Origin of the sequence: Streptomyces sp. NPDC060000 (assembly GCF_042737375.1) — a bacterium.
In the GTDB taxonomy this organism is placed as follows: domain Bacteria; phylum Actinomycetota; class Actinomycetes; order Streptomycetales; family Streptomycetaceae; genus Streptomyces.
On the sequence record NZ_JBHWUU010000006.1, the window covers coordinates 57,672 to 115,342 of the forward strand.

The 57,671-nt window shown below is 71.0% G+C and carries 45 protein-coding genes, 1 tRNA gene and 5 pseudogenes (2 of these 51 cut by a window edge); 31 read left to right on the top strand and 20 right to left on the bottom strand.

The window, feature by feature from the left end; genetic code table 11:
• From tmk to ACFWBB_RS05445, 4 genes are all read left to right on the top strand, one after another.
• Positions 1-2,008 carry the 3' portion of a dTMP kinase gene (gene tmk, locus ACFWBB_RS05430; protein WP_385267268.1) on the top strand. The gene continues 1,259 nt to the left of window position 1, outside the view, so the window shows 2,008 of its 3,267 coding nt (coding positions 1,260-3,267); its start codon lies off the left edge, out of view; the stop codon is at positions 2,006-2,008.
• Positions 2,009-2,140: 132 nt separating this feature from the next.
• A complete protein-coding gene (locus tag ACFWBB_RS05435; protein WP_385267270.1) occupies positions 2,141-3,346 on the top strand; it encodes a DNA polymerase III subunit delta' in 1,206 nt (401 codons plus the stop codon).
• Between the two features lie 201 nt (positions 3,347-3,547).
• Positions 3,548-5,125, top strand: a complete 1,578-nt coding sequence (locus ACFWBB_RS05440) for an alpha/beta hydrolase (RefSeq protein ID WP_385267272.1) — start codon at positions 3,548-3,550, stop codon at positions 5,123-5,125.
• Between the two features lie 107 nt (positions 5,126-5,232).
• Positions 5,233-5,306, top strand: a tRNA-Thr gene (locus ACFWBB_RS05445).
• A gap of 11 nt (positions 5,307-5,317) precedes the next feature.
• Here the strand turns inward: ACFWBB_RS05445 and ACFWBB_RS05450 are convergent.
• Together ACFWBB_RS05450 and ACFWBB_RS05455 are read right to left on the bottom strand one after the other, a co-directional pair.
• Positions 5,318-5,732: pseudogene (locus ACFWBB_RS05450) on the bottom strand (tyrosine-type recombinase/integrase); the annotation flags it as partial.
• 365 nt (positions 5,733-6,097) lie between these two features.
• Positions 6,098-6,259, bottom strand: a complete 162-nt coding sequence (locus ACFWBB_RS05455) for a hypothetical protein (protein ID WP_385267274.1) — start codon at positions 6,257-6,259, stop codon at positions 6,098-6,100.
• A gap of 622 nt (positions 6,260-6,881) precedes the next feature.
• Here ACFWBB_RS05455 and ACFWBB_RS05460 point away from each other — a divergent pair.
• From ACFWBB_RS05460 to ACFWBB_RS05475, 4 genes are all read left to right on the top strand, one after another.
• Complete coding sequence (locus ACFWBB_RS05460) at positions 6,882-8,171, top strand: glycosyltransferase family 2 protein (RefSeq protein WP_385267277.1); 1,290 nt, start codon at positions 6,882-6,884, stop codon at positions 8,169-8,171.
• Positions 8,168-10,093 carry a right-handed parallel beta-helix repeat-containing protein gene (locus ACFWBB_RS05465; RefSeq protein WP_385267280.1) on the top strand — a complete coding sequence of 642 codons (1,926 nt, stop codon included), beginning with the start codon at positions 8,168-8,170 and terminating at the stop codon, positions 10,091-10,093. The genes ACFWBB_RS05460 and ACFWBB_RS05465 overlap by 4 nt, the downstream gene beginning before the upstream one ends.
• A 112-nt stretch (positions 10,094-10,205) precedes the next feature.
• Positions 10,206-11,405 carry a hypothetical protein gene (locus ACFWBB_RS05470; protein ID WP_385267283.1) on the top strand — a complete coding sequence of 400 codons (1,200 nt, stop codon included), beginning with the start codon at positions 10,206-10,208 and terminating at the stop codon, positions 11,403-11,405.
• A 208-nt stretch (positions 11,406-11,613) separates the two neighbouring features.
• Positions 11,614-12,912, top strand: coding sequence for a UDP-glucose dehydrogenase family protein (locus ACFWBB_RS05475; RefSeq protein ID WP_385267472.1), 1,299 nt, complete (start codon positions 11,614-11,616; stop codon positions 12,910-12,912).
• Between the two features lie 264 nt (positions 12,913-13,176).
• Here ACFWBB_RS05475 and ACFWBB_RS05480 read toward each other — a convergent pair whose 3' ends face one another.
• Positions 13,177-16,245: an FG-GAP-like repeat-containing protein gene (locus ACFWBB_RS05480; protein WP_385267286.1), complete on the bottom strand. Its 3,069-nt coding sequence runs from the start codon at positions 16,243-16,245 to the stop codon at positions 13,177-13,179.
• A 354-nt stretch (positions 16,246-16,599) separates the two neighbouring features.
• On the opposite strand from ACFWBB_RS05480, the gene ACFWBB_RS05485 reads away from it, so the two are divergent.
• The 5 genes and pseudogenes from ACFWBB_RS05485 to ACFWBB_RS05505 all read left to right on the top strand — a co-directional run bounded on the left by ACFWBB_RS05485 (position 16,600) and on the right by ACFWBB_RS05505 (position 22,014).
• Positions 16,600-17,829 (top strand): FG-GAP-like repeat-containing protein, encoded by a 1,230-nt coding sequence (locus ACFWBB_RS05485; RefSeq protein ID WP_385267289.1) that lies wholly within the window; start codon positions 16,600-16,602, stop codon positions 17,827-17,829.
• Positions 17,830-18,025: 196 nt separating this feature from the next.
• Positions 18,026-19,306, top strand: coding sequence for an FG-GAP-like repeat-containing protein (locus tag ACFWBB_RS05490; protein WP_385267291.1), 1,281 nt, complete (start codon positions 18,026-18,028; stop codon positions 19,304-19,306).
• Between the two features lie 99 nt (positions 19,307-19,405).
• Positions 19,406-20,224: pseudogene (locus tag ACFWBB_RS05495) on the top strand (hypothetical protein); the annotation flags it as partial.
• A gap of 229 nt (positions 20,225-20,453) precedes the next feature.
• Positions 20,454-20,894, top strand: coding sequence for a DUF3052 domain-containing protein (locus ACFWBB_RS05500; protein WP_385267293.1), 441 nt, complete (start codon positions 20,454-20,456; stop codon positions 20,892-20,894).
• A 226-nt stretch (positions 20,895-21,120) separates the two neighbouring features.
• Entirely contained in the window at positions 21,121-22,014 is an 894-nt protein-coding gene (locus ACFWBB_RS05505) for a glycosyltransferase family 2 protein (protein WP_385267475.1), read from the top strand.
• 26 nt (positions 22,015-22,040) lie between these two features.
• On the opposite strand, the gene ACFWBB_RS05510 is transcribed toward ACFWBB_RS05505, so the two are convergent.
• Together ACFWBB_RS05510 and ACFWBB_RS05515 are read right to left on the bottom strand one after the other, a co-directional pair.
• Complete coding sequence (locus tag ACFWBB_RS05510) at positions 22,041-23,807, bottom strand: bifunctional 3'-5' exonuclease/DNA polymerase (RefSeq protein WP_385267295.1); 1,767 nt, start codon at positions 23,805-23,807, stop codon at positions 22,041-22,043.
• A gap of 272 nt (positions 23,808-24,079) precedes the next feature.
• Positions 24,080-24,832 (bottom strand): Clp protease N-terminal domain-containing protein, encoded by a 753-nt coding sequence (locus tag ACFWBB_RS05515; protein ID WP_385267298.1) that lies wholly within the window; start codon positions 24,830-24,832, stop codon positions 24,080-24,082.
• A gap of 91 nt (positions 24,833-24,923) precedes the next feature.
• Here ACFWBB_RS05515 and ACFWBB_RS05520 point away from each other — a divergent pair, with 91 nt between their 5' ends.
• Positions 24,924-26,096, top strand: a complete 1,173-nt coding sequence (locus tag ACFWBB_RS05520) for a DUF2786 domain-containing protein (protein WP_385267300.1) — start codon at positions 24,924-24,926, stop codon at positions 26,094-26,096.
• A gap of 159 nt (positions 26,097-26,255) precedes the next feature.
• Here ACFWBB_RS05520 and ACFWBB_RS05525 read toward each other — a convergent pair whose 3' ends face one another.
• Both ACFWBB_RS05525 and ACFWBB_RS05530 read right to left on the bottom strand, forming a co-directional pair.
• Positions 26,256-26,807 carry a DUF4232 domain-containing protein gene (locus ACFWBB_RS05525; RefSeq protein WP_385267303.1) on the bottom strand — a complete coding sequence of 184 codons (552 nt, stop codon included), beginning with the start codon at positions 26,805-26,807 and terminating at the stop codon, positions 26,256-26,258.
• A gap of 156 nt (positions 26,808-26,963) precedes the next feature.
• The gene (locus tag ACFWBB_RS05530; protein ID WP_385267306.1) at positions 26,964-27,494 is read right to left on the bottom strand and encodes a hypothetical protein; all 531 of its coding nucleotides are present in this window, start codon (positions 27,492-27,494) and stop codon (positions 26,964-26,966) included.
• Between the two features lie 211 nt (positions 27,495-27,705).
• On the opposite strand from ACFWBB_RS05530, the pseudogene rpmE reads away from it, so the two are divergent.
• From rpmE to ACFWBB_RS05545, 3 genes and pseudogenes are all read left to right on the top strand, one after another.
• Positions 27,706-27,834: pseudogene (rpmE, locus tag ACFWBB_RS05535) on the top strand (50S ribosomal protein L31); the annotation flags it as partial.
• Positions 27,831-28,148 (top strand): annotated as a pseudogene (locus ACFWBB_RS05540) (cobalamin biosynthesis protein CobW); the annotation flags it as partial. The pseudogenes rpmE and ACFWBB_RS05540, both read left to right, overlap by 4 nt.
• A 1,106-nt stretch (positions 28,149-29,254) precedes the next feature.
• Positions 29,255-29,473, top strand: a complete 219-nt coding sequence (locus ACFWBB_RS05545; RefSeq protein ID WP_052183895.1) for a DUF397 domain-containing protein — start codon at positions 29,255-29,257, stop codon at positions 29,471-29,473.
• Between the two features lie 202 nt (positions 29,474-29,675).
• On the opposite strand, the gene ACFWBB_RS05550 is transcribed toward ACFWBB_RS05545, so the two are convergent.
• The gene (locus tag ACFWBB_RS05550) at positions 29,676-30,161 is read right to left on the bottom strand and encodes an ATP-binding protein (RefSeq protein WP_385267309.1); all 486 of its coding nucleotides are present in this window, start codon (positions 30,159-30,161) and stop codon (positions 29,676-29,678) included.
• A 374-nt stretch (positions 30,162-30,535) separates the two neighbouring features.
• On the opposite strand from ACFWBB_RS05550, the gene ACFWBB_RS05555 reads away from it, so the two are divergent.
• The 3 genes and pseudogenes from ACFWBB_RS05555 to ACFWBB_RS05565 form a co-directional block, all read left to right on the top strand.
• Positions 30,536-31,360, top strand: a complete 825-nt coding sequence (locus ACFWBB_RS05555; protein WP_356248180.1) for a helix-turn-helix transcriptional regulator — start codon at positions 30,536-30,538, stop codon at positions 31,358-31,360.
• Positions 31,361-31,483: 123 nt separating this feature from the next.
• Positions 31,484-32,944, top strand: a complete 1,461-nt coding sequence (locus ACFWBB_RS05560; RefSeq protein ID WP_385267311.1) for an aldehyde dehydrogenase family protein — start codon at positions 31,484-31,486, stop codon at positions 32,942-32,944.
• A gap of 86 nt (positions 32,945-33,030) precedes the next feature.
• A pseudogene (locus ACFWBB_RS05565) lies at positions 33,031-33,232 on the top strand (ABC transporter permease); the annotation flags it as partial.
• An 8-nt stretch (positions 33,233-33,240) separates the two neighbouring features.
• Here ACFWBB_RS05565 and ACFWBB_RS05570 read toward each other — a convergent pair.
• Together ACFWBB_RS05570 and ACFWBB_RS05575 are read right to left on the bottom strand one after the other, a co-directional pair.
• Positions 33,241-34,647, bottom strand: a complete 1,407-nt coding sequence (locus ACFWBB_RS05570; protein WP_385267313.1) for a glutamate decarboxylase — start codon at positions 34,645-34,647, stop codon at positions 33,241-33,243.
• A 30-nt stretch (positions 34,648-34,677) separates the two neighbouring features.
• Complete coding sequence (locus ACFWBB_RS05575) at positions 34,678-35,961, bottom strand: ion channel protein (RefSeq protein ID WP_385267316.1); 1,284 nt, start codon at positions 35,959-35,961, stop codon at positions 34,678-34,680.
• Positions 35,962-36,089: 128 nt separating this feature from the next.
• Here ACFWBB_RS05575 and ACFWBB_RS05580 point away from each other — a divergent pair, with 128 nt between their 5' ends.
• Positions 36,090-36,851, top strand: coding sequence for a MerR family transcriptional regulator (locus ACFWBB_RS05580; RefSeq protein ID WP_385267319.1), 762 nt, complete (start codon positions 36,090-36,092; stop codon positions 36,849-36,851).
• 13 nt (positions 36,852-36,864) lie between these two features.
• On the opposite strand, the gene ACFWBB_RS05585 is transcribed toward ACFWBB_RS05580, so the two are convergent.
• The gene (locus tag ACFWBB_RS05585; protein WP_385267322.1) at positions 36,865-37,230 is read right to left on the bottom strand and encodes a YbjQ family protein; all 366 of its coding nucleotides are present in this window, start codon (positions 37,228-37,230) and stop codon (positions 36,865-36,867) included.
• 141 nt (positions 37,231-37,371) lie between these two features.
• Here ACFWBB_RS05585 and ACFWBB_RS05590 point away from each other — a divergent pair, with 141 nt between their 5' ends.
• Positions 37,372-38,352 (top strand): DedA family protein, encoded by a 981-nt coding sequence (locus ACFWBB_RS05590; protein ID WP_385267324.1) that lies wholly within the window; start codon positions 37,372-37,374, stop codon positions 38,350-38,352.
• A 33-nt stretch (positions 38,353-38,385) separates the two neighbouring features.
• On the opposite strand, the gene ACFWBB_RS05595 is transcribed toward ACFWBB_RS05590, so the two are convergent.
• Positions 38,386-40,047: a threonine/serine exporter ThrE family protein gene (locus ACFWBB_RS05595; protein ID WP_385267327.1), complete on the bottom strand. Its 1,662-nt coding sequence runs from the start codon at positions 40,045-40,047 to the stop codon at positions 38,386-38,388.
• Between the two features lie 114 nt (positions 40,048-40,161).
• The gene (locus ACFWBB_RS05600; RefSeq protein WP_007452023.1) at positions 40,162-40,653 is read right to left on the bottom strand and encodes an inorganic diphosphatase; all 492 of its coding nucleotides are present in this window, start codon (positions 40,651-40,653) and stop codon (positions 40,162-40,164) included.
• A gap of 79 nt (positions 40,654-40,732) precedes the next feature.
• On the opposite strand from ACFWBB_RS05600, the gene dacB reads away from it, so the two are divergent.
• The 6 genes from dacB (at position 40,733) to folE (ending at position 48,495) form a co-directional block, all read left to right on the top strand.
• On the top strand, positions 40,733-42,412 hold the full coding sequence (dacB, locus tag ACFWBB_RS05605; protein WP_385267330.1) for a D-alanyl-D-alanine carboxypeptidase/D-alanyl-D-alanine-endopeptidase: 1,680 nt from the start codon (positions 40,733-40,735) through the stop codon (positions 42,410-42,412).
• A 109-nt stretch (positions 42,413-42,521) separates the two neighbouring features.
• Entirely contained in the window at positions 42,522-43,658 is a 1,137-nt protein-coding gene (locus ACFWBB_RS05610) for a zinc-dependent metalloprotease (protein WP_385267333.1), read from the top strand.
• 192 nt (positions 43,659-43,850) lie between these two features.
• Entirely contained in the window at positions 43,851-44,882 is a 1,032-nt protein-coding gene (tilS, locus tag ACFWBB_RS05615) for a tRNA lysidine(34) synthetase TilS (protein WP_385267336.1), read from the top strand.
• A 71-nt stretch (positions 44,883-44,953) separates the two neighbouring features.
• Entirely contained in the window at positions 44,954-45,514 is a 561-nt protein-coding gene (gene hpt, locus ACFWBB_RS05620) for a hypoxanthine phosphoribosyltransferase (protein ID WP_385267338.1), read from the top strand.
• Positions 45,515-45,699: 185 nt separating this feature from the next.
• The gene (gene ftsH / locus ACFWBB_RS05625; protein WP_385267340.1) at positions 45,700-47,739 is read left to right on the top strand and encodes an ATP-dependent zinc metalloprotease FtsH; all 2,040 of its coding nucleotides are present in this window, start codon (positions 45,700-45,702) and stop codon (positions 47,737-47,739) included.
• A 150-nt stretch (positions 47,740-47,889) separates the two neighbouring features.
• Positions 47,890-48,495 (top strand): GTP cyclohydrolase I FolE, encoded by a 606-nt coding sequence (folE, locus tag ACFWBB_RS05630; protein WP_385267343.1) that lies wholly within the window; start codon positions 47,890-47,892, stop codon positions 48,493-48,495.
• 111 nt (positions 48,496-48,606) lie between these two features.
• Here the strand turns inward: folE and ACFWBB_RS05635 are convergent, their stop codons facing one another.
• The 6 genes from ACFWBB_RS05635 to ACFWBB_RS05660 form a co-directional block, all read right to left on the bottom strand.
• The gene (locus ACFWBB_RS05635; protein WP_385267345.1) at positions 48,607-49,092 is read right to left on the bottom strand and encodes a DUF3180 domain-containing protein; all 486 of its coding nucleotides are present in this window, start codon (positions 49,090-49,092) and stop codon (positions 48,607-48,609) included.
• Positions 49,093-49,163: 71 nt separating this feature from the next.
• On the bottom strand, positions 49,164-49,775 hold the full coding sequence (gene folK, locus ACFWBB_RS05640; RefSeq protein WP_385267347.1) for a 2-amino-4-hydroxy-6-hydroxymethyldihydropteridine diphosphokinase: 612 nt from the start codon (positions 49,773-49,775) through the stop codon (positions 49,164-49,166).
• On the bottom strand, positions 49,772-50,131 hold the full coding sequence (gene folB / locus ACFWBB_RS05645) for a dihydroneopterin aldolase (protein WP_385267350.1): 360 nt from the start codon (positions 50,129-50,131) through the stop codon (positions 49,772-49,774). Before folB ends, folK begins: the two co-directional genes overlap by 4 nt.
• Positions 50,132-50,440: 309 nt before the next feature.
• Positions 50,441-50,980: a nuclear transport factor 2 family protein gene (locus ACFWBB_RS05650; protein ID WP_385267353.1), complete on the bottom strand. Its 540-nt coding sequence runs from the start codon at positions 50,978-50,980 to the stop codon at positions 50,441-50,443.
• A complete protein-coding gene (gene folP, locus ACFWBB_RS05655; protein WP_385267355.1) occupies positions 50,977-51,981 on the bottom strand; it encodes a dihydropteroate synthase in 1,005 nt (334 codons plus the stop codon). Before folP ends, ACFWBB_RS05650 begins: the two co-directional genes overlap by 4 nt.
• A 140-nt stretch (positions 51,982-52,121) precedes the next feature.
• On the bottom strand, positions 52,122-53,831 hold the full coding sequence (locus tag ACFWBB_RS05660; RefSeq protein WP_385267480.1) for a phosphatidylglycerol lysyltransferase domain-containing protein: 1,710 nt from the start codon (positions 53,829-53,831) through the stop codon (positions 52,122-52,124).
• Between ACFWBB_RS05660 and ACFWBB_RS05665 the strand changes: the two genes are divergently transcribed.
• The 3 genes from ACFWBB_RS05665 (at position 53,784) to ACFWBB_RS05675 (ending at position 57,082) form a co-directional block, all read left to right on the top strand.
• The gene (locus ACFWBB_RS05665) at positions 53,784-53,909 is read left to right on the top strand and encodes a hypothetical protein (protein WP_385267498.1); all 126 of its coding nucleotides are present in this window, start codon (positions 53,784-53,786) and stop codon (positions 53,907-53,909) included. The genes ACFWBB_RS05660 and ACFWBB_RS05665 overlap by 48 nt on opposite strands.
• A gap of 261 nt (positions 53,910-54,170) precedes the next feature.
• Complete coding sequence (locus ACFWBB_RS05670) at positions 54,171-55,295, top strand: alpha/beta hydrolase (RefSeq protein WP_385267357.1); 1,125 nt, start codon at positions 54,171-54,173, stop codon at positions 55,293-55,295.
• 188 nt (positions 55,296-55,483) lie between these two features.
• Positions 55,484-57,082, top strand: coding sequence for a hypothetical protein (locus ACFWBB_RS05675; protein WP_385267359.1), 1,599 nt, complete (start codon positions 55,484-55,486; stop codon positions 57,080-57,082).
• Between the two features lie 50 nt (positions 57,083-57,132).
• On the opposite strand, the gene ACFWBB_RS05680 is transcribed toward ACFWBB_RS05675, so the two are convergent.
• Positions 57,133-57,671: the 3' portion of a PH domain-containing protein gene (locus ACFWBB_RS05680; protein WP_385267483.1), read on the bottom strand. 736 nt of this gene lie beyond the right edge of the window; the window shows 539 of its 1,275 coding nt (coding positions 737-1,275); its start codon lies beyond the right edge, outside the window; the stop codon is at positions 57,133-57,135.

Below are 57,671 nucleotides of genomic sequence, written 5' to 3' on the forward strand. Positions count from 1 at the left end.
CGTCGTACGGGTCGTGGTGGCGCTGGGCGCGGTGATCGCCCCCCTGGTGGCGGCGCTCATCGGGCCGCACCGGCTGGACAACGGCAAGTTCGTGTTCGCCCACGGCGGGGCCGCCTTCACGCTGATGCTGGTCGGTGCGCTGCTGCTGCCGGTGGCCGCCCTGGTGCTGGCCAAGGTCGACGACCGTTCCGGCGTGCCCCTGCGGCAGGACCTGCGGGACGCGCTGCTCGGCGGCGACGACCCCGTGCCGGTACCGGCCGGGAACGGCTTCTTCATCGCCCTGGAGGGCGGCGACGGCGCCGGCAAGTCCACGCAGGCCGAGGCGCTCGCCGAGTGGATAAGGGCCAAGGGCCACGAGGTCGTCCTCACGCGTGAGCCGGGGGCCACGCCCGTGGGCAAGCGGCTGCGCTCGATCCTGCTGGACGTCTCCAGCGCCGGGCTCTCGCACCGCGCGGAGGCGCTGCTGTACGCCGCGGACCGGGCGGAGCACGTCGACACGGTCGTCCGGCCCGCTCTGGAGCGCGGCGCGGTGGTGATCACCGACCGGTACATCGACTCGTCCGTGGCCTACCAGGGCGCGGGCCGTGACCTGTCCCCGACCGAGATCGCGCGGATCTCACGCTGGGCGACCGACGGCCTGGTCCCGCATCTGACGGTCCTGCTGGACGTGTCTCCGGAGGCCGCCCGCGAGCGCTTCACGGAGGCGCCGGACCGTCTGGAGTCGGAGCCGGCCGAGTTCCACGCGCGTGTGCGCTCCGGTTTCCTCACGCTGGCCGCCGCCGACCCGGGCCGCTACCTGGTGGTCGACGCGGCCCAGGAGCCGGAGGCCGTCACCACCGTCGTCCGGCACCGGCTCGACCAGCTGCTGCCCCTGTCCGAGGCCGAGATCAAGGCCCAGGAGGAGGCGCGCAGGAAGGCCGAGGAGGAGGCCCGCCGCAAGGCCGAGGAGGAGGCCGCCCGAAAGGCCGAGGAGGAGCGCCTGGAACGCGAGCGCCAGGAGCAGCTCGCCAAGCTGCGTGCCGAGGAGGAGGAGCGCAAGCGCCGCGAGCTGGAGGAGGCGCAGCGGCGCGAGGCCGAACGGCAGGCCGAGGAGGCGCGGCTGCGCGCCGAGGAAGCACGCAGGCGTGCCGAGGAGGAGCGGGTACGGCTCCTCGCCGAGGAGAAGGCCCGCGCCGAGGAGGAGGCCCGCCGCAAGGCGGAGGAGGAGCGGCGCCGCAAGCAGGCCGAGGAGGAGGCGCGACTGCGCGCCGAAGCCGAGACCCGGCGCCTGGAGAAGCAGCGGAAGGCCGAGGAAGCGCTGCTGCGGGCCGAGCAGGCCCGGCGCGCGGCCGAACAGGCCGCCGCGGCGGCCCAGGTCGGGCCGAAGCGTGCGCGCCCCACGGCGGCTCCCGCTCCGGCGGCTCCGCCGGAAGCGGTGACCGTGCCGACGCCGGTGGTGACTCCGACGAACGCGTCGGGCGGGCCGGTGGACGAGACCGCGGTGCTGCCGCCCATCCGGATGGACAAGGAGCCCGAGGAGCCCGCGCGGCCGTCGCGGCCGTCCGGCAAGGCGTCCGGGTCCGGGTCCGGGAAGCCTTCGGGTGCCGCGGGAGGAACCGACGCCGAGGTGACGGCCGAGTTGCCGCAGCCCTCGATCCCGCCGGGCGCCGGGGACGAGACGGCGGTACTGCCTCCGGTGCGCGCAGCGGGCCCCGAGGACGAGACGGCCGTGCTGCCTCCGGTGCGGGACCGGAGCCCCTCGGACCGGGTGCCGCCGGGGTACTTCCGCGACGAGCGGGGCGAGCGGGACGGGGCGCGGCCCGACGGCACGCGTCCGGACGGGGCCGACGACCACACGCGCGAGCTGCCGCAGGTCGACGAGGAGGGGACGCCCCGGCAGCGACCCCGGTCCGACTGGGCCGAGGAGACCCCGCTGGACGACCTGCCGACGCTGGCGGACGAGCTGCTGGGACCGCGCCGGGACGAGGACGGGAACGACGAGGGCCGGGGGCGGGGCCGCCGCCGTTGAACGGTCCGGCGTCGCTGAGTGTCCCGCCGCCGGTCGTGGGCGGGACGGCGACGTCACCGTGGCTCGATTGTCAGTGGCGCCCCGCACAATGGAAGCCGCAACGCGAAACGTGACGAAAGGGCGGCGTGAGGCATGACCGTGTGGGACGACCTCGTCGGGCAGGAGAAGGTGAGTGAGCAGCTGGCCGCTGCCGCTCGGGACGCCGACGCGCTCGTCACCGCGGCCACCACCGCCACGCCGCCCCCCGAGGCGTCGAAGATGACGCACGCCTGGCTGTTCACCGGCCCGCCCGGTGCCGGCCGCAGCCAGATGGCGCGGGCCTTCGCCGCCGCGCTCCAGTGCGTGAGCCCGGACCGGGCGCTCGGCGGCGGCCCGGGCTGCGGCTTCTGCGACGGCTGCCATACGGCGCTGATCGGCACCCACGCCGACGTCAGCACCGTCGCCGCCGTGGGTTCGCAGATCCTCGCCGAGGACATGCGGGACACGGTCCGCAAGTCGTACACCTCGCCCGCCACGGGCCGCTGGCAAATCATCCTCGTCGAGGACGCCGAGCGGCTGAACGAGAAGTCCGCCAACGCCGTCCTGAAAGCCGTCGAGGAGCCCGCCCCGCGGACGGTCTGGATGCTCTGCGCGCCCTCCCTGGAGGATGTGCTGCCCACCATCCGTTCCCGCTGCCGGCACCTGAATCTGCGTACTCCAACCGTCGACGCCGTCGCCGACATGCTCGTCCGGCGCGAGGGCATCGAGCCGGCCGTCGCCGCGGCCGCCGCCCGGGCCACGCAGGGGCACGTCGACCGGGCCCGCCGACTGGCCACCGACCCCGCCGCCCGCGAACGCCGCGCGTCCGTACTGAAGCTGCCCCTGCGCGTCGACGACGTCGGCGGCTGTCTCAGGGCGGCCCAGGAGCTGGTCGACGCGGCAGCCGAGGACGCCAAGCAGCTCGCGGAGGAGATGGACGGCAAGGAGACCGAGGAGCTGAAGGCGGCGCTCGGCGCGTCCCAGGGCGGTCGGATGCCCCGCGGCACCGCGGGCGTGATGAAGGACCTGGAGGACAAGCAGAAGCGCCGCAGGACACGTACGCAGCGCGACAGCCTCGACCTCGCCCTCACCGACCTGACCGCCTTCTACCGTGACGTGCTCGCCCTCCAGCTCGGCTCCCGCATCGCGATCGCCAACGCGGATGCCGAGGACGCACTGGAGCGGCTCGCCCGTAGCAGCGGGCCGGAGTCCACCCTCCGCCGTATCGATGCCATCGCCGGGTGCAGACAGGCCCTCGACCGCAACGTGGCTCCGCTGCTGGCGGTCGAAGCGATGACGATGGCACTGAGAGCGGGTTGACACACCACCCGCGCCCGTGGGTGGGGGAGAGGCGGACGACGAGCGGGCTGACCTGTCAAGCGCACCCCTGTCAGGCGCGCCCGGCGTGGGTGGCGACGAGTGGGTTGAGCCGACGTCGGTCTCGGGTTGACGGTGTCACTCGTCCGTGTCCGTTCGCGTACGTACGGCGTTCGTGCCATTGCTCAGAGTTACGCTCGCTGGATGTACATCAGGCGCTCTCCTCGCAGGTCCCGCACCGGCGTCACCCTCCTCTCGCTCGCCGCGCTGCTCGTCTCCGGCTGTTCCGCCGCGGGGCCGACGAGTTCCGCCGGTTCCACGGCGGTGGCGGCGCTCGTCGCGCTGCCGCAGGCCACGCCGTCGGCGCTCGCGCCGTACTACGGGCAGAAGCTGAGCTGGCGCGGCTGCGGTGTACCCGGCTTCGAGTGCGCCACCATGAAGGCACCGCTCGACTACGCCCAGCCCGGAGCGGGTGACGTCCGGCTCGCGGTGTCCCGCAAGAAGGCGACGGGCCCGGGCAGGCGGCTCGGCTCACTGCTGGTGAACCCGGGCGGGCCGGGCGGCTCGGCGGTCGGCTACCTCCAGCAGTACGCGGGGATCGGTTACCCCGCCGAGGTGCGGGCCCGATACGACATGGTCGCCGTCGACCCGCGAGGCGTGGCCCGCAGCGAGCCCGTGAAGTGCCTCGACGGGCGCCGCATGGACACGTACACGCAGACGGACACCACCCCCGACGACCAGCGCGAGACAGTCGAACTCGTCGATGCGTACAAGGAGTTCGCGGAGGGCTGCGGCGCGCACTCGCCGAAGCTGCTGCGGCACGTCTCCACCGTGGAGGCGGCCCGTGACATGGACATACTGCGTGCGGTGCTGGGCGACGGGAAGCTGACGTACGTGGGGGCGTCGTACGGGACGTTCCTCGGGGCGACGTACGCGGGGCTGTTCCCCGACCGGGTGGGCCGGCTCGTCCTGGACGGCGCGATGGACCCGTCGCTGCCCGCCCGTCGGCTGAACCTGGACCAGACGGCGGGGTTCGAGACGGCGTTCCAGTCCTTCGCGAAGGACTGCGTCCGGCGGTCCGACTGCCCGCTCGGCCGGAAGGGCACGGCTCCCGCCAAGGTCGGTGAGAACCTCAAGGCCTTCTTCCGCCGACTCGACGCGCACCCGATCCCCACCGGCGACCCGGACGGCCGCAAGCTCGGCGAGGCACTGGCCACCACCGGCGTGATCGCGGCGATGTACGACGAGAGCACATGGGAACAGTTGCGCCAGGCGCTGACCTCGGCGATCAAGGAGAAGGACGGCGCGGGCCTGCTCGCCCTCTCCGACGGCTACTACGAGCGGGACCCCGACGGCCGCTATGCCAACCTGATGGCCGCCAACGCGGCAGTGAACTGTCTCGACCTCCCCTCGGCCTTCTCCACCTCCGGCCAGGTGAAAAAGGCGCTCCCGTCCTTCGAGAAGGCGTCCCCGGTCTTCGGCGAGGGCCTCGCCTGGGCCTCCTTGAACTGCGCGTACTGGCCGGTGAGGCCCACGGGTGAGCCGCACCGTATCGAGGCGAAGGGCGCCGCCCCGATCGTCGTCGTCGGCACCACCCGCGACCCGGCGACGCCCTACCGCTGGGCCCGGTCCCTCGCCCAGCAGCTCACCTCGGGCCGCCTCCTCACCTACGAGGGCGACGGCCACACCGCCTACGGCCGCGGCAGCGCCTGTATCGACTCCGCGATCGACACATATCTGCTCCACGGGACCCCTCCGGCGGAGGGAAAGCGCTGCAAGTAGCAGCCGGTGCCAGCCCGGAAACGGGGCATCCTGGGCCTGTTCGGAGCACCCCCGGAAACTGTGTAGACTTACCGACGTTGCTGACCACACCATGGTGCGGACAGCGCGCCGCCTTAGCTCAGATGGCCAGAGCAACGCACTCGTAATGCGTAGGTCTCGGGTTCGAATCCCGAAGGCGGCTCTGTGAAAGCCTCAGGACTCACTCGCCGTGACCTGGGGCTTTTGCTTTTGTCGGATGCGGATGCGGATGCGGATGCGGATGCGGCGCTGAGCGCGGGGCCGCGCGGCTGTCGACGGTCTCAGTTCTGGTCTCAGCGGGGCCCGGATCGGGCGCCGGGGGAGTAGGCACGAAGAACTCGCCCATACGCCGCATCGCGCCCTTCGACAGATGTGATCTGCCCTTCACGTACTGCCTCGTTTGGCTGATCTGTGTGTGCCGCAGGATCTCCGTGATCGTGGGCATGTCGACGCCCAGCTCGTTCAGGATCGTGCCGGCCGTGTGGCGGCTCCCGTCGTACAGGCGGCGGTCATCGATCCCGGCCTCGGCGAGCAGCTCCTTGAACTCCTCGTAGTCGGCGCGCGGGTCGAGGGGGGCGCCCGTCCGCCTCCAGGTCGACGTACGGCCACCGGAGAGGACGTCCTTGTCACGTTGCGGCAGCGCGCGGATCCAGCGGCGAGTGCGTCCTTATCGATTGCCTGGGAAGGGGTGGCACCGCCGGCGCGGGCAGCCGCCGTGAGCAGATGCGGGTCGACGTGAAAGAAGTCCGCCAAGGCTTGCTGTGGGCCGCTGAGTTGGGCAAGGCCGGCGGGTACGGGCGGCTCGACGGCGTGGGTGTACGTGTCCTCGTAGACGTCCTCCTCGAGCTCCCAGCGGGTGAGCGCGGAGAGCCAGGCCAGAAAGAGGGGGCGCAGGTCGCCCGCGGCGAGTTCGGTACGCAGGGTGGTGAAGGAGGCACCGTGCAGGGAACGGGGCTATCCCCAGGCGGGCGGTCTGGCCGCCAACACCGTCACCCAGCCGAAGCACTGGTTGTCGGTGCCGGAGCGGGAGGTGTCCGGGACGGACAGGGCGTTGCCCGCCTCGTCGTGGGAGTAGGTGTTGGACTGGTCGACGCCTGTGATGTCCTGGCGGTCCACCCGGGAGGTGGCCAGCCGCTGGGTGCCCCCTGGTAGGTGCCGGTCTCGTAGGTGGCCTTGCCGTCGTTCGCGGCCGGCGAGTACTCCCGGCAACCGGGGTTTCGGGCTTCGGCTTTCGGGCCCCGAGTCTCGGGCGTCGACTCTCGGGATTCCGCTTTCGGGTCCTCAGCTTTCGGTTTTCGGCTTACCGGGAGTTGCGGGTGAGGTGGCGGTTCGGTGAGCTGTGGGTTTCATGTGTTCGCCAACGCCAATTTCTGGCCTGTGATGTACATCACAACCACTTTGCTTTCGTGAAGGGCGCGAAGGGCGTGAGGGGCTCGGTCGGGAGGGGTTGGGGAGGGGGGTGGCGCCCGTTGGGTGTGGGTGCAAGTTCCCTGCGAGGCACTGAAGGTGACGGACCATCAGGTGGTCTGGCGAGCACTTGATGTGTATGGTGCGGCGGCCGGTCGTTCGCTGGAGGGGCGCTCCTCTTGTGAACGTTTTGTGGATGTGGCAGGTGAACTTTGCGTTGCCCGTGTGCCGAGAGGGATCGTTTCGGCCCTAGATTTCGCCGTGTAGACCGCGAACATCGCACATTTCGCCCATGTGTTTGGGCACCGCTCCGGCTGGGGGGTCTGGGTTCGTGTCGAGCTTCTTCGACGATTTCTGGTCATGGATAGTCACGGTGACCGCCGAGACGTCATGGCGCGAGGTGATGCCGCTGGGCATCGCCGGCGTCTTCGTCTGGGGGCTGTGGCTCTATCGGGCAGTGCTCTCCCGGTTCGCCAAGCCCGTGGTGAACAACTACCGGACCACGGTGTCCGTGGTGGTCCCGGCGTACCGCGAGGACGCGGACATCCTGGTGGACTGCCTGGACACCTGGCTCGCCCAGGATCCCACCGAGATCATCATCGTCCCGGACGTGGACGACACCGAGGTCCTGCGCAGGCTGGCGGAGGTGCAGGATCCGCGGGTGCGGGTGCTGGCGTTCGAGCACCGCGGCAAGCGGTCGGCGCTGGGTGTGGGCATCCGCGCCGCGACGAGCGAACTCGTGGTGCTGGTGGACTCCGACACCCGCTGGGAGCCGGGCCTGCTGGCCGCGGTCCAGATGCCGTTCGTCGATCCCACGGTCGGCGGCGTCGGCACCCAGCAGAACGTCTACCAGCGCACGACCAGCATCTGGCGGCGCGTCGCCGACTGGCTGGTCAACCTCCGCTACTACGACTACGTCCCGGCCATGGGCCGCGCGGGTGCCGTGGCCTGTCTGTCCGGCCGTACGGCGGCCTATCGGCGGGCCGCGATCGAGCCCGTCCTGGAGAACCTGGAAGACGAGTTCTTCCTGGGCCGGCGTTGCGTCGCCGGCGACGACGGACGGCTGACCTGGCTGGTGCTGGCGTCCGGATACAAGACCGTGCACCAGTCCTCCGCGCGGGCGATGTCGATGTTCCCTTCCTCGTTCCGCGCGTTCGTCAAGCAACGGGTGCGCTGGAGCCGGAACTCCTACCGCTGCTATCTGACCGCTGTCTACAAGGGCTGGCTCTGGCGGGTCCCGCTGGTCACCAAGATCACCGTACTGCAGATCCTGCTGACCCCGGTGACGATGGGCATGGCGCTCGGGTATCTGCTCTTCAGCCGCCTGGAGATGACCGGCCGGGGCATCGTCCTCGTGCTGATCTGGCTGCTCGTCGGACGCGGTATCCGTGGGTACTCCCATCTGCGCAGACATCCGCAGGAGGTGCTGCTGCTGCCGGTGCTGGCCCTCGTCGTCATCATGATCTCGTTGCCGATCAAGCTGTTCGCCTTCGTCACCATGAACAAGCAGGGCTGGCTGACCCGCACCAGCGACAGCGTCGGTGGCGAGGGGCAGGACTCGGCGTCGCTCGGCGCCCCGACGCGCACCGCCGCGGCCTCGTTGGCAGAGGTGCAGTCATGACACGTCATCACCTTCTGGCCGGCCTGCGCGGAGCGGTCGTACTGGCCCTCGCCGCCGGTGCGCTCCTCGCTTCCGCCTCCGGCGCCCCGGCCGCCGACGCAGACGACAAGCCGCAGGTCAACGCCACGGACGCGGAGAACGAGACCGCGCTCGTGGCCGCGGAGGACCACCGCCTCGACCAGGTCCGCGCGGTGGCCGCCGTCGCCCCCCTCAAGGGCGGCCAGTGGAAGGCGCCGTACCGGCTGGACACCGGCAGCGGCTACACCCTGGTCCTGACCCAGCGCAGCAACGCCTACACCGTCTCGGACCTCCTCGAACTGGCCCCGCAGACCTTCGTCCGCGAGCAGGACGGTTCCTATCTGCTGACGGAGAACCTCTACCTCAACGCCGGGGCCAAGCTGAAGCTGTCCAACCCCGGCGGGCTGACGCTGCGGATGGCCAGCAGCAACAAGGGCTTCGTCAGCATCGTGTCGTTCGGCGGCCGGCTCACCCTGGAGGGCACCCCGCAGGCGCCCATGCGGATCACCGCCTGGGACGTCAAGAAGAAGAAGCCGGACACGGACGTACGGGACGGCCGTGCCTACATCCGCGCCATCGGCGGCCAGTTCTCCATGACGTACGCCAAGATCAGCGATCTCGGTTTCTGGAGCGGCCGTACCGGCGGCCTGAGCCTCACCGGGACCGACCGCCCCGACACCGGCAACATCAAGGACTCGAAGGCGTCCTCGGACTCCGACGCGAGCAGCGGTGACGTGGTGGCCCAGCCCTCCGGATCGCTGGCCACGCCGGACACCCGGTTCTCCGTACCCAGCCTGTCCTACGTCTCGGCCGAGATCGGGCACTCCACCCTCACCGGCAACGCGTACGGCATGTTCATCTCCGGGGCCAACGGGGTCAGCATCAGCGACAGCACCGTGCAGAAGAGCCTGGAGCACGGCGTGGTCCTGCACCGGTTCGTCACCAACGCGGTGGTCGAGCGGACCGTGTCCAAGGACAACGGCGGTGACGGGTTCGTGCTGGCCCGCGCCACCGAGCAGGTCCGGATCAGTGGCTCCACGGCCACGGGCAACGGCGGCAACGGCTTCACGCTCAGCGGCCGGCCGCTCGCCAGTGGCCCCTCGGCCTCGGGTGAGTCCATCAGCAGCTACGGCTCCAACTCCGTGTCCGACAGCACCGCCGAGGACAACGGCCACTACGGCATCGAGATCTTCGGCGGCACGGACGTGGGCGTGCAGAACAACCGTGTAGTGGGCGGTGACATGGGCATCGTGGCCCGCAAGGACGCCACCAAGGTGGCCATCACCGGAAACCATCTCAGCGGCCAGTCGAGACAGGGCATCTCGGTGCGCGACGGTGTGACCGCCGCGACGATCACCGGCAACATCGTCGAAAGCACCGACACCGGCATCTACATACGGGACTCGGTCGGCGAGGTACGCGGCAACACCATCCAGGACGGCACCAACCACGGGATCAGTCTCGTCGGGACGGTCGACCAGTCCCTCATCTCGTACAACGTCATCTCGGGGGTCGGCCCGAGCGCCGTGGACACCACCCGCGCGCACGGCGGTATCACCGTCAAGCAGAACCAGACGTTCGCCTGGCACGACACCAGCTCCTTCTGGATCAAGTTCCGGCACTACGCCAGTCCCATGACCCTGCTCTGGGCGGGCATGCTGCTGCTCATCCTGTTCTCGGCGGTGCTGGGCCGGAGCCAGAGCCGCCGCGGGCGCCGTCGCGCCGGACGCGGAATGCCGGGCAGCCACCCGTACGAGGACAAGCGGCCGCTGGCCGGCGCCGTCAAGGAGGTTCCCGTCCGTCAGACACCTCAGCTCGGCTGGTTCACGAAGGACGACGCGGAGACCACCACCCTGCGCGCCCTGACCCCGCAGTCCGCCCCGGCCGGCCCCCCGCCCCGCTGACCCCTGCCCCTCGCGGGCGGCCCGCACAGCCCGCCCGCACAACCCGCCCCGAACAGCCCGCCCCGCACAGCCTCAGCCGACTGCCCGACCGGACGGACCGGAGTTGCCGCCCATGTCTTCCACACCGACCATGCCGTCGACCCCACCGCCCACCCCCGGGGGCAGCCGATTCCGGCAGCCGGCCGTCTGGCTGGCCGCGGGCGCGTTCCTGCTCGCCCTGGCCGCACTCGTCGTGGCCGTGGCGGGTGGCAGCGGAGGGGAACCGGGGGTGACGGCCGGGGCGGTCACCGCCGGGCCCAGGGCCTCGGCGACCGAGGTGCCCGCGGGCGAGGCCGACCCGTCGGTCCTGCCGTCCCGGTCGGGCACCGCCACGGCCCCGGCCTCGCAGGCCACCAGCGGCTCGGTACCCGACTCGGCGGTCACCTGCCCGGCGTCCGCCATCAAGGTGAGCAACGCCGCCACGCTCGAACAGGCCCTCGCCCAGGCGCAGCCCGGCGACAGCATCTCCCTGGCGAACGGCACCTACGTCGGCAACTTCACCGCGGAGGCCTCCGGCACGGAAGCCAAGCCGATCTTCCTGTGCGGCGGTTCCGGGGCGGTCATCGACGGCGGCGGCACCGACGACGGCTACGCCTTCCACCTCAACCACGTCGCCTACTGGCGGCTGGTCGGCTTCACGGTCCGTGACGCGCAGAAGGGCGTGATGGCGGACGGCGTGGTGGGCACCGTCATCCAGGGGCTCACCGTCGAACAGATCGGTGACGAGGCCATCCACCTGCGCGACTTCAGCTCGGACAACATGGTCCGGGGCAACACCGTCCGCACCACCGGGCTGCGCCGCGAGAAGTACGGCGAGGGCATCTACATCGGCACCGCCAAGTCCAACTGGTGCACCGTGAGCAACTGCAAGACGGACACCAGCGACCGCAACGTCGTGCTCGGCAACCACATCAGCGACACCACCGCCGAGTCCATCGACATCAAGGAGGGCACCAGCGACGGCAAGGTCATGGACAACACCTTCGACGGATCGAAACTGAGCGGCTCCCACAACAACGACTCCTGGGTCGATGTGAAGGGCAACGGCTGGCTGTTGCAGGGCAACACCGGAAGCCACTCACCGCAGGACGGCTTCCAGACCCACCAGATCGTCAACGGCTGGGGCACCGGCAACACCTTCCGGGGCAACACCGCGAACGTGGACGGGCCCGGCTACGGCTTCCACCTCACGTCCGACGGCAACAAAGTCACCTGCGACAACAAGGCGAACGACGCGGCCGACGGCCTCGCCAACACCGCCTGCACCTCCTGACAGTTCCCGTTTCCCCGCCTTCCGCTTCCCCCGTTACCCCGGTTCCCCGCTTCCGCAGGCCGCCACCGGCCCGTGCGGCGGGCGAACACGCCCGGACACACCCCTGGAGACCACCGTGACCTCTTCGGACGACGCGCCCAGAGACGACGCGCACAGAGACGACGCGCACAGCGACGGCACCACGACAGACGCTCCCCGCCTCACCGTCATAGGCACCGGCTACCTCGGCGCCACGCACGCCATCTGCATGGCCGTCCTGGGCTTCGACGTCCTCGGCGTGGACGTCGACCCGGACAAGATCGAGCGGCTCAACTCGGGCGAGGTGCCCTTCTTCGAGCCCGGCCTCCCGGAGCTGCTCGCGAAGGCCCTCGACACCGGCCGGCTGCGCTTCACCACGAGCTTCGCCGAGGCCGGGGAGTTCGGCGACGTCCACTTCATCTGCGTGGGCACCCCCCAGCAGCCGGGCTCGCACGCGGCGGACATGCGCTACGTCGACAGCGCGGTCGGCGAACTCGCCCAGCACCTGCGCCGGCGCACCCTCGTGGTGGGCAAGTCCACCGTCCCGGTGGGCACCGCCGCCCGGCTGACCGATCTCGTCCAGCGGACGGCACCGGCCGGGACGGACGTCGAACTCGCCTGGAACCCGGAGTTCCTGCGCGAGGGCTACGCCGTGGACGACACCCTGCGGCCCGACCGGCTGGTCTTCGGTACGACCTCGGAGTGGGCCGAGGAGCAGCTGCGCGCCGCCTTCGCCCCGGTGATCGCCCAGGGCACCCCGGTGGTCGTCACCGACCTGCCCACCGCCGAACTGGTCAAGGTCGCCGCCAACTCCTTCCTCGCCACCAAGATCTCCTACATCAACGCCATGGCGGAGGTCTGCGAGGCGACCGGCGCCGACGTCACGGGCCTCGCCGAGGCGCTGGCCTACGACGACCGGATCGGCGGCCGTTTCCTCAAGCCCGGCCTCGGCTTCGGCGGCGGCTGCCTGCCCAAGGACATCAGGGCGTTCAGCCACCGCGCCGAGGAACTGGGCGTCGGCCAGGCCGTCTCCTTCCTGCGCGAGGTCGACGCCATCAACCAGCGGCGCCGGGCCCGCACCGTGGACCTGGTCCGCGAGCTGGCCGGCGGCGAGCTGGCCGGCATCCGGGTGACCGCGCTGGGCGCGGCCTTCAAGCCCAACTCCGACGACATCCGTGACGCTCCGGCGCTGGACGTGGCCAGAACCCTGCACCAGGCCGGCGCGCAGGTGACCGTCATCGATCCGGCGGCCACCGAGAACGCCCGGCGCGCCTACCCGGAGCTGACCTACGGCACGGACGTGCTCGCCGCGGCCACCGGGGCGGATGTCGTGGTGCTGCTCACCGAGTGGGCCGAGTTCCGGGAGATCGACCCGCAGGCGATGGGCGCGGTGGTGGCCCAGCGCCGGATCGTCGACGGACGGCACGCCCTCGACCCCGCACAGTGGCGCAGCGCGGGCTGGGAGTACCGCGCGCTGGGCCGCCCCTGACCACCCGCAGATCCGGAGTGCCCGCCGGGCGGGTGTGAGGCGCCGCCCGGCGCGGCCCCGGCCCGGCGCGACCGCGAGGGGCCGTGGCCGCGACCGCGAGGGGCCGGCCCGGTACCCGCAGGACGGCGAAGCGCGCTTCGCCGTCGGTCTCCGGCGACACCGTCCGCCGCCGTGCGGCAGCGTGACGAGCGCATCGAAGCTCCGGACGCCGGTGACCGGTCAAGTCGCCGACGTCGTCCGGAGCTTCGTCGTGCCGCGGTGCCGTCAGAAGACGCCCTTGTACGCCCCCCACCCGGTGGCGATCTTCACGCGGGCGCCGAACGAACCCTTCCCGTCGCCGGCGTAGCGCCAGACGTTGCCCGAGGTGTCACGGGCGATGATGTCGGCCCTGCCGTCGCCGGTGATGTCGCCGACGCCGGCCACGACGTTGTACGACGCTCCCCAGCCGGCGGTCACCTTCACCCGGGGGGTGAAGCCGCCGGCGCCGTTGCCGGAGTAGCGCCACAGGGTGTTGGCACTGTCCTGGGCGAGGAGGTCGCCTCGGCCGTCGCCGTCGAAGTCGCCGACGCTCACGATCTTCTTGTATGCCGACCAGTTCGCCGCGATGCGGACGCGCGCCGACAACTTCCCCGTGCTCGTGCCCTTGTAGAGGAACACTTCACCGCTCGACGACTTGCGGGCGATCAGGTCCGCCAGGCCGTCGCCGTTGAGGTCGCCGGGCGAGGTCAGTACGTTGTACTGGTTCCAGCCGGTGCCCAGGGAGGTGTGCGGGGTGCCGGGGGTGAAGGCCTGGCCGCGCTGGGTCCCGTACACGCGCAGCTCGCCGGTGCCGAACCGGACGAGGATGTCGCCCCTGCGGTCGCCGTTCAGGTCGCCGAAGGGGACGAGGGTCACCGTGGACGGCCAACCCGAGGCGGATATCGCCGCGTTGAAGCCGCCCGCCCCGTTGCCGGGCCGGTATCCGACCACCCCGGACGGGGAGAGGGTCAGGGCGTCGCCGATGCCGTCGGGTGCCTTGGAGCCGCTGCTGGTGAAGTCGTGGCGCACGGCGGACCCGGTGGACACGGTCATCGTGCGGGACACGGTCAGCGGCGGACCGGAGCCGTCGGCGGGCGGGGCGGTGAGCTTGAAGGTGTAGGTGCCGTTGGGCACGAGCGCGCCCGCCGTGTCGCGTACGTTCCATCGCACGGCGAGCGTGCCGTCCACCTCGCCGCCGGTGTACGTACGGACCACCTGGCCCGAGGCCTTGCTGGTGAGCGTGGCCGTCCAGGAGGCGGCGGGCTTGGAGAGCAGCCCGCGCCACTGCCACCACGGGGCGGTGGCCGCACCGCTCTCCGCGGCGTTGTCGGTCGTCTCGGACTCGATGACGCCGAGCGGCTGGGTGGCGGCCCCGCTGGGCACCAGGTGGATGCGGCGGGCGGCGTCGACGTAGGCCGCGGGCCCGCCGAACTTGTCCACCGTCCAGGTCACCCCGCGCTGGCCGGCGTCGCCCGCCGCGAGGTCGCCGATCTTCCGGGTGGCCGCCGTGCCGTCGGCGAAGGCGGTGAGCAGGAGCGCTCCGGCCGAGGTGTCGTGGCGTACGAGGTAGCCGTCGCCGAGCAGCGCCTCGCCGGACGGGACGGGGATGTTCTTCTTCGCCGTACGGTCCCAGACGCCCGCCGCGGCCGTGGTGCCGCAGGACCAGTAGATCCAGCGGCCCACGACCTGCAGTTCCGTGGGGACGCAGGGGGCGCCGGTGCTCACGGTGGCGGTCGCCCTGCCGGTCTTCAGGTCCTTGGCGGTGACCGTGCCGGTGGTGGCGCCCGGCGTCCACAGCTCGGTTCCCCACACCGAGGCGGCCGTGACGGAACGCGTGAGAACGGGCTGAAGGTCGGTGTAGGCGCCGAGGTCGCCCACGTACTGCCTGGCGGGGGAGGAGCCGTTGACGACCGCGTAGCGGCCGCTGATGTCCAGGACGCTGCCGGAGGTTGAGGGAAGGTAGAAGAAGCCCGACGTGTCGGAGCGGTCGATGGAACCCACGGACGAACCGCCGTCGGGGTCGCCGCCGGCGACGAATTCCACCGCGCGGCCGTCACCGGTGGCGTACGGGCCGGACTGCTGGTGCTTCCAGGTCCGCCGGACCGGCGTGCCCGGTGTTCCGTCGGCGGAGACCGGGCGGGTGTAGTAGGCGTTCAGGAAGCTGCTGTCCCTCTCGTCGGTGGCCAGGGTGCCGTTCTGCAGGGAGAGGTGGTCGATCCAGGCGGCGGCCGGCGGCACGGCGGTCACCTCCGTCAGGGTCGGCGTCCCCGCGCCCGTGTCGGTGACCCTGCGCACCGCCCAGTGCGCGGAGTCCGCGCCTCCCACGGTCAGCAGGCCGCCGTCCGGGGTCGGCGTGAGCGAGGTGTTCGCGTGCCGGAGCAGGGTGACCGGGTCGCCGCCCGAGAGGGGGACGGCGCTCAGCGGCTCGCCGGACTTGTCGACGAGGTTGCCGGGCTGCGACGGCACGGAACGGGCGACCACCAGCCAGCGGCCGGCGATGCCCAGCTGCGGGGTGCCCTCGGTGCCGGGCAGCGTCACCGTCGTCTCGGCGGCGGACAGGTCGGCACGGTCCAGGACGTGTGCCGTCGCGCCGTACGCGTACCAGACCAGCCGGTCGGCGCTCAGGGCGACGGCGGTCGGCGCGGCGGCCACCGTCACGTCGGCGGTGACCTTCGCCGCGGCCAGGTCGACCAGTGCCAGGTGGCGCGTGCTGCCGAGGGCGTAACTGACGACGGCCGTGCCGCTGTCGCCGGCCAGGACGTTGAAGTTGGCGGTGACGCCGGTCGGCCAGCCGTCGACGAGGGTGCCGCCGGCCGGTGCGTCGCCGCCGTACAGCCACAGCACCCGGTTTCCGTCGGCGTCCCGCGCCTGGGTCAGCACATGGGCGCCGTAGGTGGCCCAGTACGCGCCGTGCGTGATGGTGACGTCCGTGGTGGTGCCGGCGGCCATGTCCCTGAGGACGACCTTCTCGGTGCGCGAGACGACCTCGGTCACGATGTCGGACGACGATCCGAGGGAGCCGGGGATCGCGGCCTGCGACAGGGCGCCCAGTTCGGTCGTCGTACCGGTGGCGTACGACGTCCACAGCAAGCCGGAACGGCCTTCCTGGGCATGCAGATATCCGCTCGGACCGGCGGAGTGGGTGAGGTCCCGGCGCGGGACGTAGCGGTCCGACTGGAAGACCTTCTCCGCCGCGAGCGGGGTGCCGGTGTTCCCGTCCGCGGCGGCCGGGGCGGCGACCGGGAGGGGGCCGGTGGTCACGGCGAGGACCGCGAGCGCGGCGACGACGAGACGGGCGGGGGTACGGCGGGCCACACGGCCTCCAGGGCGAGAAGAGGGCATCGGGATCAGTCCGGTCGGGGCAGCCGCGCGCCGCCCTCGGGCGCCGCGCGATCTGCGACCACCCGCGCCCGAGCGGTCTGCGGCCGGACGATGTCAGGACGTCGGCGGCAGACATGCGGCGGTGATGTTCGCTCCCCCCGGCACAGAACGTACACAGCGAAGGTCAAAATACACACCAGGCCCTTGGCCCCTCAACGGCCCGGACCTGCAGGGCCGTTGACGGCTCTATGCGCGCGTTCGAGGGTCACGATGCGTCTATCATGCACACAACATTCACACGTCCGAGGCATGTGCGCCCCGGGCACAGCGCACCCCGGGGGAAACTGAGTGCGTCCGACTTTTCCGCATGTCCTTCGTGGCGCCCTGACGGCCGGTGTCGCAGCCGGAATCATCGCGACCGCCGTCACCGTGCCCGCCCAGGCCGCGAGCGGCTACGACCGTTGCCCGTGGGGCAGCCTCTGTGTCTTCAGCGATCCGCTGGGCAAGGGGCAGATGCTGGTCGTCAAGGGCAGCATGCTGAACCTCGGCGCGTGGGACAACCGCATCAGCTCCTACGCGAACTACACGGACTGGCCGGTGTGCTTCACCATCGCTGCGGGGCTCGACCCGCGGGAGGGCGGCACCCACTCCTACCCGGGGCAGGGCTCTTTCGACGAGAGCGCGACGCCCGAGTTCGACAACACGGTCAGCTCGCTCGACCTGGGGCCCGAAGCGGACCGGTTCTGCGCGGGTGAGAGCCGGTACCCGGTCTACCAGTGGGACAGCGAGCCCAAGCCCAGGCCTGCCGCGCTTCCCGAGCACGGGGCCTTCGGCGATGTGAACGGCGACGGGTACGCCGACTTCCTGTCCCGGAACAAGTACGGGCAGCTGTGGACGTCCCACGCGTCCGGCAGCGCGGGCAGGACCCGGCTCGTGGGGAGCGGCTGGAACGTCATGACGCAGTTGCTCCGCCACGGTGACTACAACGGGGACGCCAAGGAGGACCTGTACGCCCGTGACAAGGCCGGGGTGTTGTGGTTCTACCCGGGCCGGGGCGACGGGACCTCCGGTACGCGCGTGCGGGTCGGCGGCGGGTGGAACGCCATGCGCGACGTCGCGGCCGCCGGTGATCTGACGGGTGACGGCAGGGCCGATCTGCTCGCCGCCGACCGTGCGGGCACCCTGTGGACGTATCCGGGAGACGGCAAGGGTTCCTTCGGGACACGGAAGAAGGTCGGCGGCGGCTGGAAGGCCATGAACGAGCTTGTCGGCGCGGGCGACATGAACTCCGACAGGCGAGCCGACCTCGTGGCCCGCGACACCGCCGGGAAGCTGTGGTTCTACCCCGGCAACGGCAAGGGCGGCTTCGGCACCCGCAAACTCATCGGAGCCGGCTGGAACAGGTTCACCGAGCTTGTCGGCCTGGGCGACATCACCGGTGACGGACGGCCGGACCTGATCGCACACGACCCGCGCGAGGCCTCGCTGCGCGTCTACCCCGGAACCGGCGCGGCGGGCGGTGGCCTCAAAGCCGCGAGCGTCTTCGGCAGCCTGCAGTCGGGCGTCCTGGTCTTCTGACCCGCTGCCCCGCACGTCAGGCGTTCCGTTCTTCCGCCCGGCACGTCAGGCGTCCTGCTCTTCTGAGCGGCCCTCGGAGCGCTGCCGCTGCCGCTCTCGGTACCGCTGCCGCCCACGGGCCGCATCCCACCTTCCTCCCGACGGATCAGGTCCCGAACCTCCGGGCCCGATCTTCCGGACCGAACGGAGACCGACCATGCTTCGCATCTTCCTGGGCCGCCGCGCCCCTGGCGAACTCTCCTCGCCGGGACGTGCCGCCGCCCGCCGAACCCTCGGCGTCGCGGTGGCCGTCGCCGCGTCCATGGCCACGTTGGTCAGCACGGCCCCGCAGGCGGCGGCCACGGACAACTCGGCCCGCTGCCCTTCGGGGAAGCTGTGCCTCTTCCAGTACGGCCAGTACAAGGGCGAGATGAAGATCGTCTCGTCGAGCCAGGCAGCCCTGAGCGGTTTCGACAACAAGACCTCGTCGTTGGTCAACAACAGCGGGAAGTGGGCAGTCGCGTACACCGGCGCCAAGTACACGGGCAGTGACACGCTGCTCATCAGCCCGCACAACGGGGCCATCGAGCTCACCGGCGGTGCGTTCGGCGGCGCGTTCGACAACAAGATCAGCTCGATCCGGGTCGCCACCACCGAGTACGAGGTCGTCCAGGGCGTCCCCTGGATGGACTGGTACCGCCAGCCGGAGGAGAAGCGACCGGAGGGACTGCCCGACGTGGCCCAGTTCGGGGACCTGAACAACGACGGGCGTCCCGATCTCCTGGAGCGCGCGGCTGACGGCCGGCTGTGGTTCCTCTCGGGCATCGGCAACGCCGACGGGAGCACCAAGGGGAAGCTCGTCGGGAGTGGCTGGAACGCCATGACGCAACTGGTCCGGCACGGTGACTACAACGGGGACGCCAAGGAGGACCTGTACGCCCGTGACAGGGCCGGGGTGCTGTGGTTCTACCCGGGCCGGGGCGATGGCACCTTCGGGACGCGGAAGAAGGTCGGCGGCGGCTGGAACACCATGCGCGAGATCAGCGCGGCCGGAGACCTGACCGGTGACGGCCGCAGGGATCTGCTGGCCCGCGACACCGCCGGAAAGCTGTGGCTGTATCCGGGCAAGGGCAACGGCGTCTTCGGCGCCCGCAAGATCGCCGGCAGCGGCTGGAACGCCTTGAACCAGATGGCCTCACCGGGCGACATGACCGGCGACGGCAAGGGCGACCTGGTCGCCCGCGACGGATCACGTGCGCTGTGGCTGTACCCGGGCAACGGCAAGGGCGGCTTCGTGGCGCGCAAGAAGCTGCCCTACGCCTGGCCCAGCGACGAGCCGGTGATCGCGACGGGTGATGTGAACGGCGACGGACTCTCCGACCTCCTGCGGCCCATCGACTTCCAGGTGTTCGTCTACAACGGGAATGGCAGGGGTTCCATCGGCGGCCCGAACGCCGACATGCTCTGGGACAACGCGACCAACGTCCGCGTCCTCTGACGGAACGGGGGCACCGAGCCGGCATATGCCGGACAGGAGGTGGGCGAGGGCGGCGGGGGTGGTGGTGAGGACCGTGGCGGGGGTGTCGCTCTCGCGGAGGTGCAACAGGTGTTGTCCGTGCCCTTCCCGGCGCCTCACGATTTCGCTGCCATGAACGTCGACCTCACCGAGATCGAGCCCGTCGAGCGGCGCGTGGACACGCTGCTGCGGCCGAGACCGACGAGGAGGGCTACCTCTTGGTCGTGGAGTCGCAGGGCAAGCCCGACGAGAGGAAGCGCGGCAGTTGGCCGTACTACCTCAGCCACCTGTACGAGAAGTACCGCTGTGAACCGGTGCTGATCGTCGTCACTCAGAGCAGTGCCACGGCCCGCTGGGCGGCAGAGCCGATCCACCTCGGTGTGCGGGGCATGCCTTCGCTGACCGTGCGGCCATTCGTTCTCGGCCCGGACAACGTTTCCGTCATCGCCACCCGGCTGGAGGCCGAGCGGGACGTACCCCTTGCGGTGCTTTCCGCGATGACACACGGCCGGGGGCGGCAGGCCCCCGCCATACTGGAATCACTGGCAGCCGCCCTGCGGACCATCGACCGCGACAGCGCCGCAGCGCTCGTGCAGTTCGTCGACTCGTGCCTGACAGACTCTCAGGCACAGCGAGTGTGGAGGGACCTCATGACCGCGATGCAGTACTTCTGGCGACACCCCCTCGCACAGGGAGGTGCGCGAACAAGGCCGTGAAGAGGGCCGGGTCGCGGACCGGGCCGAGATGACCCTCCGCATCCTGGAATGGCGCGGCATCCCTGTGCCGGACGCCGTCCGCGAGCGCGTCGAATCCTGCACCGACCTCGATCAGCTCACCACCTGGTCGCAGCACGCGGTCCACGCCACCACCGCCGACGATCTCTTCTTCGCCACCGAGTAGCCAAGTAGCTGGTCTTCAGAGCGCACGACGGGGCTGGTCGGGACGGCTGCGGTGAAGGAGACGATCTCCACCTCCTCGCCCGGAACCGGTGCCGGTGCCGACCAGTCGGCAAGGGTCGTCGCGACGTTCTGGAAGTCGTCGAGTACGGCACAGCGGAAGGGCACGGCTTTTCCTCCAGGTGAGGTGATTCCGACCGGGGACGGGTCCGGTCCGAGGTTACCGTGAGGCCGTGAGCGACTCGGCCGCGACCGGCGGCGGCTACTCCGGCACCCCCCTCGCCAAGAAGCTCGGCGTCAAGCCCGGCCACCGGGTGCGGCTGCGGCACGCCCCGGCCGGCTGGGACGTGACCGGACTCCCCGAGGGCGTCCACCTCGCCCCCGGCGGCCCCCGCGACGCCGACGTCACCGTGGCCTTCTACCGCAGCCACGCCGAGCTCGCCGCCGAGACCGCGACCCTCGTCCATGACCTCGCCGACGACGCCATGCTCTGGATCGCCTGGCCCCGCAAGGCCGCCGGCCACGTCAGCGACGTCACCGAGAACGCCCTCCGTGACCTCTTTCTCCCGCTGGGCGTCGTGGATGTGAAGGTCGCGGCACTGGGGGAGGACTGGTCCGGGCTCAAGTTCGTCCGCCGCAGGGAGAACCGCCGCAGGGAGAACCGGCGCGGCTGAAACCGCCGCGGTTGAACCGACTCATGTGGAACCGGCGCTCGGTCACGACCGGACCCGCGGAACATGCTTACGCAGAACCGGCATAAAAGCGAAGCAAAATGAGGTGGCGTCGGAGCAACGCCCGCACCTGAGGCAACATCTAGGTGAACGACGGGCCCGCGCCCTGGACGGGACGCGGCCGTGTCGAGTGCCGGATGGAGTGAGGGACGTGGTGGACGTGGGGGCTGTGGTGGAGCCGAGGATCGCCGTTGCCGTGGTGACCATGGGGAACCGGCCCGCCGAGGTCGACGCGCTGCTGGAGTCGGTGGCCAAGCAGGACGTGGCGCCCACCCGCATCGTGATCGTCGGCAACGGCTGCGAGCTTCCCGACTTCGCGCACCGTCTCTCCCTGCCCGGCGAGGTCACCACGATCGACGTCGACGAGAACCTCGGCTGCCCCGGCGGTCGCAATGTCGCCCTCGCCCGGCTGAGGGAGTACGGCGACGTGGACGTCGTGGTCGAGCTGGACGACGACGGGCTCCTCGTCGACGCGGATGTACTGCGCCGCGTACGGGACCTGTACGCCGCTGATCCGTGCCTCGGCATCGTCGGCTTCCGCATCGCCGACGAGCACGGCGAGACCCAGCGCCGGCACGTCCCGCGCGTCGGCGCATCGGACCCGATGCGGGGCGGGTACGTCACCGGCTTCCTCGGCGGCGGCCACGCCCTGAGCATGGCCATGCTCGCCGAGACCGGCGACTGGCCCGCCGAGTTCTTCTTCGCGCACGAGGAGACCGACCTCGCCTGGCGGGCCACCGACGCCGGCTGGAAGATCCTCTACGCGCCCGAGCTGCTGCTCCAGCACCCCAAGACCTCGCCCGCCCGGCACGCGATATACCACCGCGTCACGGCCCGTAACCGGGTCTGGCTGGTCCGGCGCAACCTTCCGCTGCTCCTCGTCCCCGTCCACCTGGGCGTCTGGATCGCGGTCACCCTCCTGCGCACCCGCTCGCTCGGCGGCCTCAAGGCCTGGTTCGGCGGGTTCGCGGAGGGCGTGCGCAAGCCTGCCGGACACCGGCGGCCCATGAAGTGGCGGACGGTGTGGCGGCTGACCAGGCTGGGCAGGCCGCCGGTCATCTGACCGCCCCGCCCCCTCCGGCCCCCCGCTCACTTGGCGTCGGCATAGCACTCCACCACCGCCGTCGTGAACGGGAACCGCACCGGCGTCTCCCCGAACGTCAGCCGCCCGGCCAGGTCGGACGCCTCCCGGATCGCGGCGACGACCGTCTCGGCCTCCTCCTCGGGACAGTGCACGATCACCTCGTCGTGCTGGAAGAAGACCAGCTCGGCCGCCATCCCCGCACAGGTGCGCCGTAGCCCGGCGAGCAGCAGCAGCGCCCAGTCGGCGGCGCTGCCCTGGACGACGAAGTTGCGGGCGAACCGGCCACGCGCGCGTGCGTTGGTCGAGGCGTACCCCGGCACCCATTGCCGGTCGTCGGAGTTCTCGACCTCTCCGCCAGGACCGCGAGCGCCGCCGGGGCCACCGGAGCCGCGAGAGCCACCGGAGTCGTCGGCGCCGCCGGAGTCGACGGGGATGCCGGCCTCCTCCGTGCCCTCGTCCCCCGTCCCGGTCGCCGGCGGGCAGGTCCGGCCGAGCCAGGTCCGCACGAGACGGCCCTCCTCACCGGCGCGGGCCGCGTCGTCGACGTACGCCACCGCGCGCGGGAAACGACGACGGAGCGCGGCGAGGTTCTTCAGTCCGTCACCGGAGGTCTGGCCGTAGACCGCGCCGAGGACGGCGAGCTTCGCCTGGGCACGGTCGCCGGAGAAGGCGCGGTCGGAGACCGACTGGTAGAGGTCGGTCTCCCGGCCGGCGACCTCCATCAGACCGGGGTCGCGGGAGATCGCCGCCAGCACGCGCGGCTCCATCTGGTCGGCGTCCGCGACGACGAGCCGCCAGCCCGGGTCGGCGACCACGGCCCGCCGGATGACCTTGGGGATCTGAAGGGCGCCCCCGCCGTTGGTCACCCAGCGCCCGGTGACCGTGCCGTGCGCGAGGAACTCCGGCCGGAACCGGCCGTCCCGTACCCAGTCCTGCAGCCAGGACCACCCGTGAGCCACCCAGATCCGGTACAGCTTCTTGTACTCGATCAGCGGCTTCACGGCAGGGTGGTCCAGGGTCTCGATCTCCCAGCGCCGGGTCGACTTGATCCGGATGCCGGCCTGCGCGAAGGCCTTGACCACGTCGGCGGGCAGGTCGGGGCGGACCCGCCGCCCGAACGCGGCCGACACCTCGTCGGCCAGCTCGGCCAGCCGCCTGGGCTCGCCCCCGCCCGCGTACCGCTCGCCCAGCAGGTCGTGCAGGACCGCGCGGTGCACGTCCGCGCTCCACGGCAGCCCGGCCCGGTTCATCTCGGCGGCCACCAGCATGCCCGCCGACTCGGCCGCCGTCAGCAACCGCATCCGCGCCGGGTGTTCGGCCCGCTCGTGCCGCCGCTGCTGCTCGGCGTAGACGGCGAGGAGGCCTTCGAGCGGCAGCCGGACGGCGGTCTCCTGTGCCTCGAACAGCGAGGACTGCGCGCCGGGCACGGCGGCTCGCTGCGGTGGGTCCGGCGGTACGGGGCCGCCGTGCAGCCGGGCCAGGGCGGCGGCCGCCGAGCGGGGTTCGCCGGACCGCCCCTCGTGGCCCAGGAGGAGGGTCTCGGCGTCCTCGACGTCGTAGCACCGCTCCACTCGCACCCCCGTGGCGAGCAGTCGCGGATACACCTCGGCCGTGGAACGCCAGACCCAGCGGGTGACGTCGGGCCGCTCGCGCACGGCCCGCGCCAGGTCCGCCTCCCGCCGCAACGGGCCTGCGGGCAGCCCGCCGGGACCGAGGGGGGCGAGTTCCACGCCACCGTCCTCGGCCGGAGCGAGTGCCCATCGATCGGCCATGCTGCGAGTGTGGCAGGAGGGTCTGACAACGGCCCGGGCAGCGGCTTCCGCGACGGCAGCGGCCCGGGCACCGGCCCCAGTGGCGGTCATGGCAGTGGCTTCGGCGACGGCAACGGTCCCAGCGGCGGCCGGGGCAGCAGCCCCGCATCGGCCCCGGGCAGCAGCTCGGACAACGGTCCTCAGCCGTCGTCCCGCTGCTCCTGCTCCTGCCCCTGCCGCTACTCCTACTCCTGCCCCTGCCCCTGCCGCTGCTCCTACTCCTGCCCCTGCCTTTACTCCTGTTCCTGCCCCTGCTCCTGCCCCAACTGCGCGGAGATCGCGGCCAGGATCTTCGCGACGTACCGCTCGGTGCCGGGCTTGTCGATCCCGAGGCCGCTGAGGACGCCCTCGCCGTTCTCGAACTCCAGCAGCGCCAGCAGGATGTGCTCGGTGCCGATGTAGTTGTGGCCGAGGCGGAGCGCCTCACGGAAGGTGAGCTCCAGGACCTTCTTCGCGTCCGGGCCGTAGGGGACCAGTTCGGGCGCGTCCTCGACGGCGGGCGGGAGCACGGCGGTCGCGGCCTCGTGGACCGCGTCCAGGGAGACGCCCTGCTCGGCGATCGCCCTGGCGGCGAGGGCCTCCGGCTCGGCGAGCAGGCCGAGGACGAGGTGCGCGGGCAGCCCCTCGGCGTTGCCGGCGGTCTTGGACGCGCTGTGGGCGGCCATGACCACGCTCCGCGCGCGGGGGGTGTAGCGGGCGAAGCCCTGACTCGGGTCGAGGTCGGCCGATTCCTTCGGGACGAACCGCTTCTGGGCGGCCTGCCGGGTGACGCCCATGCTCCGGCCGATGTCGGTCCAGGAGGCGCCGGAGCGGCGGGCCTGGTCGACGAAGTGACCGATGAGGTGGTCCGCCACGTCGCCCAGGTGGTCGGCGGCGATGACGGCGTCCTGGAGCTGGGCGAGCGGCTCGTTGTGGACCTTCTTGATGGCGTCGATGAGGTCGTCGAGACGGACGGACGCGGTGGTGCCGGATCGAGGAGTCGTCATGTGTCAACGTTAGGTTGACAGTGGCGAGGTGTCAACCTGAGGTTGTCACTCCCCTGGGCTGTGCGGCCGTACGCCGTGACACGATCGACCGGTGAGCAGCACCGACCACAGCAGCACCGACGACGAGACCCCTGGCGGCGGCCCTTCCGGCACCGTCGAACGCGCCTTCCGGGCCGCGCTCTACGACTCCGCCGACTCCGCCCTCGACACCGGCGCGTCGCTCCTCGCCGCCGACTCCTCCGCGGACGCCGAACTGGCGCGGCGGGGCGCGGAGTTCGTGGCGGCGGCCTGGCGGCGCGGCTGGCAGCCCGCCGACCTCGTGCGGTTCGTACGGCGCGAGCTGGACGACGTCCATGTGGGCCTCGTGACGGCACTGATCGGTGCGCAGGCGCGCGACGACCGGGCGCGCGGCCGGCGCTGGGCGGCCCAGCTGGCGGAGCTGTCCGGCGACACTCTGGCTCCGCCCGCCACCGACCGTTTCTCGCACGCCACCACGGTGCTTGAGCTCTACCGCCTGCTGCTGCGGCTGCCCGCCCTCGAACCCCTCCAGGAGGAGGAGTCGCACCGGCAGGCCCGCCCGGGCGGCCACTCCCGCATGCTCACCCGCATCCGCGCGCTGCTCGCCAAGGCCGAGGCGACCGGGTTTCCGCAGGAGGCGGAGGCCCTGAGCGCGAAGGCCCAGGAGCTGATGGCCCGGCACAGCGTCGACGAGGCGCTGCTCGACGCCCGGGCGCCGGCCCCGGACGCGCCCGGCGCCTGCCGGATCGGCGTCGAGCCGCCGTACGAGCAGGCCAAGGCGATACTGCTGGACGCGGTCGCCGGGGCCAACCACTGCCGAGCGGTGTGGAACGAACCTTTCGCCTTCTCCACGGTCGTCGGCTTCGAGGCCGACCTGGAGGCGGTGGAGCTGCTCTACACCTCGCTGCTGGTGCAGGCACAGTCCGCGATGGCGAAGGCCGAGGCGGCCCAACGGGCCGGCGGCCGGAGGCGGACCAAGACCTTCCGGCAGTCCTTCCTGGCCGCCTACGCCCATCGCATCGGCACCCGGCTCGGCGAGATCACGGCCGCCGCCGAGACCCAGGTGACCGACGCCCTGCTGCCGGTTCTCGCCTCCCGTGCGGTCGCGGTCACCGCCGCGACGGACCGGATGTTCCCGGAGACGGTCTCGACCCGCCTGCGCGGAGTCACCGACGAGGCGGGCTGGACCGAGGGCGCCGAGGCGGCGGACCGGGCCCGGATGCGGTCCCGACCCCGGCTGCCGTGATGCACTCGGCCGCCGTAATGCCCCCGGCTGCGGCGATGCCCGGGTTGCCGCACACCCCGACGTGGGTCAGCGCCCGGCAGACCCGACGTGGGTCAGCGCCCGGCAGGCAGTCGGGCTCAGTACTCGGCAGATCCGCTGTGGATGCGAGCGTTCGGTGGATCAGTCGCCCGCCTGCTGGAAGGCGCTCACCGTCGCGTCCGGCACCTTCTCGCTCTTGAGGCTGACATCGCCGTACGACCAGGGGAAGCTCTGGTCGGCCGAGGCGCCCGGCAGACCGTACTTCACCGTCTTGACGGCGAGGCTCTTGTCGCCGCCTTCCTCGCCCCGCACGTAGGTGATCGTGAAGGTGGTGGTGCCCTGCGCGGGGAGGGTGAGCGCCTGCGCCTCGGCGGCCTCGTCCTGGCCCACCGTCGCGGAGGTGCCGTCGGCGGTGAGTTCGACGGTGGGGAAGCCCTTCAGGGTGCACTCCGCGCCCTTGTTGGTGAGCGTGACGGTGACGTTGCCGCTGTCACCGGCGGAGGGCGCGGCATCGGCGGCGACTTCCTGACCGAGGTCGGCGGCGGCGCAGGCGGTGCCCGCGGGGGCGGTGGAGCCGGTGGTGCCGGCGCCCTTGCTCTCGCCGCTGTCGGAGCCGCTGTCGTCCCCACCGCCGCAGGCGGTGAGGAGCAGGGCCGCGGCGAGAGCGGCGACGGTGATGGGAACGGCGCGCATGAGTGATCCCTCGGGTTTCGTGACGGTGCTCGAAGGATCATCACGCACGCGCGCGGGCAACTGTCGCGCGCCCCCGCCCTCGTGACCCCTTCGCTACCGGAGACGGGGCAGCGGCTACCAACGGCCGGGCGTCGGTTGTCCGAGGTCGGGTGTCGGCTACCCGAGGCCGGGCGTCGGCAGTCCCGACGGCCACTGGCCGTCCTCCGCCTTGGTGAACGCCTCCTTGCCGACCGCACCCGACCAGGTGACCTCGAGAGACTTGGCGTCGACGGACCCGACCATGCCGGTCGTCCGGTCGCCCTTCCCGCTGGTGCACTTGAGGTGGATCATCTGCATGCCCGCCTCCTTGCCGGCGGTCCCGCTGCACACGGCCCCGCCGGTCACGAAGAGGGCGGCCTGCTTCCCGGTGATGATCAGGGCCACGGCCTTGCCGTCCGTCGTGGCGAGCCAACTGCCCTCCAGTTCACTGGAGGCGGAGACGGAGGACGAGGAGTCCGTCGCTCCGCTCGCGCCCCCTGTGTCTGCCGTCGTCGTCGCCGTCGGTGTCGCGGAGGAGCCGTTGTCGGACCCTCCGTCGTCACTGCACGCGGTCAGCATGAGCACGCCCGCCAGAGCGGCCGCCACGGCGGTGGCCGTGGCCCGCACCGGCCGACGGGACGCGCCCCGCGAGAAGTTCGCCGAAGTCACTGCAAGCTCCCAAGCTGTAGCCGGCCGGCCCGGTCGCCTGGACGGACCGTGAGGCCATGAGCACGGTAAGGACCGCAGCAAGCTACCAGCAAGCCTCGGCAGAACCCTGGGGACGACCTGTGATCCGCCGAAGGCCCGTGGACCGCGCCCGCGGGAGGCACGTGGACCGCGCCCGCCGAAGGCACGTGGACCGGCCACCGGGAAACGGTGACACCCCGTCGTCGACGTCGAGACCTCCGACGTCAGCCACCCCTTCTGCACCGGCACCGCCCGGGTCCTGGACACGGCCGGCCGGGTCGAGCGCTTCCAGCGCCGCTACGGGAAGCGGGGCGGGGAGTGAGCCTGTCGGTCGTGATCGTCGGCGGGCTGCACGTCGACGTCCGCCGGAGGACGGTCGCGCACCTGCTCGCCGACATCCCGGGCAGCATCGTCCTCCATCGTCCTCCACCATGACCTCGCGACGGCGGTGGCGGGCACGGGCGTACGGACCATCAGCGACGCCACCGGCATCCCGACGACTGCGCCTGCTGCGCCCTGCGCGAGGATCTCGTACCCGAGCTGCGCCGCCCCGCCGACGACGGCACGACGCGTCTTGCGATCGTCGAGCTCGCGATCGTCGAGCTGTGGGACTCCGTCGAGCCGAAGGCGATGGCCGGGTGCTGAGCCGCCACCCCTACTGGCCCGGGCAATCAGGAACGCCCGCGAAATGGCCCTCCTCGCGCCCACCCCCAACCCCCACTGACCCACCAGAGCAAGCCGGCCCCGGGGCAGGACAGCAGGCGGGGCAGCCGGCCCAGGGCAAGCCAGGCAGAGGCAAGCGGCCCGGGCAAGCCAGGAGGGCAGGCAGGGCAGGCACGCCAGAACAGTGTCCCGGGCGACGCAATTCCAGCCCCGCCCGTATCTGTCCTGTACGCGTCTGTCCGTCCACCCGCACCCCGCCCCCAAGCGGCGTCGGCCGTATCGCACGCCCCCACCACCTTCGTACGGCCAACCCTCCATCCGTACTGGCGAATCCACCTCCTCCGTCTACTCCACCTGGCCACCAAAACCCATCACAGGCCCGCCAACAGGCCCACCCGCTCCTCATACGCCGAGCCGCCTCGGCCCACCCCCGCAAGCGACCTCACCATCCTGCGCGGGGGTGGCTGTATGTCGCGGCCGGTCGTCGGCGCCGAGGAGGAACTCGTGCCCGGCCGGGGGCGCCGGGCAGGTCGGGTCGTGGCCGGACGGACAGGTACCGGCGGTTTCCGGTAGCGGGTGGGACGCCGGGGGCGGGCCGGCCGCCGCGCCGCCCGCCTCCCATTGCCGCCCGCGTACACCGTGCGCAGTCACATCCGGAGGCACCCCCTGCCGCGCCGAGCGGATGACGCGCATCCGGCGGAACCGCGCCTCCCGGGACGGCGTGACCGGCGCGAGCCACCCCCCTGCCGTCGATCCGATCGGAAGTCGACGGAACAGGAAGGCCGCGCCACGCGTCTGTTCCTAATGCACCGGTAGTTCGGTCCGGACGACTTCCCTGTGCGCCTCACGTCGACCGGTGAGCCGGACGTGCGGGGGCAGGTCACCGGGTAAAGCGGACGTCAAAGCTGTAACCACGCAGGCACCCCGCGTGCACGTGCATCTGCTCATGCGAGTGCATATGAACGGGGTTATGATCCGGGACAGTTGACCACGGCACCAATGGCCACACGAGCCAGTGCACCACCAGGGAGCGACCTGTGGACCACCACGTTGACGGGGGGCACGACGTGCACAACGGCATGACGGCCACACAGCTGTACGGGGTTGCCTGGCAGAAGAGCCGGCACAGCAACTCGCAGGGCTCGTGCGTCGAGTTCGCACGGCTGCCGGGCGGTGACGTGGCCGTACGCAACTCGCGCTTCCCGGACGGTCCGGCGCTCGTCTACACCCGCGCGGAGATCGAGGCGATGCTGCTCGGCATCAAGGACGGCGAGTTCGACCACCTGATCGCGAGCTGACGTCCCTGGATCTCCCCGGAAGTCCCCGTACGTCCCCGGACGTCTCTGGACCTCCCCGGACGTCCCCGGAAGCCTCCACTCCAGGCCGGAGTGCCAGGCCTGGACCCCAGGCAGGCACGACATCATCATAATGTCGGAATTATCGCTGGAAAACACTTTGCAACGCGCGTAGAACCGCGGCGTCAGAACACGCCGCGGTTCGTCATTCGGCGGGCGTGTGCAGCCGGAAGAGCGTCCAGACGACCTTGCCGCCCAGGCTGCCGGAGAGCGGATGCCAGCCCCAGCTGTCGGCGAAGGAGTCGACGAGGAACAGGCCGCGGCCCGACTCCGCCGAGAAGTCCTCACTCTCGCGCGGCAGCGGACTCTCGCGACTGGGGTCGCGCACCGCGCACACGAGCCGCTCGGTCCAGCGCATCAGGTGCAGACGCACGGGCGGATGCTGCTGATCCGGGACGTGCGGGACGTCGTCGGACGACAGCCCGTGTCTGAGCGCGTTGGTCACCAGCTCCGAGACGACCAGACAGATGTCGTCGAAACGGTCGCCGACGTCCCACTGGCCGAGGGTTCTCCTGGTGAACTGCCGTGCCTCGCGCACCGCTTCGAAGCGGGCGGGCAGAGCGCACGAGGCGGCGTTGGACACGGCCGCGGGATCAAGCGGCGGAAGGCCCTGCCGTAACGGCTCGAGCATGGTCGATCCATTCGTCCCCATGCGAGGCACTCCCGGGATTCGCGGTCGTTGCGATGCAGCGGTGGCGCGAGACCATGGTTTCCGATGCGCACTGCGGATGCAAGGGCAGATGCACGTGCACGTGACCGAAATGGACCCGCCCGTACCGCTTCTTGGCCATTTTTTCCGCCAACTTCCCGCCCATCAAGGGCGCTTCCCTTGCATTCCTTTCACTGGCCCCTCGCATCGCGCTGTACGTATCCTTTGGATTCTTTCCATCTCTGTAATCGGACGAGTACTGCTCGAAGTGTTTTAGTGGCAGACTGCGGCCCCTAGGACGGCTGGGGAGGCTGGCGAACGTGAGCGCGGGAGAGCCCGGATCGGTGGTGCGGCGGATGCTGCTCGGCTCGCAACTACGGCGACTGCGTGAGTCACGTGGCATCACGCGCGAGGCGGCGGGGTACTCGATCAGGGCGTCGGAGTCGAAGATCAGCCGGATGGAGCTGGGCCGGGTGAGCTTCAAGACCCGGGACGTGGAGGACCTGCTGACGCTGTACGGCATCTCGGACGACACCGAGCGCCAGGCGCTCGTCGGACTCGCCCGAGAGGCCAACGTGGCCGGCTGGTGGCACAGTTACTCGGACGTCCTGCCCAACTGGTTCCCCACCTATGTCGGCCTGGAGGGCGCGGCCGCGCTGATCCGGGCGTACGAGGTCCAGTTCGTGCACGGCCTGCTCCAGACCGAGGCGTACGCCCACGCGGTCGTCAGTCGGGGCATGAAGGGTGCGAACGCGGCCGACATCGACCGGCGGGTGGCGCTGCGACTGGAGCGGCAGAAGTACCTCGTCGCCGAGAACGCCCCCGACTTCCACATCGTCCTCGACGAGGCGGCCCTGCGTCGGCCGTACGGCGACCGCGAGGTGATGCGCGGGCAGCTCCAGCATCTGATCGAGATCTCCGAGCGCCCCAACGTGCGGCTCCAGGTCATGCCGTTCAGCTTCGGCGGGCACTCCGGTGAGTCCGGCGCCTTCACCATCCTGAGCTTCCCGGAGTCCGATCTCCAGGATGTCGTCTACCTGGAACAGCTCACCAGCGCCCTCTACCTCGACAAGCGTGAGGACGTCACCCAGTACGAGCAGGCGCTGAAGGAGCTCCAGCAGGACAGCCCCGGGCCGGACGAGAGCCGGGACCTCCTGCGCGGACTGATCCAGCTGTCCTAGGGATTCCCCTACGGCACCTCAGGTAACTTCCCCAACTCCCTTGAAACACCCGTACGATGACGTGTGATCAGATCGTGATGCCGATCGATCGCAGCCGATCGCAGCAGGGGATTGAGGGATCACATGTCGTCCTACTTCACGGACCTGGCTCAGCAGTACATCGACGGTAAGTGGCGTCCGGGGACGGGGTCCTGGGACATCATCGACTTCAACCCGTACGACGGCGAGAAGCTGGCCTCGATCACCATAGCCACGGTCGAAGAGGTCGACGACGCCTACCGTGCCGCCGCCCGCGTCCAGAAGCAGTGGGCCGCGACCAACGCCTACGCCCGCCGCTCGGTCTTCGAGAAGGTGCTGCGGCTGGTCGAGGAGCGCGAGGCGGAGATCAGCGAGATCCTCGTCGCCGAGGCCGGCGGCACCTTCGGCAAGGCCGCCTTCGAGCTGCACCTCGCCAAGGAGTTCCTGCGCGAGTCGATCCACCTCTCGCTGCGCCCCGAGGGCCGCATCCTTCCCTCGCCGATCGACGGCAAGGAGAACCGCGTCTACCGGGAGCCGGTCGGTGTCGTGGGCGTGATCAGCCCCTTCAACGTGCCCTTCCTGCTGTCGTTGAAGTCCGTCGCCCCTGCCCTGGCCCTCGGCAACGGTGTGGTGCTCAAGCCGCACCAGAACACCCCGATCGCCGGCGGCACCGTGATCGCCAAGCTCTTCGAGGACGCCGGTCTGCCCCCGGGCCTGCTGAACGTCGTCGTGACCGACATCGCCGAGATCGGCGACGCCTTCCTGGAGCACCCGATCCCGCGGGTCATCTCCTTCACCGGCTCCGACAAGGTCGGCCGCCATGTCGCCACCGTCGCCGCCTCGCACTTCAAGCGGTCGATCATCGAACTCGGCGGCAACAGCGCGTTCGTGGTCCTCGACGACGCCGACGTCGACTACGCGGTCGACGCGGCCGTCTTCAGCCGCTTCGTGCACCAGGGCCAGGTCTGCATGGCCGCCAACCGGATTCTGGTCGACCGCTCGCTCGTGGACGAGTTCACCGAGAAGTTCGTCGCCAAGGTGAAGACCCTCAAGGCCGGGGACCCGCGCGACCCGCAGACCGTCATCGGCCCGGTGATCAATTCCTCGCAGGCGGAGGCCGTTTCGAGCGTCGTCGAGCAGGCCATCGCGGAAGGCGCGAACGCCCTCCTGCATGGCACGACCACCGACAACCTCGTCGAGCCCTCCGTGCTGGCCGACCTGCGCACCGACTCCGCCCTGCTCCAGCAGGAGGTCTTCGGTCCGGTCGTCTTCATCAACACCTTCGACGGCGAGGAGGAGGCCGTCCGCCTGGTCAACGACACGCCGTACGGCCTGAGCGGCGCGGTCCACACCGCCGACATCGAGCGGGGCGTCGCCTTCGCCAAGCAGATCGTCACCGGCATGTTCCACGTCAACGACGCCACCGTCCACGACGAGCCGATCGTCCCCTTCGGCGGCGAGAAGAGCTCCGGAGTCGGCCGCCTCAACGGCGAGACGACCCTGGAGGCCTTCACCACCACGAAGTGGATCTCGGTCCAGCACGGCCGCAGCGGCTTCCCGTTCTGAGCCGCCCGCCCGTCGGATGCCCGGGCGCATGTCCGCCGGTGACGCCGAAGTGACACCCCTCAGGGCGTCGGGCGGCCGACTCCCTCGCCACCCCCGAGTCCATGCGGGGTGGCCGGGCACGGCCGTCGAGTGGAACCCGATGTCCCGGACGGCGACGGCCGTGCGCGAGCTGTTCGGCGGCCCCGGCGCGGACCCGCCCACCTGTGGGCGGCCGTCGCCCGGCCCGTGGCCCTGCTGGCGGTCTTCTTCCCGCTGGCAGTACGGAAGTTCACCCGCATGAGTCACTGAGCCGACGGTCAGTGGTGGAACCCGGTCGCCGCGCTCTTGTCCCGGGTCCGCGGACCCGACTGCCGGCGGAGTTCGGGCAGGAGCCGGGACAGGTCCTCCAGGAACAGGTCGGCGAGGTCCTCCGAGAAGCCGTTTCTGCACACGACCCGCAGGACCGACAGGTCCTCCCGGTTGGGCGGGAAGGTGTACGCGGGCACCAGCCAGCCGCTCTCGCGCAGCCGCCGTGAGATGTCGAAGACGTCGTACGAGTCCACCTCCGGCGCCGTCGTGAAGGCGAACACCGGCAGCTCGTCGCCCCGGGTGAGGAGCCGGAAGTCGCCGAGCGCCTCCACGCGGTCGGCGATGCTCCGGGCCACGTCCCGTGTGGTCTGCTGCACCGCCCGGTAGCCCGCGCGGCCCAGCCGCAGCAGGGTGTAGTACTGCGCGACGACCTGGGCGCCCGGCCGGGAGAAGTTGAGGGCGAAGGTCGGCATGTCGCCGCCCAGGTAGTTCACCCGGAAGACGAGCTCCTCCGGCAGGGCCTCCTTGTCGCGCCACAGCGCCCAGCCGACGCCCGGGTACACCAGCCCGTACTTGTGCCCCGAGGTGTTGATCGACGTCACGCGCGCGAGGCGGAAGTCCCACACCAGGTCCTCGTCGAGGAAGGGGGCGATCATCGCGCCGGACGCGCCGTCGACGTGCACGGGGATGTCGAGGCCGGTCCGCTCCTGAAGGGCGTCGAGGGCCGCGCACAGCTCCGCGATCGGCTCGTAGGACCCGTCGAAGGTGGAGCCGAGGATGCCGACGACCCCGATGGTGTTCTCGTCGCACAGCTCGGCCGCGGCCTGCGGGTCGAGGTGGAAGCGCTCCCCCTCCATGGGGACCAGACGGGCCTCCACCTCCCAGAAGTTGCAGAACTTGTCCCAGCAGACCTGGACGTTGACGCCCATCACCAGGTTCGGCCGGGCGCCGGGGTAGCGGTCGGCGTTGCGCCGCGCCCACCGCCGTTTCATCGCCATCCCGGCGAGCATGCACGCCTCGCTCGACCCGGTCGTCGAACAGCCCACGGCCGCCGACGGGTCGGGCGCGTTCCACAGGTCGGCGAGCATCGCCACGCAGCGCCGCTCCAGCTCGGCGGTGCGGGGGTACTCGTCCTTGTCGATCATGTTCTTGTCCCGGCACTCCGCCATCAGGACCCCGGCCTGCGGCTCCATCCAGGTGGTGACGAACGTGGCCAGGTTCAGACGTGAATTGCCGTCCAGCATCAGCTCGTCGTGCACCAGCTGGTACGCCGCCATCGGCGGAGTCGGGCCGTCCGGCAGACGGTGTTTGGGCGGCGCCTCCAGCATGCCGCCGACCGGATCGGCCTCGCCGAAGAAGGGGTTCACGGACAGTGGACGCTCGTCGGGCTTTTCGGGACCTTTGTGCAACGCCATGGAAGTGCCTCCTGAAGGATCGAACGGGTGTCAGCGGACCGGAGTTCCGTCCTCGCGCAGCTGCATCTGCGGCCGCCCCGTCACCAGCAGCCAGGCCGGCAGCGAGGCGATGCAGAGCAGGGCGATGACCGAGGCCGAGGCGACCAGGACGGCGGCGACGAACAGACTCACCCAGCCCTGCCGGGTGATGGCCAGCAGAACGCCCAGCACCCCGGCGGCCACGCCCACCGACGGATGGACGCCCGGCACGAGCGCATGGGCGGTGAGACCGAGGGCGGAGCCCACGAACACGGCCGGGAAGATCCGGCCGCCCCGGAAGCCGCAGGACGCGGCGACGAGCAGCGCGGTCAGTTTCACCACCGTCATGGTGGCGAACTCGCCGGCCGACCAGCCCTCGGGATCGGCCGCCAGCTCCCCGACCTCGTCCAGGCCCTTGAAGAGCGTCAGATGACCACCCAGGGCCCCCAGCAGGCCCAGCACGACTCCACCGAGCGGCAGCGCCAGCATCGGGTGCCGCAGCCGCGCGAACGCGCCGTGGACGTACGGGAAGGCGCGGACGGCGCACATGGCGAGCAGCGCGCCCACCGAGGCGACCACGAGCGCCGCCAGCAGATCCCCCCACCCGGGCGGCCCGAGCTCGGGCAGGTCCAGGTCGAAGGTCGGATGCGCCACCAGGGTGGTCGTCATCGAGCCGGCCGAGGCGGCGACCAGCGGCGCGAAGACGTTGTCCCACAGCGGGCCCTCGGTCTGCCGTCCCGCCAGCGCCTCGGAGATCAGCAGCGCCGCCGCCACCGGTGTACCGAACAGCGCGCCGATGGTCGCCGCCTCCGCGAGCACCACCCACAGAGTGCCCGGCGCCCGTGGCAGGACCCGGCGGCCCAGCCATACGGCCAGCCCCACGTTCACGGCGATGATCGGGTTCTCCGGACCCAGGCTCGGGCCGCCCGCCAGCATCAGCGCCGTCGCCGCCAGCAGCCCGGGGAGAACCCCCGGCGGCAGCACGCGCGCGTCCAGCCCCATCGTCGCCGGATCGGGGCCGGCGTGCCCCGGCACCTTCCACACCACGAGCCCCACCAGCACCCCGGTCGAGGTGAGCACGACGAGCATCCAGAGCACCGAGTAACGGCCCACGTCCAGCGCGTCCGGCAGGTCCTGCCACAGCACGTCCTCCAACTGCTCGGCCGCCCCCTCCACCAGCAGGAGCAGCAGGCTCGCCAGCACGCCGACGGCGAGGGCGGGCAGGATCACCGGCAGCAGAGCGCGTGCCGGTGTCGCCGGAGCGTTGGGCGCCTGCCGCGCGGTGTCGTGGGCCACGGGCTCACGATAAGCGGGCAAAACGGACATGACATCCGGACGGGAGACTGCCGGGGCGGAATCGTCCTTGCACCTCACGTGACGTCAGGACGCACGGTGGAGCGCGTAACCAGAAGGGAGCGGACGAAGTGAGCTACTCCGTAGGACAGGTCGCCGCATTCGCCGGTGTCACGGTGCGCACGCTGCACCACTACGACGACATCGGCCTGCTCGTCCCCGGCGGGCGCAGCCACGCGGGGCACCGGCGCTACGACGACGCCGACCTCGACCGGCTGCAGCAGATCCTGTTCTACCGGGAGCTCGGCTTCCCGCTCGAGGACGTCGCGGCCCTGCTCGACGATCCGGCGGCCGACCCGCGCGCGCACCTGCGCCGGCAGCACGAACTGCTGACCGCCCGGATCGCGCAGCTGGAGAAGATGGCCGCGGCCGTGGAACACGCGATGGAGGCACGCGAGATGGGCATCAACCTCACACCCGAGGAGCGGTTCGAGGTCTTCGGCGACAAGGATCCGGAGCAGTACGCCGAAGAGGCGGAGCAGCGCTGGGGCGGCACCGAGGCCTACGCGGAGTCGCAGCGCCGCGCCGCCCGCTACACCAAGGACGACTGGAAGCGCATGCAGGACGAGGTCTCCGACTGGGGAGCGCGCTACGAGGCGCTCATGGTCGCCGCCGAGCCGCCGGCCGGCGAGGCGGCCATGGACATGGCCGAGGAACACCGGCAGCACATCAGCAGGTGGTTCTACGACTGCCCGTACGAGACGCACCGCTGCCTGGGGGAGATGTACGTCTCGGACGAGCGCTTCAAGGCGTTCTACGACGCGATGCACCCGGGCCTCGCCGAGCACCTCAGGGAGGCGATCACGGCGAACGCGGCGCGGCGGACGGCGTAGGGGCCACTCGGGGCTATTCGCGGACCAGGACCACCGCGGTGCCGTACGCACACACCTCGGTGCCCAGGTCCGCGGCCTCCGTCACATCGAAGCGGAACATCAGCACGCCGTTGGCTCCACGCACGCGTGCCTGCTCGACGAGCCGTTCCATCGCCTGGTTGCGGGTCTCGACGAGGGTCTTCGTCAGCCCCTTGAGCTCACCGCCGATCATCGACTTGAGGCCCGCGCCGATCTGGCTGCCCAGATGCCGTGAGCGCACGGTCAGCCCGAAGACCTCGCCGATGACCTGCTCCACCCGGAACCCGGGCACGTCGTTGGTGGTGACGACCAGTACGTCCGGCTCGGGGCCCTGCCCGCCGCCGTAGTCTTCGATACCCATGGCTCACAGCTTCGTCCCAGAGGGCGCACAGTGCATCCCGGAGGCCTCCGTGGAACCTGGGACGGACACATTCCGTTGATAGCTTTGTGCGGCTGCACCATGGACGCCGTTCCTTCCCCCACCCCTCAGGAGCCCGGAACCGTGACGACGATCGCCCTCGGACCGAGCTGGCTGGACCCCAATACCCTGCTCGACAACTTCGGCCTCTGGGGCCTGTTGCTCATCGTCTTCGCGGAGTCCGGCCTGCTGATCGGGTTCTTCCTGCCCGGTGACTCCCTGCTGTTCACGGCCGGTCTGCTGATCACGTCGAACCAGCTGGACTTCCCGCTGTGGGGCGCGATCGCGCTGATCTGCCTGGCCGCGATCCTGGGCGACCAGGCGGGCTACATGTTCGGCAAGAAGGTGGGGCCGTCGCTCTTCAACCGACCGGACTCCCGGCTCTTCAAGCAGGAGAACGTCACCAAGGCGCACGAGTTCTTCGAGAAGTACGGCCCGAAGTCCCTGGTGCTGGCCCGCTTCGTGCCCATCGTGCGCACCTTCACGCCGATCATCGCCGGCGTCAGCGGCATGCGCTACCGCTCCTTCCTGGTCTTCAACGTCATCGGCGGCGTCCTGTGGGGCGCGGGCGTCACCCTGCTCGGCTCCTGGCTGGGCAACATCGACTTCGTCAAGAAGAACATCGAAGCGATCCTCATCCTGATCGTGCTGATCTCCGTGGTCCCGATCGCCATCGAGTTCCTGCGGGCCCGCTCGAAGGCCAAGAAGACCCCGCCGCAGGCCCCCGCGCAACACCAGCCCCACCAGCACCAGCCCCAGCCCCACGAGCAGCAGTACCAGCCCCACGAGCAGCAGTACCAGCAGCAGCCGGTCATGGACGACGCGACGACCCAGCTCCGCCGGATCGACCAGCACGACCAGCAGTACCAGTACGGCGGCCAGGACCAGAGCCAGAACCAGAACCAGGGTCAAGGTCAGGACCAGAACCACCAGAACGACTACTACGGCCGGCAGCCGTACCCGCAGCAGCAGTACCCCCAGGAGTGGCAGCAGCCGCAGCCGCAGCAGCAGCCGTACGGCGCTCAGCAGAACGGCCAGTACCCCTACGACAGCCAGGGCTACTAGAACCGCGCCCGGAGGGGCGTCGGAAGGCGCCCCTCAGAAGCCGCGCGTCCGCTTGGCGGCCCGCCGCTTCTCCATGGAGCCGATCCGCAGGAACAGCCGGGACACCTCGGAGCCCAGGTTCACCCCGATGGCGATGGCCAGCGCCAGCGCCGCGGCCTTGGTGATCGACACCAACCCCGCGTCCACCTCGTTCTGCGCGATGGCCAGCAGCCCGAAGTAGGTCGCCGACCCAGGCAGCAGCGGCCCGATCGCGGCGGTCGTGTAGGGCAGGGCGGACGCGAACCGGTACCGCGCCAGCAACTGCCCGAACAGCCCCACCACTCCCGCCGCGACGGCCGTGGACGCGACGGGCGAGATCTCCCCTGCGTAGTGCATCGCGCCGTACACGGACCAGGCGACCCCGCCGTTGAGCGTCACGGCGACCACGGTGGATCGTTCCTGCTGCAACAGCACGGCGAACGTCAGGGACAGCAGCATCGACGCGCCGATCTGCCACAGCGGCCGCTTGGTGATGCCCAGCGCCGCGTCGGGGTTGAGATGCGCGCCGAGCTGCACACCGACGTAGAGCATCACCAGCACCCCCGCCACGATGCCCACGAAGAAGTACATGACCTCCAGCAGGCGCGCGGCCGCGGTGATGTAGAAACCGGTCAGACCGTCCTGTACGCCCGCCACCAGCGCCCGTCCGGGCAGCAGGGCGAACAGTCCACCGGTGATGACCGCGGACGCCTTCACGTCGACGTCCGCCAGCGTCAGGGTGATGCCTATCGCGGCCGGCGGCATCGCGGCGACCAGGAACTGGTAGAACTCCGGCAGTCCGCGCCCCGCGCAGAGCCACGCCAGCCGGTCACCGAGCATCGCGCCGAGCGCCGCCGCGACGAATACCACCAGGTCACCGCCGACCAGGACCGAGGCCGCGCCCGCGAGCAGCCCGCTCGCCGAGGTCAGCACCCAGGTCGGGTACGGGTGCCGGTTGCGGCGCATCTCCGCGAGCCGTCGGTAGGCCTCTTCCAGGGAGAGATGGCTCTCCGGGTCGCTCAGGTCGTCCACGAGCCGGAAGACGGCCGCCAGGCGCGTGTAGTCCGTGCCCCGGCGGCGCACCGTCCGGGACGCCGTCACCGGGTCCTCCACCAGGGACGGCTGGTACGAGATCGACAGCAGCGTGAAGGTGACGTTCGGCTCGCAGCGGTCGAGTCCGTAGGAACGGCAGACCGCGAACATCGCGGCCTCCACGTCCTCGGCGCCCTCCCCGCCCGCGAGCAGCAACTCGCCGATACGCAGCGTCAGGTCGAGCACGCGCGGGACGGCGGGACCGCCCTCCTCCGCCTTCGGCCCCGGCTCCGGCGCGGGCCGTTCGGTCACCGGCATCCGCAGCATCGTGCGCATCCGGTCCTGCCAGGGGAGGTCCTTGATGAGACTCACCACCGGCACGCCGTCGGCCGGTGTGAAGGCCACCGGAGCCTGACGGGCGCTGTACGTGCTCGGCAGACTGAACGCCGACCCCTCGCTCTCGTCGGCGGCCGGCTGACCCACGTCCAACCCGTCCGGGACGGCGAACTCCGACGTGGTCTCCGGCTCACCGCCGGTTCTGGGGACGGCCAGCCCCGCCGGGATCGCGAACTCGGACGTGATCTCGGGGTCGAAGACACTCCTCGCCTCGTCCGACTGCGGCTTGCGGTACTCCGCCTCCGACACTCAGCAACGCTCCCTGAACGACACCTTCCGTAGGTCTCAGTATGCGCATACACGCGCGTGAGGGCCGCACGCGCACGCGTGCGGCCCTCACGACGGCGTCAGGCGCCGAAGACCTCAGTGACCGCCCTGGTCCTTGAAGCGCTTGTAGGACCGCTCGATCTCGGCCTCGGCGTCGGTGCGGCCCACCCAGTCGGCGCCCTCGACGGACTTGCCGGGCTCCAGGTCCTTGTAGACCTCGAAGAAGTGCTGGATCTCCAGGCGGTCGAACTCCGACACGTGGTGGATGTCCCGCAGGTGCTCCACGCGCGGGTCGGTCGACGGGACGCACAGCAGCTTGTCGTCGCCGCCGGCCTCGTCCGTCATCCGGAACATGCCGATCGCGCGGCACCGGATGAGGCAGCCCGGGAAGGTCGGCTCGTCCAGGATGACCAGCGCGTCCAGCGGGTCGCCGTCCTCGCCGAGAGTGTTCTCGACGAAGCCGTAGTCGGTCGGGTAGGCGGTCGAGGTGAAGAGTCGACGGTCCAGGCGGATCCGACCGGTCTCGTGGTCCACCTCGTACTTGTTCCGCGAACCCTTCGGGATCTCGATCGTGACGTCGAACTCCACCGGTGACTCCTCCATGATCAACACATAGTTCTGGTGGTTAAGTGTCCCTCACGCTGCTGTGTGATCGCGAAAGGGGCTGGTGTTCGTGCCAGAGCTGAGGCCTTGGCGGGCCGCGAGACCCCACGTGGTGCGGGCCACGGATGCCGTACGACCGCGTCTGGCGCGGGCCGCAGGGATCGTACGGCCTCGTCTCGCCCGGGTGGCGGCGGCCGCGAAGCCGCAGGTCGCACGGCTCACACAGGCGGCGAAGCCGCAGCTCGAGCGGATCACGAAGGCCGGTCCGAACGCCAGGTCGTGGCAGTGCACCGCGGGTGCGGCGACCGCCGGACTGGCGCTGGCCGCCGGTGTGGTGACTGCCGCAGGCCCCTGGGACTCCACCGGTCAGCGTACGGCGGAGCGGGACCGGGCCGCCGCCCTGGAACGGGCGGGTGGCGCAGATCACGGCCGTACGAACGATTCGTCCGATTCATCCGACACATCCGATGCGTCCGACACGGCGGTCGGAGCGCCGCGGCCCGCGCCGAGCGCCGTGTCCGTCCTCGCGGGCCTCGGCGGCGCCACCAGCACCGTGAAGTCCGCCCCGGCCGCCCTCCCGACCGGCACGGGCCTCGCGGGCGTCCTGGGCCCCCTTCTGGGCGATCCGGCGCTGGGTGCCCGGCAGACCGCCGTGGTCGTCGACGTGGCCACCGGCAAGCGGCTGTACGGCGCCGGAGCCGACGAGGCGCTGACGCCGGCGTCCACCACGAAGATCGCCACCGCGGTCGCAGCGCTCTCCGCGATGGGCGGCGAGCACCGCCTCACCACCCGCGCCGCGCTGGAATCCGACACCACGGAACTCGTCCTCGTCGGCGGCGGCGACCCCACCCTCACGGCCCGCGCGGACGCCGGGGGATGGGCCGACCTGCGCACCCTCGCCGGCCGGACCGCCACCGCCCTGAAGAAGCGCGGCCTCACCCAGGTGACGCTCTCGTACGACACGACGCTGTACGCCGGAACCCAGGTTCACCCCATCGGGGTCAACCCCAACCTCGCCCCCGTCACCGCCCTGTCCGCCGACGAGGGCCGCACCGACGACTCCGTCAGCGGCCCGGCCGCCCGTGTGAGCGACCCGGCCGCCGACGCGACCCGCGCATTCGCGGGGTTCCTGAAGACCGCGGGTATCAAGACCTCGGCCCCCGGCCCCTCCAAGGCCACCTCGCGCGCGAAGACCCTCGCCACGGTCTCCTCGCCGCCGCTGTCCGTGCTGGTCGAACGGATGCTCACCAACAGCGACAACGACATCGCGGAGGCCCTCGCCCGCCAGACCGCCGTCGCGACCGGCGTCCGGGCCGACTTCGCCGGCGGCGGCAGGGCCGTCCAGACGCAGCTGAAGAAGCTCGGACTGCCAATGACCGGTGCCCGGATCAAGGACGGCAGCGGTCTCGACCGCGATGACCGGCTCACCGCGAACCTCCTGACCGCTCTTCTGGTCAAGGCCGGTGACCCCACCCGCCCCGACCTGCGCCCTGTTCTCACCGGCCTCCCCGTCGCCGGCTTCACCGGCACCCTCACCAGCCGCTACACCGAGGGCGCGGCCGGCGTCGTACGCGCCAAGACCGGCACCCTGACCGGCGTGAACACCCTCGCCGGCACGGTCGTCGACCAGGACGGCCGCCTCCTCGCGTTCGCGCTCCTGACCGCCGACACGACCGATCCGGCGGCGGCCCAGGCGGCGTTGGACCGAGCGGCCACGGCGCTGGCCGGGTGCGGCTGCCGCTGAGGGGCCACGGCCCGGCACCCCCGAGCCACCCCCGGCCCCGACCCTGACATCTCCCTGACCGGCCTCGCGCGGCCTGCCCCCAACGGCGGCGCTCACGTACGGTTGACGCATGACGAGCATCGGTGGCGCTGCTTCTTCCTCGGGGATGGTCGACTGGAATCTCGCGGTGGCGACCGCGACGCGGCTCGTGCGGCCGGGACCCGAGGTCAGCCGTGACGAGGCCCGTGCCGTCGTCGCGGAACTGCGCCGGCACGCCAAGGCCTCGGAGGGACACGTCCGGGGCTTCACTCGTATGGGCACCGAGGTCACCCACGACACCCCGATCCTCGTCGTCGACCGCCCGGGCTGGGTGCGGGCGAACGTGGCGGGTTTCCGGGAGATCCTCAAACCCCTCCTCGACAAGATGCAGGAACGGCGCGGCACCACACCCGGCGGCGCGGTGCTCGGCGCCGTCGGCGGCAAGGTCACCGGCGTCGAACTGGGCATGCTGCTGTCCTTCCTGTCCTCCCGCGTACTCGGCCAGTACGAGACGTTCGCCCCCGCCACCCGTGAGCTGCCCGCCGGGGCCAACGGCGGCGGCCGTCTGCTGCTCGTCGCGCCGAACATCGTCCACGTGGAACGCGAACTGGACGTACATCCCCATGACTTCCGGCTGTGGGTGTGCCTCCACGAGGAGACCCACCGCACCCAGTTCTCCGCCGTGCCCTGGCTGCGGGACCACCTCGAGGGCGAGATCCAGTCGTTCTTGGGCGAGACCGACGTGGATCCCATGACGTTCCTGGAACGGGTCAGGGAAGCCGCCCAGTCCCTCTCCGGCGGCCGGCCCGAGGGCGAGGAGGACGACGGCGGCCGTTCCCTGGTCGAACTCGTGCAGACGCCCGCCCAGCGGGAGATCCTCGCCCGCCTCACCGCCGTGATGTCCCTCCTGGAGGGACACGCCGACTTCGTGATGGACGGAGTCGGCCCCGAGGTCGTGGGATCCGTCGCCGAGATCCGCGAGAAGTTCCAGCAGCGCCGCGCCAAGGGCGCCTCCCGACTGGACATCGCGCTGCGCAGACTGCTGGGCCTGGACGCCAAGCTCAAGCAGTACCGGGACGGCGAGCGCTTCGTGCGGGGCGTCGTGGACCAGGTCGGCATGGACGGCTTCAACCGCGTATGGACCTCCCCGAACACACTTCCGACCAAGGCCGAGATCGCCAAACCGGCGGACTGGGTCGCGCGCGTGCATCGCAAGGCCGAGTCATGAACCCGCCAGGAGAGTGGTGAGCGAATCCGGCCGTCGGCAGGCGAACGCCCCTTCAATCACCCGTCCGAGGGACCGTGAGCCCCGGGCAGGCGTGCAATGCTCGGGGAACGCCCCGGTTCTGTCACCATCTACACACTCTGTGTGACCGAACCTCGGGTTCACTCCCGAAAACTTCATGAAGGGAACCGGACAGTGGGTCCCCATCCTGCGGTCGCGGCGATACGCCTGGCGGTCCGCCGCGTACTTCACGACATCCTCAACGACCACCCCACCCCCGAGGCGGGCCCGCACGAGCGACCGGCGCGGCCGCTCGTGCTCGTGGCGTGCTCCGGCGGCGCCGACTCCATGGCCCTCGCCTCCGCCCTCGCCTTCGAGGCGCCCCGGCTCGGCATCCGGGCCGGCGGCGTCACCGTCGACCACGGCCTCCAGCCCGGCTCCGATCTCCGCGCCGAAGAAGTCGTCCTGCGCCTGCGCGAACTCGGCCTCGATCCCGTGGCGGCCACCGCCGTGACCGTCGGCCGCGAGGGCGGACCCGAGGCCGCCGCCCGCGACGCGCGCTACGCCGCCCTGGACGCCGCCGCCGTCCGCCACGGCGCCGCCGCGGTCCTGCTCGGCCACACCCGCGACGACCAGGCCGAAACCGTCCTCCTCGGCCTCGCCCGCGGCTCCGGCATCCGCTCCCTGTCCGGGATGGCGGCCGTCTCCGGCGGCCCGGGGGCCGCCCGCCGCTACCGCCGCCCCTTCCTCCAGCTCGACCGGCAGACCGCCCGCAAGGCCTGCATGGTCCAGTCCCTGCCCGTCTGGGACGACCCGCACAACGCCGACCCGGCCTACACCCGCTCCAGGCTGCGCCACGAGGGCCTGCCCGCCCTGGAGAAGGCCCTCGGCAAGGGTGTCGTCGAGGCCCTCGCCCGTACGGCCCAGCTCTCCCGTGACGACGCCGACGCCCTCGACGCCTGGGCGGGCCAGGCCGAGTCCTCCGTGCGCGATGCCGCCGGTCTCCTGGAGTGCGCCAAGCTCTACGCCCTGCCGCCCGCCGTGCGTCGCCGGATCCTGCGCCGCGCCGCGATCGAGGCGGGCGCTCCGGCCGGTTCTCTCTTCGCCCGGCACATCGAGGAGGTCGACCGGTTGATCACCGGCTGGCGTGGCCAGGGGGTCATCAATCTCCCCGGCAAAGTCGTCGCCCAGCGCCAGGGTGGCAGACTGGTGATTCGGCAAGGCTGAATCCGGGCGCTCGGCAGGACCGCTTACGTGGTCGTGGGCGGTCCCGGTGGCCGCTGGGACAACCGAAAGTGATGCGGGTGGACGCGAAAGACATGGGCACCGACCTCAAAGAGGTGCTCATCACCAAGGAAGAGATCGACGCGAAGCTGGTTGAGCTGGCCGCGAAGATCGACGCGGAGTACGCGGGCAAGGACCTGCTCATCGTCGGCGTCCTCAAGGGCGCGGTGATGGTCATGGCCGACCTCGCCCGATCGCTGTCCACCCCCGTCACCATGGACTGGATGGCCGTGTCGTCCTACGGCGCGGGCACCCAGTCCTCCGGTGTCGTACGGATCCTCAAGGACCTGGACACCGACATCAAGGGCCGCCACGTCCTGATCGTGGAGGACATCATCGACTCCGGTCTGACGCTGTCCTGGCTGATCTCCAACCTCGGCTCGCGCGAGCCTGCCTCCCTCAATGTGTGCACGCTGCTGCGCAAGCCCGAGGCCGCCAAGGTCGCCATCGAGGTCGAGTGGGTCGGGTTCGACATCCCCAACGAGTTCGTTGTCGGCTACGGCCTCGACTACGCCGAGAAGTACCGCAACCTCCCGTTCGTCGGTACGCTCGCGCCTCACGTCTACGGCGGCTGAACCCGAAGGGCCCAAGCCCCGTACGAAGATCGGGAACCCCGGCGGGCCTCTCGCCGTTAAGGCTTGCAGACGGGTGCGCCAGCCGTACCGTGCGGCTTTGCGTGACGAAGCTGGGGTACCGTCAGAAGAACTGTCTTATCAAACTCACTATGGCAGGAGGGACGGGGCGACACCGCTCCGTATGGATGGACGTGAAGCGATACTTCCGTGGGCCGGTCATGTGGATCGTGCTGGCCGTCCTTGCCGTGGTCGTGTTGATGCAGGTCGTCGGCTCGTCCGGCGGCTACAAGACGGTGGACACCGGCCAGGTCATTGCAGCGATCAACGACAACAAGGTCGAGTCGGCCAAGCTCACCACCGGTGACGAGCAGACCATCAAGGTCACGCTCAAGGACGGCGTAAAGGTCAAGGACAGCTCGAAGATCCAGGCGAGCTACATCGGCGACCAGGGCGTGACCATTGCCAACACGCTGCAGACCAAGTACCAGGACAAGCAGATCCCGGACGGATACACAGTCTCGCCGACGAAGCAGAACGCCTTCGTCGGGATCCTGCTGTCCCTGCTCCCCTTCGTCCTCATCGTGGTCGTCTTCCTGTTCCTGATGAACCAGATGCAGGGCGGCGGCTCCCGAGTCATGAACTTCGGGAAGTCCAAGGCCAAGCTCATCACCAAGGACACCCCGAAGACGACCTTCGCCGACGTGGCGGGCTCGGACGAGGCCGTCGAGGAACTCCACGAGATCAAGGAGTTCCTGCAGGAACCGGCGAAGTTCCAGGCCGTCGGCGCCAAGATTCCCAAGGGCGTACTCCTGTACGGCCCGCCCGGTACCGGCAAGACGCTCCTCGCGCGCGCCGTCGCCGGCGAGGCGGGCGTCCCCTTCTACTCGATCTCCGGTTCCGACTTCGTCGAGATGTTCGTCGGTGTCGGTGCCTCCCGGGTCCGAGACCTCTTCGAGCAGGCCAAGGCGAACGCCCCGGCGATCGTCTTCGTCGACGAGATCGACGCGGTCGGCCGCCACCGTGGTGCCGGCCTCGGCGGCGGTCACGACGAGCGCGAGCAGACGCTGAACCAGCTGCTCGTCGAGATGGACGGCTTCGACGTGAAGGGCGGCGTGATCCTCATCGCCGCCACGAACCGGCCCGACATCCTCGACCCCGCGCTGCTGCGTCCCGGCCGCTTCGACCGCCAGATCGCGGTCGACCGCCCGGACATGCAGGGCCGTCTGGAGATCCTCAAGGTTCACCAGAAGGGCAAGCCGGTCGCCCCGGACGTGGACCTGTCGGCCGTCGCCCGCCGCACCCCGGGCTTCACCGGCGCGGACCTGGCGAACGTGCTGAACGAAGCGGCGCTCCTCACGGCGCGCAGCGACAAGAAGCTCATCGACAACCACTCGCTGGACGAGGCCATCGACCGCGTCGTGGCGGGCCCGCAGAAGCGGACCCGGATCATGTCGGACAAGGAAAAGAAGATCACCGCGTACCACGAGGGCGGTCACGCCCTGGTCGCGGCGGCCTCACCGAACTCCGACCCGGTCCACAAGATCACGATCCTGTCGCGCGGACGGGCCCTCGGCTACACGATGGTCCTGCCGGACGAGGACAAGTACTCGACCACTCGTAACGAGATGCTCGACCAGCTCGCTTACATGCTGGGTGGCCGCGCGGCCGAGGAACTGGTCTTCCACGACCCGACGACGGGTGCTGCGAACGACATCGAGAAGGCCACCGCAACGGCCCGCGCGATGGTCACGCAGTACGGCATGACCGAGCGTCTCGGCGCCATCAAGTTCGGCGGCGACAACACCGAGCCGTTCCTGGGCCGCGAGATGTCGCACCCGCGTGACTACTCGGAAGAGGTCGCCGCGCTGGTCGACGAAGAGGTCAAGAAGCTCATCGAGACCGCGCACAACGAGGCCTGGGAGATCCTGGTCGAGAACCGCGACATCCTCGATCAGCTGGTGCTCCAGCTGCTGGAGAAGGAGACGCTGAACAAGGAGCAGATCGCCGAGGTCTTCTCCGCCATCGTCAAGCGTCCGGCACGGCCCGCCTGGACCGGATCCTCGCGGCGTACGCCGTCCACCCGTCCGCCGGTGCTCTCCCCTCGGGAGCTCGCACTGACGAACGGCGCCAACGGTGCGACACCGGCGATCTCCACGGCGAAGACCACCGCGGTGGAGTCCACCCCGGTGATCGAGCCGGCCCCGGAGGACCGCCCCGAGAGCTGACCCGCTCCCGGGAGCCCCACCAGGCCCGGAATGGATGCCGCGCCCCCCAGGTTCTAGCCTGGGGGGCGCGGCATTTTCGTTTGACGTTTCTCTATGCCCGCAGATGAGGCGCGTGACCCACACGCGCGACCCACAGGAACGAGGCACCAGATGACCGACCCCGTGACGCTGGACAGCGAGGGCTCCATCGGCGAGTTCGACGAGAAGCGCGCCGAGAACGCCGTACGCGAGTTGCTGATCGCGGTCGGCGAGGACCCGGACCGTGAGGGACTCCGGGAGACTCCGGCGCGGGTGGCTCGGGCGTACCGGGAGATATTCGCGGGCCTGTGGCAGCGGGCCGAGGACGTGCTGACCACGACGTTCGACCTGGGGCACGACGAGATGGTGCTCGTGAAGGACATCGAGGTGTTCAGCACCTGTGAACACCACCTCGTGCCGTTCCGGGGGGTCGCTCATGTCGGCTACATCCCGTCCACCTCAGGGAAGATCACCGGCCTGTCCAAGCTGGCCCGTCTCGTGGATGTGTACGCGCGCCGTCCGCAGGTGCAGGAACGTCTCACCACGCAGATCGCGGACTCCCTGATGGAGATCCTGGAGCCTCGCGGGGTGATCGTCGTCATCGAGTGCGAGCACATGTGCATGTCCATGCGGGGCATCCGCAAGCCCGGCGCCAAGACCATCACCTCGGCGGTCCGGGGGCAGTTGCGGGACGCGGCGACCCGCAACGAGGCGATGAGCCTGATCATGGCGCGCTGACGCGGTCCGCCGATGGGTGTGCGCCGACACGGGCGGGCGGGACGCGAGTCGACCGATACGGGGCTGTGCCCGGCGGGAGGCGTCACGCCGGGCGCAGCCCCGTATCCGGCGTCACGCCGGTGACGCGGCTCCCTTGTCCTGGTCGTCGTCCTCGGGCAGCTTGCACACGCGTTCCAGGAAGATGGCCGCCGCTATGACCGCGATGCCCGCCAGGACGGCGAAACCGGCATAGATGGCCTGGTCGCGACGGGCGGGGATGTCGAGGGACTCCAGGAGGAAGACCCCCGCGCCTCCGTACATACCGGAGACGAGGGCGGCCACCAGGGCACTGGACTGGCCGAAAACGACCGCGCGGGCCGCCATCAGGGGGTCGACGCCCTTGGCCTCGGGGCGGCGCTCGCGCTGTGCCTTGAGACGGGCGCGCAACGACAGCGCGGTGGCCGTCAGGACCACGGCGATCAGGGCGAGGACGATGGGCGCGGCCAGCGGGACGCTGGGGAGGGTCCCGACCGCGTTCCACAGACGGGCGCCGGCCCAGGACAGGATGGCGGCCACGCCGAACACGCCGGCCAGCACCCTGATGCGCAGCTCTCTCACGGTGTCCCTTCAACTCCCCGAGCCCGCGGGCATGGGCATCCCGCGGGCAGTGGTCCTGTTGACCTTAACGACTACTCGGGCAGGTGGAGTTCCAGGTCCTTGCGCGCCGCGATGCCCTCGCGGGTGACGGTGTCGAGCAGGCCGGCGACCGTGCCGCGGCCGGGCAGTTGCGCCTCGGGCTCCACGTCGTGCCAGGGGGCGAGCACGAAGGCGCGCTCGTGGGCGCGGGGGTGGGGGAGCGTGAGATGCGGGTCGTCGTCGACGACATCGGCGTACGCGACGATGTCGACGTCGAGTGTGCGCGCCCCCCAGCGCTCGTCCCGGACCCGGTGGAAGGCCTCCTCGACCGCGTGCGCCCGCTCCAGGAGGGAGGACGGCGGGAGGGTGGTCTTCAGCAGGACGACCGCGTTGAAGTACGACGGCTGGCTGCCGGGCTCGACGCCCCACGGCTCCGTCTCGTACACCGGGGAGACGGCCTTGATGCGGACGCCGGGGGTGTCCTCGAGGGCGTCGATGGCACCCTGGAGGGTCTCCAGGCGGTTGCCGAGGTTGGAGCCGAGGGAGATAACGGCCCGTTTCGGGTTGTGCAGGGTGGTGTCGGCGGCGTCGACCTTCTCGACGACGGAGGCGGGTACCGGCTGTACGGTCGGGTCGCTCTGACCTCCGGCGAAGAACGCGGTCATACTCGGCTCCGGGTGATGGTGACGGTCACGTCGTCGAAGGGGACGGTGATCGGCGCGTCCGGTTTGTGGAGGCACACCTCGACCTCCTGAACCCCTTCGTGCTTCAGACAGGCCTGGGCGATGCGCTCGGCGAGCGTCTCGATGAGGTCGACGGGGTCGCCCTGGACGACGGCCACGACCTCCTCCGCCACGATGCCGTAGTGCACGGTCTTCGCCAGGTCGTCGTCGGCCGCGGCCGGTCGGGTGTCCAGGCCCAGGACGAGGTCCACGATGAAGGTCTGGCCCTCCTCGCGTTCCTTGGGGAACACGCCGTGGTACCCGCGGGCCTTCAGGCCGCGCAGCGCGACACGATCCACGCGAATCACTCCTGCAGTCGTCGGTTTCGGCCGGTGCGTACCGGGTGCGGGCGGCACCCCGGCCTCGAACGAATCTACCCGCGAGCACTGACAGACACGGGCTCCGGCCGCGGTGGCACGGGTCGGAGCCAGGAATTTTCACCGGGTGTTTCCCTTGGGGAACCCGGCGGCTCACGGGCTGGTAGCCGCCCCTACCCACGGGTTCGTGATTCCAACCACTTCTTGCTCCCTGTGGATCGTCCCGTGGTTCTTGCTCCCTGTGGGGCGTCCCGTGGCTTCCCGCTCGCTTCCTGCGGTCCGCCTACCCGCTCAGGAGGCGTTGTCGTCACTCTCGGAATCGTCGAGATCGTCGGGGCTCTCGGGGGTGTCGTCCTCGTCGTTCTCCGTCAGCACCGGGGAGGCGTGGTGGGACCACAGCTTCCAGCCGTCGGACGTGCGACAGAACACGTTCGTGGCGACCACCAGCTGGCCGACGAGCGGCCCGAGTTCCTCGCCGTCCTCCGGCGCCGGGCCGCCGCTGAGGATGTTCTCGGTGCAGTTCACCAGCGCGGTGTCGCCGGTGACGGAGACATGCACATCGGTGAGGAAGAACTGGATGTAGTCGGTGTTCGCCATGATCAGCGCGTACGACCGCAGCACCTCGCTCCGGCCGGTGAGGACGGGCCAGCCGGGGTGCACGCAGGAGACCACGCCGACGTCCGCCGGGTCGTGGTACGTCTCGTCGACGCCCAGGTCGGCCGGGGTGAGCCAGAGCGCGGACACCCCGTCGAAGTCGCCCTGTTCCAGCGCCTCGTAGAAGGCGGTGTTGGCGGCCTCGACCTGCTCGACGTCCGTATGGGGGGCGCTCACCGGGCTCCTTCCGCGCCGCTCGGGCCCTGCCCGCCGGGGCGGGGGTCTCGCGCCCCGGATCCCGCGGCGGGTCGCACCGCGGGCTCGCTCGAGGTGGTGTGCGCCTGGTGTGGTGCACCCGCGCCGGGCGCGTCGCGTTGCTCGCGCGCCCCCTCCACGGCGCGTGCGACCCGTACAGCGTCCGCTGTCGCGCGCACCTCGTGCACGCGGACCGCCCACGCACCGGCCTCCGCCGCGAGGGCGGAGACGGCGGCGGTGGCGGCGTCGCGCTCGCGCGCGGGCGGCGGCGCGCCCTGCGGGCCGGCCAGGACACGGCCGAGGAAGCGCTTGCGGGAGGCGGCGACGAGCAGCGGGTGACCGAGGGCGTGCAGCCGGTCGAGGTGAGCCAGCAGGGAGAGGTCGTGATCGGCCTCCTTGGAGAAGCCGAGACCCGGGTCGACGACGATGCGGTCGGGGGAGATGCCGCCGGCCAGGACGGCGTCCACACGCGCGTGCAGTTCGTCCACGACCTCGGCGACGACATCGGCGTAGACACCTCTGACGGTGCCGCCCTCGAGGAAGCCGCGCCAGTGCATGACCACGAAGGGGGCGCCCGCCTCCGCCACGGCCGGAATCATCGCCGGGTCGGCGAGGCCGCCGCTGACGTCGTTGACGAGGGCGGCGCCGGCCGCGAGGGCCTGGGTGGCGACCGAGGCGCGCATCGTGTCGACGGAGACGACGGCGCCCTCGGAGGCGAGGCCGCGGACCACCGGGATGACCCGGCGGAGCTCCTCGGCCTCGTCGACCCGGCTGGCGCCGGGGCGGGTGGACTCGCCGCCGACGTCCACGAGGTCCGCGCCCTCGGCGACGAGCTGGAGGCCGTGCTTGACGGCGGCCGTCGTGTCGAACCAGCGGCCGCCGTCGGAAAAGGAGTCGGGGGTCACGTTGACGACTCCCATGACCGCGCAGCGGTCCCATTCCGGAAGGCCGACCACGCGCCCGCGTCCGCTGTGCTTGCTCATGCGTTCAGCGTAGGCCCAGGAAGAGGCCGCGCCGTGGCGCGGCCCGGGTGACAGCCCCAGGGCCGCGAGGGGGCGCGGCCGCCACCCGAGCCGGTCCCCGCTGTGCGGGCCCGGTGCGTGCGGGACCGGCATCGCGGGGGCTACGCCGCCCGTACGTCCCTCTCCGTGACCGTGTGCGCACACACGCGTGACGCTTTGGAGCGGCGGCGCAGGAAGCGCGGCAGAGGAAGGGCGAGGTTGACGAAGCCCTCGGCCTGCATCGCGGCGAAGCCGATGCGGGGGAGGTCGCCGGAGGCCCGGTAGACGACGAAACGGGGCTCCCAGCGCGGCTGGAACTTGGCGTTGAACTTGTACAGCGACTCGATCTGGAACCAGCGTGAGAGGAACACCAGCAGCCCTCGCCAGGCGCGCAGCACCGGGCCGGCGCCGATCTTCTCGCCGCGGGCCAGCGCCGAGCGGAACATGGCGAAGTTCAGCGACACGCGCGTGATGCCGAACTTCGGGGCGGCCTGGAGGGCGGCGACGATCAGCAGCTCGTTCATGCCCGGGTCGGCCGAGCGGTCACGGCGCATCAGGTCCAGGGAGGCGCCGTCCGGCCCCCAGGGCACGAAATGCAGGATCGCCTTCAGATCGCCGTACTCGCCGGGGACCTCGTCGGCCTTGTGGGCGGTGGCGATGAGGCAGTCCCCGTCGGAGGCGTCGCCGACGCGGCCCAGGGCCATGGAGAAGCCGCGCTCGGTGTCGGTGCCGCGCCAGTCCTCGGAGGCCCGCCGGATGCGCTCCAGCTCGCCCTCACCGAGGTCACGGACGCGCCGTACCCGGGTCTCGTAACCGGCGCGTTCGATGCGTTTGACCATTTGGCGCACGTTGCGCATCGCGCGGCCGGCCAGGGAGAAATCCGCTACGTCCACCACCGCCTCGTCACCCAGTTCGAGGGCGTCGAGGCCGGTCTCACGGGTCCAGACCTCGCCGCCCGTCTCCGAGCAGCCCATGACGGCGGGCGTCCAGGAGTGCGCCTTGGCCTCGTCCATGAAGCGTTCGATGGCGCCGGGCCAGGCCTCGACGTCGCCGATGGGGTCACCGCTGGCGAGCATCACGCCCGAGACGACGCGGTAGGTCACCGCGGCCTTGCCGCTGGGGGAGAAGACCACCGCCTTGTCGCGGCGCAGCGCGAAGTGGCCGAGGGAGTCACGGCGGCCGTGCTTCTCCAGCAGGGCACGCAGGCGTACCTCGTCGTCCTCGGTGAGGCGGGCGGCCGGGTGCTCGGGGCGGAAGGCGAGGTAGATCGTGGTGACCGCGGTGATCCAGCCGAGGGCGCCGAGGGAGAACGCGACGGTCCAGGAGGTGTTGCCCTGGTAGTCGACCGGACCCTCGAAGCCGAACAGGCCGTACAGGACGTGCGTAATGCGATCGGCCAGGCTCGGGTCGCCGATCATGCGGTTGGGGTGGACGCTGACGATGACCAGCCCCAGGCCGAGGGAGCCCGCGCCCATGAGGACGAAGTTGGCGAGCGCGCGCCAGCGGCTGCGTGGATCGGGCAGTGCCGCGAACTGGTCGCGGTGCAGCAGCAGCGGAGCCAGGATCGCGACCGAGATGAGCGCGCCCAGGATCGAGTGCCGGTACACGAACTGGGCCACCGCGCCCGCCGGGAGCAGTACCACCGCGGCGCGCCACGCGCGCCGCTTGCCGCGCCTGAGGCCGTGGGCGAGCAGCAGCAACAGGACGCCGGCGCTGAGGGACAGCGCGGCCGCGAAGGGCCCGAACGAGCCGGGCAGCACCTCGGCGAAGGTGTGCATACGGCTGTGCCTGAACCGCGGGAAGACGCCTCCGGCGACATCCAGCAGGCCCACGAGGGCACAGGCCCGGGCGACCAGGCCAGGGACGGACTCGGGGCGCGGACCTCGCACTATCTGCCGCACCCGGCTTGATCGGTGCGGAACCCCGCCCGACATTTCCCCATCTTGAGTGACAGACATCGCATCCCGTAGTTCCGCGAGAGACCTTGGACCCGGGCCCGATTCGGGCATCCGGCGACATTGCGCCCTCTAGGACGGTGTCTTGAGGAGAGAGGTTCACTCGTCTTCTCAAAGCCACTGAAAAGGCCAGGGAAAGTTCGGGACAAGCCCTCGCGAAGGAGTCGGGGGAGCGGGCGGGTTCCCGGACGGAGAGAGCAGGTAGGAAACCACCGCATGGGTCTCACGAGCGACAAGATGCTGCTGCTGTCAGTGCTGTTCGCCTTACTGCTGTTCGTCGGCACGGTGTGGCTGTGGCCGCGGCTGGCCCGGGGTGGCTGGCGGGCCGTCAGCGGGCGGATCGGTCTGCTGCTGGCCACCCAGTTGGTGCTGTTCGCGTCGGTGGGGCTCGCCGCCAACCAGGCGTTCGGCTTCTACGCCAGCTGGGCGGACCTGTTCGGCCAGGAGACCGACCAGGGCGTGGTCGTCGACCACGCGGCGGGCGGCGCACCGGCGGGGCCGCTGCGGGTGCTCGACACCCGGCGCGTGGACGGCGGCGGCGGACGTCCGCAATTCGCCGGACAGATCCAGAAGGTCGCCGTCGACGGACCTACGACACACATAGCCACGCCGGCGTACGTGTACCTGCCGCCGGAGTACTTCGACCCGAAGTACCGCACGCGTACGTTCCCGGCGACGGTCGTCCTCACGGGGTACCCCGGTACGGCGGAGGCGCTCGTGGACAAACTGCACTACCCGCGCACCGCGCGGCAGCTCGCCGCGGACGGGGGCATGCAGCCGATGATCCTGGTGATGCTGCGGCCGACGGTGGCGCCGCCGCGGGACACGGAGTGCGTGGACGTCCCGGGCGGTCCGCAGACCGAGTCGTTCTTCGCCAGGGACCTGCCGGACGCGGTGACGGCCCACTACAGGGTGGGCAAGAAGCCCGGCAGCTGGGGCATCATCGGGGACTCCACGGGCGGCTACTGCGCGCTGAAGCTGGCGATGCACCACCCGGAGGTCTACGCGGCGGGTGCGGGCCTGTCGGCCTACTACAAGGCGCCGAACGATCCGACCACCGGCGACCTCTTCCACGGGAACGCGGCCCTGCGCAACGAGGCGGATCTGCTCTGGTTCATGAAGAATCGTTCCGCTCCCGACACCTCGCTGCTCGTCACCAGCAGCAAGGCCGGTGAATCCAACTACAGGGCCACGCAGAAGTTCATAGCGCTGGCGAAGGCCACGGGCACGACCAGGATCTCGTCGATCATCCTGGAAAGCGGCGGGCACAACTTCAACACCTGGCGGCGGGAGATCCCGCCGGCGCTCCAGTGGATCAGCGGACGGTTGAGCGAACGGTGAGCGGTGCGGAAGCGGGGATCCCTGAGGGGCCGCGAGTGCCCGGTGCGGCACCCGGGCAGGAAATGATCTTGCTTCTGGTCGAATTCCGTGACCGCGTTGTTTCCTGATGTCTCGTGATGACTTCGGTATGGCCGTGTTTTTGCGGGGCGCGGCGCCAACATTCGCCTACGCGCGGTAAGTTTCTGGCCATGCCACGTGGACGTCACCGCCATTCACCGCCTTTGCACAGGCTGCTACCTCCCTCGGCAATCGCAGGCGTCTCCCTTGTCTGCGCCCTCGGCCCCTGGGTGTTCACGGAACAGGCGGCGCTCCGAGGTCTGGCCGCGGCCGCCGCGGCGACGGCGATCCTCGGCGCGGTCGTGATGCGCCGCTGGGACATGCAGGCCGGCAGACAGGTCGCCGACCTGGCACGCTCGCGTGCGAGCGACGAGTGGCGCTACGAGGAACGGGTCGCCGAGCTGGAGAGCGACCTCGACGAATCGCGTGAGCTGCGCGTCAAGCTGGAGCAGCGCCTGCGGTCCAAGCGCGCCGAACTGGCGGGCCTGCGCAACGAACATGCCGCGTTGCTGCGCCGCTACGCCACGGCCGAGACCGAGCGTGCCAGCGCCCTGGAGGGCCGCCGTCTGCTCGAGATAGAGGCGGCCCCCTCGCCCGCGCTGCCCGCCGCGCGCGCGGCGCAGGACGCGGCGCCGACCGGCGCGGTCGGCACGCGCGGGGCGGTCGACGCGCAGGACGCGGTCGACGCTCGCGATGCCGAGGACGCCGAAAGCACGGAGGGCACGGGCCCCGTCGATGCCGAGGACGAAGCGACGGCCGGGACGGACGCGTCCGGCGAGGCCGCTGAGTCCGTCGATGAGGCCGAGAAGGCTGAGAAGGCCGGTGAGCCCGACGAGGGGCCGAAGGCTTCGGCCGTCTTCTCTCCCGAGGGGTCCAAGCTGTTCCTGCGGGCCCAGGCGGCCCTGGCCCGGTTCGGCTCCGACGGCGTCAGGTCCTCGAACATCGAGGACCACGCCGAGACGGAGCCCGCGCAGGCGGCTGCCGCGGACGTCGGCGTGACAGCCGCCCGCGGCGAGGCGGAGGCCGAGCAGGAGGACGAAGCACAGGGGAATCCCGAGGCGGTCGACGAGCACGCGCGCGCGACCGCCCCCCACCAGGCTGCCGAGACCGACGCGTTCTCGAAAGACCGGACCCCGCAGGACCGGACCCCGCAGGACGAGGCTCCCGTCGCCACGGAAACGGGCGACGCGGACGGGAACGCGGCTGAAGCGGCCGCGGTCAGCGAGCTCGCGGACGACGCGGAGCCCGTCCGGCCCACTCGGGCCCCGGACTCCGCTCCCACCGGGGCCTCCGCCTCCGCTCCCGCCGAGGTCTCCGCCTCCGCAGCTGCCTTCGGGTCGGCTGCCGACGTCGAAGCCGGGGCCGGGGCCGGGGCGATCGTCCCCCGTTCCGCCGGCGCCGTGCAGCGCCGTCCCTCCGGTCACTTCGCGGTGCCGACCGCGGTGGCCGTCGTACCGGCCGCGCAGCCGCTACGGCGCCCGACGGCCGAGGGCGGGTTCGACTTCTTCGGTACGAAGAGCGCGTCGCACCACGCCCTGGAGGCCGTGCAGAACGAGGACCTCGCCGATGTCGTCGGCCAGGAGGCCCTCGCCCTGCACAAGGCCGAGTCCGAGGCGGAGTTCAAGCCGGTGGACGAGGCGTCGCGCGGTGTGGGTCAGGTGATCGACCTGACCGCCCACGACGAGACGGAGCACATCGACCTCCAGGGACTGCGCAGCGCCGTCTCCTGACGACGCCTCGCCCCGCGCGCAGCCGCACGGGGCGCGGTCCGGGCGGTGCCCTACGCCATCCACCGGTCGGGCCGGGCGTCCAGGCGCCCGGTCCGCGAGCGTTGGGCCTGCGCCCGCAGCAGCTCGGCGGCCTCCTGTGCGTCCCGCAGCCGGGCTGTGACGGTCTTGTCGGCCCCCGTGTCCACATGGACGTCCGCGAGCCGCCAGAGGCGCTGCCAGGGCCCTTGCGTCAGCCGCACGCTCTGCACCTTGGCGTGCGGGACGAGCGCCAAGCTGCGGCGCAGCAGGCCGTGCCGGGTGGCGAACACCGCGTCCGTGACGGCGATCCCGTAGCCCCGCCACCACACCGGCACACACCGCCCGGCCCGCCGCGGCGGACGCGACAGCGAGGCATCGGCCGGGACGCCCACGCCGGGCAGCACGCGCGCGACGACAGCCTCCGCGGCCTCACGCGGGGCGACCGGCACGAGCACGGAGTTGGCCGAGCCGGCCACGTCCAGCTCCACCCGCACCCAGCCGCGCCGCCGCCACAGCAGCGGTTGGACGATCCGCACGGTCTGCACCCGACCGGGCGGCACCGTCTCGTGCG

Coding starts and splice junctions, on each gene's coding strand:
- ACFWBB_RS05435 (WP_385267270.1), top strand. CDS start 2,141: ATGACCGTGTGGGACGACCTCGTCGGGCAGGAGAAGGTGAGTGAGCAG.
- ACFWBB_RS05440 (WP_385267272.1), top strand. CDS start 3,548: ATGTACATCAGGCGCTCTCCTCGCAGGTCCCGCACCGGCGTCACCCTC.
- ACFWBB_RS05465 (WP_385267280.1), top strand. CDS start 8,168: ATGACACGTCATCACCTTCTGGCCGGCCTGCGCGGAGCGGTCGTACTG.
- ACFWBB_RS05470 (WP_385267283.1), top strand. CDS start 10,206: ATGTCTTCCACACCGACCATGCCGTCGACCCCACCGCCCACCCCCGGG.
- ACFWBB_RS05490 (WP_385267291.1), top strand. CDS start 18,026: ATGCTTCGCATCTTCCTGGGCCGCCGCGCCCCTGGCGAACTCTCCTCG.
- ACFWBB_RS05510 (WP_385267295.1), bottom strand. CDS start 23,807: ATGGCCGATCGATGGGCACTCGCTCCGGCCGAGGACGGTGGCGTGGAA.
- ACFWBB_RS05515 (WP_385267298.1), bottom strand. CDS start 24,832: ATGACGACTCCTCGATCCGGCACCACCGCGTCCGTCCGTCTCGACGAC.
- ACFWBB_RS05525 (WP_385267303.1), bottom strand. CDS start 26,807: ATGCGCGCCGTTCCCATCACCGTCGCCGCTCTCGCCGCGGCCCTGCTC.
- ACFWBB_RS05545 (WP_052183895.1), top strand. CDS start 29,255: ATGACGGCCACACAGCTGTACGGGGTTGCCTGGCAGAAGAGCCGGCAC.
- ACFWBB_RS05550 (WP_385267309.1), bottom strand. CDS start 30,161: ATGCTCGAGCCGTTACGGCAGGGCCTTCCGCCGCTTGATCCCGCGGCC.
- ACFWBB_RS05555 (WP_356248180.1), top strand. CDS start 30,536: ATGCTGCTCGGCTCGCAACTACGGCGACTGCGTGAGTCACGTGGCATC.
- ACFWBB_RS05560 (WP_385267311.1), top strand. CDS start 31,484: ATGTCGTCCTACTTCACGGACCTGGCTCAGCAGTACATCGACGGTAAG.
- ACFWBB_RS05570 (WP_385267313.1), bottom strand. CDS start 34,647: ATGGCGTTGCACAAAGGTCCCGAAAAGCCCGACGAGCGTCCACTGTCC.
- ACFWBB_RS05585 (WP_385267322.1), bottom strand. CDS start 37,230: ATGGGTATCGAAGACTACGGCGGCGGGCAGGGCCCCGAGCCGGACGTA.
- ACFWBB_RS05610 (WP_385267333.1), top strand. CDS start 42,522: ATGACGAGCATCGGTGGCGCTGCTTCTTCCTCGGGGATGGTCGACTGG.
- hpt (WP_385267338.1), top strand. CDS start 44,954: ATGCGGGTGGACGCGAAAGACATGGGCACCGACCTCAAAGAGGTGCTC.
- ftsH (WP_385267340.1), top strand. CDS start 45,700: ATGGACGTGAAGCGATACTTCCGTGGGCCGGTCATGTGGATCGTGCTG.
- folE (WP_385267343.1), top strand. CDS start 47,890: ATGACCGACCCCGTGACGCTGGACAGCGAGGGCTCCATCGGCGAGTTC.
- folK (WP_385267347.1), bottom strand. CDS start 49,775: ATGACCGCGTTCTTCGCCGGAGGTCAGAGCGACCCGACCGTACAGCCG.
- folP (WP_385267355.1), bottom strand. CDS start 51,981: ATGAGCAAGCACAGCGGACGCGGGCGCGTGGTCGGCCTTCCGGAATGG.
- ACFWBB_RS05670 (WP_385267357.1), top strand. CDS start 54,171: ATGGGTCTCACGAGCGACAAGATGCTGCTGCTGTCAGTGCTGTTCGCC.
- ACFWBB_RS05675 (WP_385267359.1), top strand. CDS start 55,484: ATGCCACGTGGACGTCACCGCCATTCACCGCCTTTGCACAGGCTGCTA.